This window comes from Enterovibrio norvegicus FF-33, assembly GCF_000286835.2.
GTDB classification, from domain to species: Bacteria; Pseudomonadota; Gammaproteobacteria; order Enterobacterales; family Vibrionaceae; genus Enterovibrio; species Enterovibrio norvegicus_A.
Window position 1 is genome coordinate 58,926 of record NZ_AJYD02000003.1, and the last position, 57,671, is coordinate 116,596.

At 46.9% G+C, this 57,671-nt stretch carries 42 protein-coding genes, 1 pseudogene and 1 riboswitch (2 of these 44 cut by a window edge); of the genes and pseudogenes, 25 read left to right on the forward strand and 18 right to left on the reverse strand.

Translation table 11 applies throughout. The features are described from left to right. The 6 genes and pseudogenes from A1OO_RS00735 to A1OO_RS00760 form a co-directional block, all read left to right on the forward strand. Nucleotides 1-153: pseudogene (locus A1OO_RS00735) on the forward strand (tyrosine-type recombinase/integrase) (it extends 445 nt beyond the left edge of the window). 188 nt (nucleotides 154-341) lie between these two features. Beyond that, entirely contained in the window at nucleotides 342-746 is a 405-nt protein-coding gene (locus tag A1OO_RS00740) for a DUF6088 family protein (RefSeq protein ID WP_017005152.1), read from the forward strand. 1 nt (nucleotide 747) lies between these two features. After that, the gene (locus A1OO_RS00745; RefSeq protein WP_017005153.1) at nucleotides 748-1,704 is read left to right on the forward strand and encodes a nucleotidyl transferase AbiEii/AbiGii toxin family protein; all 957 of its coding nucleotides are present in this window, start codon (nucleotides 748-750) and stop codon (nucleotides 1,702-1,704) included. Next, nucleotides 1,697-4,309, forward strand: coding sequence for a type I restriction-modification system subunit M (locus tag A1OO_RS00750; RefSeq protein WP_017005155.1), 2,613 nt, complete (start codon nucleotides 1,697-1,699; stop codon nucleotides 4,307-4,309). Before A1OO_RS00745 ends, A1OO_RS00750 begins: the two co-directional genes overlap by 8 nt. Then, entirely contained in the window at nucleotides 4,302-5,600 is a 1,299-nt protein-coding gene (locus tag A1OO_RS22920) for a restriction endonuclease subunit S (protein WP_017005157.1), read from the forward strand. Before A1OO_RS00750 ends, A1OO_RS22920 begins: the two co-directional genes overlap by 8 nt. 161 nt (nucleotides 5,601-5,761) lie before the next feature. Next, nucleotides 5,762-8,878, forward strand: a complete 3,117-nt coding sequence (locus A1OO_RS00760) for a type I restriction endonuclease subunit R, EcoR124 family (protein WP_017005160.1) — start codon at nucleotides 5,762-5,764, stop codon at nucleotides 8,876-8,878. Nucleotides 8,879-9,102: 224 nt separating this feature from the next. On the opposite strand, the gene A1OO_RS00765 is transcribed toward A1OO_RS00760, so the two are convergent. From A1OO_RS00765 to A1OO_RS00780, 4 genes are all read right to left on the reverse strand, one after another. Beyond that, nucleotides 9,103-10,536, reverse strand: coding sequence for a virulence-associated E family protein (locus tag A1OO_RS00765; protein WP_241819015.1), 1,434 nt, complete (start codon nucleotides 10,534-10,536; stop codon nucleotides 9,103-9,105). A 329-nt stretch (nucleotides 10,537-10,865) separates the two neighbouring features. Continuing rightward, nucleotides 10,866-11,051 carry a helix-turn-helix transcriptional regulator gene (locus tag A1OO_RS00770; RefSeq protein ID WP_017005169.1) on the reverse strand — a complete coding sequence of 62 codons (186 nt, stop codon included), beginning with the start codon at nucleotides 11,049-11,051 and terminating at the stop codon, nucleotides 10,866-10,868. Between the two features lie 111 nt (nucleotides 11,052-11,162). Then, entirely contained in the window at nucleotides 11,163-12,167 is a 1,005-nt protein-coding gene (locus A1OO_RS00775) for a hypothetical protein (RefSeq protein WP_017005172.1), read from the reverse strand. Between the two features lie 3 nt (nucleotides 12,168-12,170). After that, nucleotides 12,171-13,469, reverse strand: coding sequence for a tyrosine-type recombinase/integrase (locus A1OO_RS00780; RefSeq protein ID WP_017005174.1), 1,299 nt, complete (start codon nucleotides 13,467-13,469; stop codon nucleotides 12,171-12,173). Nucleotides 13,470-14,037: 568 nt separating this feature from the next. Between A1OO_RS00780 and A1OO_RS00785 the strand changes: the two genes are divergently transcribed. Beyond that, the gene (locus A1OO_RS00785) at nucleotides 14,038-15,747 is read left to right on the forward strand and encodes a glycoside hydrolase family 30 protein (RefSeq protein ID WP_017005176.1); all 1,710 of its coding nucleotides are present in this window, start codon (nucleotides 14,038-14,040) and stop codon (nucleotides 15,745-15,747) included. A gap of 77 nt (nucleotides 15,748-15,824) precedes the next feature. Here the strand turns inward: A1OO_RS00785 and A1OO_RS00790 are convergent, their stop codons facing one another. Further along, complete coding sequence (locus tag A1OO_RS00790) at nucleotides 15,825-16,979, reverse strand: Acg family FMN-binding oxidoreductase (RefSeq protein ID WP_139124441.1); 1,155 nt, start codon at nucleotides 16,977-16,979, stop codon at nucleotides 15,825-15,827. Between the two features lie 83 nt (nucleotides 16,980-17,062). On the opposite strand from A1OO_RS00790, the gene A1OO_RS00795 reads away from it, so the two are divergent. Together A1OO_RS00795 and A1OO_RS00800 are read left to right on the forward strand one after the other, a co-directional pair. Further along, nucleotides 17,063-17,527 carry a MarR family winged helix-turn-helix transcriptional regulator gene (locus A1OO_RS00795; protein WP_017005178.1) on the forward strand — a complete coding sequence of 155 codons (465 nt, stop codon included), beginning with the start codon at nucleotides 17,063-17,065 and terminating at the stop codon, nucleotides 17,525-17,527. Nucleotides 17,528-17,685: 158 nt separating this feature from the next. Further along, nucleotides 17,686-18,321 carry a 3'-5' exonuclease gene (locus tag A1OO_RS00800; protein WP_016958989.1) on the forward strand — a complete coding sequence of 212 codons (636 nt, stop codon included), beginning with the start codon at nucleotides 17,686-17,688 and terminating at the stop codon, nucleotides 18,319-18,321. A gap of 116 nt (nucleotides 18,322-18,437) precedes the next feature. Here the strand turns inward: A1OO_RS00800 and A1OO_RS23705 are convergent, their stop codons facing one another. After that, nucleotides 18,438-18,647 (reverse strand): hypothetical protein, encoded by a 210-nt coding sequence (locus tag A1OO_RS23705; protein ID WP_016958990.1) that lies wholly within the window; start codon nucleotides 18,645-18,647, stop codon nucleotides 18,438-18,440. Nucleotides 18,648-18,889: 242 nt separating this feature from the next. After that, entirely contained in the window at nucleotides 18,890-19,102 is a 213-nt protein-coding gene (cspE, locus tag A1OO_RS00810; protein WP_016958991.1) for a transcription antiterminator/RNA stability regulator CspE, read from the reverse strand. A gap of 519 nt (nucleotides 19,103-19,621) precedes the next feature. On the opposite strand from cspE, the gene A1OO_RS00815 reads away from it, so the two are divergent. Then, nucleotides 19,622-20,530, forward strand: coding sequence for a sensor domain-containing diguanylate cyclase (locus A1OO_RS00815; protein WP_017005180.1), 909 nt, complete (start codon nucleotides 19,622-19,624; stop codon nucleotides 20,528-20,530). A gap of 42 nt (nucleotides 20,531-20,572) precedes the next feature. Here the strand turns inward: A1OO_RS00815 and A1OO_RS00820 are convergent, their stop codons facing one another. After that, nucleotides 20,573-22,006, reverse strand: a complete 1,434-nt coding sequence (locus A1OO_RS00820; RefSeq protein WP_017005182.1) for a sensor domain-containing diguanylate cyclase — start codon at nucleotides 22,004-22,006, stop codon at nucleotides 20,573-20,575. Between the two features lie 649 nt (nucleotides 22,007-22,655). Here A1OO_RS00820 and pykF point away from each other — a divergent pair. Further along, the gene (pykF, locus tag A1OO_RS00825; RefSeq protein WP_017005184.1) at nucleotides 22,656-24,068 is read left to right on the forward strand and encodes a pyruvate kinase PykF; all 1,413 of its coding nucleotides are present in this window, start codon (nucleotides 22,656-22,658) and stop codon (nucleotides 24,066-24,068) included. Between the two features lie 183 nt (nucleotides 24,069-24,251). Here pykF and ilvN read toward each other — a convergent pair whose 3' ends face one another. The 8 genes from ilvN to A1OO_RS00865 form a co-directional block, all read right to left on the reverse strand. Further along, nucleotides 24,252-24,749, reverse strand: a complete 498-nt coding sequence (gene ilvN / locus A1OO_RS00830) for an acetolactate synthase small subunit (protein WP_016958995.1) — start codon at nucleotides 24,747-24,749, stop codon at nucleotides 24,252-24,254. Continuing rightward, the gene (locus A1OO_RS00835) at nucleotides 24,749-26,467 is read right to left on the reverse strand and encodes an acetolactate synthase 3 large subunit (protein WP_016958996.1); all 1,719 of its coding nucleotides are present in this window, start codon (nucleotides 26,465-26,467) and stop codon (nucleotides 24,749-24,751) included. Before A1OO_RS00835 ends, ilvN begins: the two co-directional genes overlap by 1 nt. Before the next feature lie 538 nt (nucleotides 26,468-27,005). Further along, complete coding sequence (locus A1OO_RS00840; RefSeq protein WP_017005188.1) at nucleotides 27,006-28,802, reverse strand: AMP-dependent synthetase/ligase; 1,797 nt, start codon at nucleotides 28,800-28,802, stop codon at nucleotides 27,006-27,008. 319 nt (nucleotides 28,803-29,121) lie between these two features. Further along, nucleotides 29,122-30,069 (reverse strand): transcriptional regulator LeuO, encoded by a 948-nt coding sequence (gene leuO / locus A1OO_RS00845; protein WP_016958998.1) that lies wholly within the window; start codon nucleotides 30,067-30,069, stop codon nucleotides 29,122-29,124. 378 nt (nucleotides 30,070-30,447) lie between these two features. Continuing rightward, nucleotides 30,448-31,587, reverse strand: a complete 1,140-nt coding sequence (locus tag A1OO_RS00850; protein ID WP_016958999.1) for an MJ1255/VC2487 family glycosyltransferase — start codon at nucleotides 31,585-31,587, stop codon at nucleotides 30,448-30,450. Between the two features lie 24 nt (nucleotides 31,588-31,611). Then, the gene (locus A1OO_RS00855) at nucleotides 31,612-32,142 is read right to left on the reverse strand and encodes a phosphatase PAP2 family protein (RefSeq protein ID WP_016959000.1); all 531 of its coding nucleotides are present in this window, start codon (nucleotides 32,140-32,142) and stop codon (nucleotides 31,612-31,614) included. 133 nt (nucleotides 32,143-32,275) lie between these two features. Then, the gene (locus tag A1OO_RS00860) at nucleotides 32,276-35,395 is read right to left on the reverse strand and encodes an efflux RND transporter permease subunit (protein ID WP_017005190.1); all 3,120 of its coding nucleotides are present in this window, start codon (nucleotides 35,393-35,395) and stop codon (nucleotides 32,276-32,278) included. Beyond that, nucleotides 35,392-36,780: an efflux RND transporter periplasmic adaptor subunit gene (locus tag A1OO_RS00865; protein ID WP_017005193.1), complete on the reverse strand. Its 1,389-nt coding sequence runs from the start codon at nucleotides 36,778-36,780 to the stop codon at nucleotides 35,392-35,394. Before A1OO_RS00865 ends, A1OO_RS00860 begins: the two co-directional genes overlap by 4 nt. A 639-nt stretch (nucleotides 36,781-37,419) precedes the next feature. On the opposite strand from A1OO_RS00865, the gene leuA reads away from it, so the two are divergent. The 10 genes from leuA to A1OO_RS00915 all read left to right on the forward strand — a co-directional run bounded on the left by leuA (nucleotide 37,420) and on the right by A1OO_RS00915 (nucleotide 49,427). Then, a complete protein-coding gene (leuA, locus tag A1OO_RS00870; RefSeq protein WP_016959003.1) occupies nucleotides 37,420-38,976 on the forward strand; it encodes a 2-isopropylmalate synthase in 1,557 nt (518 codons plus the stop codon). Between the two features lie 2 nt (nucleotides 38,977-38,978). Continuing rightward, complete coding sequence (gene leuB / locus A1OO_RS00875; RefSeq protein WP_016959004.1) at nucleotides 38,979-40,067, forward strand: 3-isopropylmalate dehydrogenase; 1,089 nt, start codon at nucleotides 38,979-38,981, stop codon at nucleotides 40,065-40,067. A gap of 89 nt (nucleotides 40,068-40,156) precedes the next feature. Then, nucleotides 40,157-41,572 (forward strand): 3-isopropylmalate dehydratase large subunit, encoded by a 1,416-nt coding sequence (gene leuC, locus A1OO_RS00880; RefSeq protein ID WP_016959005.1) that lies wholly within the window; start codon nucleotides 40,157-40,159, stop codon nucleotides 41,570-41,572. Nucleotides 41,573-41,581: 9 nt separating this feature from the next. Continuing rightward, on the forward strand, nucleotides 41,582-42,184 hold the full coding sequence (gene leuD / locus A1OO_RS00885) for a 3-isopropylmalate dehydratase small subunit (protein ID WP_017005195.1): 603 nt from the start codon (nucleotides 41,582-41,584) through the stop codon (nucleotides 42,182-42,184). A gap of 256 nt (nucleotides 42,185-42,440) precedes the next feature. Then, a complete protein-coding gene (locus tag A1OO_RS00890; protein WP_017005197.1) occupies nucleotides 42,441-43,247 on the forward strand; it encodes a DUF547 domain-containing protein in 807 nt (268 codons plus the stop codon). A 38-nt stretch (nucleotides 43,248-43,285) separates the two neighbouring features. Continuing rightward, nucleotides 43,286-43,390: riboswitch (TPP riboswitch) on the forward strand. 50 nt (nucleotides 43,391-43,440) lie between these two features. Continuing rightward, entirely contained in the window at nucleotides 43,441-44,436 is a 996-nt protein-coding gene (gene thiB, locus A1OO_RS00895; protein WP_016959008.1) for a thiamine ABC transporter substrate binding subunit, read from the forward strand. 4 nt (nucleotides 44,437-44,440) lie between these two features. Next, a complete protein-coding gene (thiP, locus tag A1OO_RS00900; protein WP_017005198.1) occupies nucleotides 44,441-46,042 on the forward strand; it encodes a thiamine/thiamine pyrophosphate ABC transporter permease in 1,602 nt (533 codons plus the stop codon). Beyond that, nucleotides 46,026-46,715 carry a thiamine ABC transporter ATP-binding protein gene (gene thiQ, locus A1OO_RS00905; protein ID WP_017005200.1) on the forward strand — a complete coding sequence of 230 codons (690 nt, stop codon included), beginning with the start codon at nucleotides 46,026-46,028 and terminating at the stop codon, nucleotides 46,713-46,715. The genes thiP and thiQ overlap by 17 nt, the downstream gene beginning before the upstream one ends. 92 nt (nucleotides 46,716-46,807) lie before the next feature. Next, on the forward strand, nucleotides 46,808-47,806 hold the full coding sequence (locus tag A1OO_RS00910; RefSeq protein WP_017005202.1) for a GGDEF domain-containing protein: 999 nt from the start codon (nucleotides 46,808-46,810) through the stop codon (nucleotides 47,804-47,806). A 181-nt stretch (nucleotides 47,807-47,987) separates the two neighbouring features. After that, nucleotides 47,988-49,427, forward strand: a complete 1,440-nt coding sequence (locus A1OO_RS00915) for a transporter substrate-binding domain-containing diguanylate cyclase (RefSeq protein ID WP_016959012.1) — start codon at nucleotides 47,988-47,990, stop codon at nucleotides 49,425-49,427. 133 nt (nucleotides 49,428-49,560) lie between these two features. On the opposite strand, the gene A1OO_RS00920 is transcribed toward A1OO_RS00915, so the two are convergent. Then, entirely contained in the window at nucleotides 49,561-50,934 is a 1,374-nt protein-coding gene (locus tag A1OO_RS00920) for a PhoH family protein (RefSeq protein ID WP_017005204.1), read from the reverse strand. A gap of 323 nt (nucleotides 50,935-51,257) precedes the next feature. Here A1OO_RS00920 and rapA point away from each other — a divergent pair, with 323 nt between their 5' ends. The 3 genes from rapA (at nucleotide 51,258) to A1OO_RS00935 (ending at nucleotide 56,023) form a co-directional block, all read left to right on the forward strand. Further along, a complete protein-coding gene (rapA, locus tag A1OO_RS00925) occupies nucleotides 51,258-54,176 on the forward strand; it encodes an RNA polymerase-associated protein RapA (RefSeq protein WP_016959014.1) in 2,919 nt (972 codons plus the stop codon). A gap of 129 nt (nucleotides 54,177-54,305) precedes the next feature. Next, entirely contained in the window at nucleotides 54,306-55,028 is a 723-nt protein-coding gene (gene rluA, locus A1OO_RS00930) for a bifunctional tRNA pseudouridine(32) synthase/23S rRNA pseudouridine(746) synthase RluA (protein WP_016959015.1), read from the forward strand. 41 nt (nucleotides 55,029-55,069) lie between these two features. Continuing rightward, on the forward strand, nucleotides 55,070-56,023 hold the full coding sequence (locus A1OO_RS00935) for a D-2-hydroxyacid dehydrogenase (protein ID WP_017005207.1): 954 nt from the start codon (nucleotides 55,070-55,072) through the stop codon (nucleotides 56,021-56,023). A 28-nt stretch (nucleotides 56,024-56,051) separates the two neighbouring features. Here A1OO_RS00935 and djlA read toward each other — a convergent pair whose 3' ends face one another. Beyond that, on the reverse strand, nucleotides 56,052-56,879 hold the full coding sequence (gene djlA / locus A1OO_RS00940; RefSeq protein ID WP_017005210.1) for a co-chaperone DjlA: 828 nt from the start codon (nucleotides 56,877-56,879) through the stop codon (nucleotides 56,052-56,054). A 208-nt stretch (nucleotides 56,880-57,087) separates the two neighbouring features. Here djlA and lptD point away from each other — a divergent pair, with 208 nt between their 5' ends. Further along, nucleotides 57,088-57,671: the 5' portion of an LPS assembly protein LptD gene (gene lptD, locus A1OO_RS00945; protein ID WP_017005212.1), read on the forward strand. It continues 1,768 nt past the right edge of the window; only the first 584 of its 2,352 coding nucleotides appear in the window; it begins with the start codon at nucleotides 57,088-57,090; its stop codon lies off the right edge, out of view.

Here is a 57,671-nt window from a genome sequence, read left to right on the forward strand (position 1 = left end):
GAACGAAAGCGACGTTAATCTATGCCCGCACCAAAAATATCCGTGCAGTTCAATTACTACTTGGTCACGTACGTAAAGCTCGACAACACCATTCGTTATCTAGGTGTCGAAATTGAAGATGCGCTCAATATTTCAGAGGGGATAGACTCTTGATGTAGGTCAACGCTTCCTTTTCTTTATGGTGCCAAGGATGAGGTGTTGGTTTATTTTCATGTATAACAATTACTTATTGTTATTTGATCTTATTTTAATGCCGTTTTCTTTCAACACACAGTGCCGTATTTATTCCTTGTCAAAATAAGTTGAGTTATACTGTTTTCAATTAAAGTTAGGAGGTTCAAATGACTGCGGCAGATCGTATTTATCAGAATATAAAGCGTTCAAGACGCTATGTCTTTGAACGCAAAGACTTTGATGGGTTTGCCAGCTATGACCAAGTAGGTAGAGCATTAAGGCAATTAGTAAAGCAAGGTGAACTAATGAAGCTTGGCTATGGTTTGTATACCAAAGCAAGGGTTAATAGCCTTACAGGAAGACCCATGCCTACCAACCCTGGTGGTAGCGATGCCCTTATGCGGGAAATATTAAAAATGAAGGGCGTTGACTTTGAGATGGATAGTCTGTCTCTACAGAGCTTTTCAGGTGAAAGCACGCAAGTACCATCCTCCGTTCAGTACTCATGGAATCCCAAACAGTTTAATCGCAAATTGGTTGTGGGTAACCGAGTGTTAAACTCGCCGAGTTAATATGGAAAAGCTAAAACAACAATTCCTTGAGGTTTCCGATGCACTTGAGCTTGGTAACCCAGCCATCATTGAAAAAGATTACTGGGTAGTTGCTTTGCTTGTCGAGCTGGCTAAAACAGCACAGAAGTCCCATCAAATGGTCTTTTCAGGCGGCACTGCGCTAGCAAAATCAAACGTAAAAATCTTGAGAATGTCGGAAGACGTGGATATCAAATTGATCCCCAATCAAGCATTTAACGAACTCAGCCGAGCAAAAAAGAAAGCGCACCGTAAAACATGTATCGACGATATCGAGCAGGTAATCACACAATCTGAGCGGTTTACGGTTGAAACGCGCGTTGTACGTGATGAATATCGCTATGTCGAGTACGAACTAAGATATCCGCAACAGTTTAGCCAAGCCCCATGTCTTCGCCCAATTATCAAATTGGAGCTGATGGAAACAATCCCACTACTTGAAGTGGATCCACGCAGCATTCAGTCACTGGTCGCGGAACTGTATAAACAACCTCAAGAAGTTCGTGCTTTCGATTGCGTATCGATACACGCCACATTGGCTGAGAAAGTCATTTCTATGTTGCGCCGCACTATGTTGGTGAATCGTAATGCTGAACGTAAAGATGATGCGACACTGGTACGCCATATCTACGACATTCACTGTATTGATTTAGTAGAAAAACTGGATATTGAATCCCTTGCAAAACTCTTTCAAACCGTATTAGAGGAAGATATTGCTCGCTTTGGCAATCAGCACGCAGAATTCGTGGCTAATCCGGCACAAGAGCTACAACTCGGATTGCAGGAACTTGAGGCAAACCCAATTTTCCGTCAACGCTTTAAAGACTTTGTGACGCCTATGGTGTTTAACACTGAACCTCATGATTTTGATACTTGCTTTGCCTCATTTAAACGCATCGCTGAATCATTGATTAAAACAATTAGAGTAAATAATGAATAAACAACAACTTGCCGCCAAAATTTGGGAATCGGCAAACCAAATGCGTTCTAAAATTGAATCGAATGATTACAAAGATTACATCTTGGGTTTTATCTTTTATAAGTTCTTGTCAGATAAGCAAGTTCAGTTTCTGATCAATAACGAATTTGATGAACAATCAATCAAAGAACTCAACGAGCAAGACGAAGACACCCTCAACTATATACGAAATGAGATTGGCTACTTCATCGCCTACGACAATCTGTTTTCTACTTGGATAGAAGACGGACATGATTTCGACATTGCCTACGTTCGTGATGCATTATCAGCGTTTGGTCGCTTGATTAACCCTGCCCATAAAGATCTGTTTGAGGGCATCTTTAACACGCTAGAGACTGGCCTTAGTAAGTTAGGGGATAATGCCGCATCACAAACTAAAGCGGCGAGAAGCTTGATCCACTTGATAAACGACATCCCAATGAAAGGCAAGCAAGACTATGATGTACTCGGCTTTATCTACGAATACTTAATCAGCCAATTTGCTGCTAACGCGGGCAAAAAAGCTGGCGAATTTTATACGCCTCACGAAGTCTCTGTGTTGATGTCTGAGATCATGGCTGACCATCTTAAAGAGCGTGAAAAAATTCAAATTTACGATCCAACAAGTGGCTCAGGATCGTTGCTGATCAACATCGGTCAATCAGTAGCAAAGCGCCTAGATGGTGAGAACAACATTCGTTATTTTGCCCAAGAACTCAAACAAAACACGTATAACTTAACGCGTATGAACTTGTTTATGCGTGGGATTTTGCCTAACGACATCATCACCCGCAATGCAGATACGCTAGAAGATGACTGGCCAATTGATACCAATAAAACCCATGAGCCACTACGAGTCGATGCCGTCGTCTCGAACCCGCCTTATTCACAAAAGTGGGATCCGGAGTTTAAAGATAAAGATCCGCGTTATTCGCCATTTGGCCTAGCGCCAAAAACCAAAGCGGATTACGCCTTTCTTCTGCATGACCTATACCACCTAAAACCCGATGGCATCATGACCATTGTATTGCCTCATGGGGTACTGTTCCGTGGTGGAGATGAAGGTAAAATTCGCCAAAATCTAATCGAAAAGAACCACATTGACGCCATTATCGGATTGCCTGCCAATGTCTTCTTTGGTACGGGCATTCCCACCATCGTTTTGGTGTTAAAGCAAACTCGAGACAACGACGACGTACTCATCATTGATGCCTCAAAAGGCTTCGTTAAAGAAGGCAAAAATAACAAGCTACGCGCCTGCGACATTAAACGTATTGTTGATACGGTAATTACTCGCCAACCACAAGACAAATTTGCAGCACTGGTCAGCCGCGATACCATTCGTACTAAGCATGCTTATAACCTCAATATTCCTCGATATATTGACTCATCTGATGCGGCTGAAAGCTGGGATATCTACGCATCCATGTTCGGGGGTATTCCCAACAGCGAACTGGCGGCATTACGCTCCTATTGGCAGGCGATGCCAAACCTTAAAGCGAGCTTGTTTACTGCAACCTCTAGCGAATACTCCGCACTGAGCGTGGAAGATGTGAAAGCCGCCATCACCGCCCATGAGGACATCCAAGGGTTTAACGGCCAATATAAGCAGGCGTTCGGCGACTTTGAAGCCTACCTAAAGCAAAGTTTGATCACCGAGTTGTTGCAGGTAAAACGTTCACGTCAGCAAGGCATTATCAGCGATGAGATCTTCCGCCGCTTGCAAGGTATCGCTTTGATTGACAAATACGACGCCTACCAAGTGCTGGATGACAAATGGCTGCAGCTCGGGACAGATTTAGAGATGATCCAAACCGAAGGCATGGATACCTGTAAAAAGGTGGAGCCTAAGATGGTTACCAAAAAACAGAAAGGCAAAGAGGTACAAGTACAAGAAGGCTGGCTTGGTCGTATTTTTCCTTTTGAGTTAGTTGAGAAAACCTACTTTAAGGAAGAGTTAAAACACATTCAAACCATCAGCGAACGGCTGCAGATCATTAATACAGAGATAGAAGAACTCTTTAATGGCTTGAGTGAAGACGATAAAGAGTCCGCGTGCGTCAATGAAGACAAGACCGCCTTCGTGAATGCCGAGCTAAACAAAGAAGTGAAACAAATTAAAGCCGATCAAAAGCGCGGTGAAACCTTTGCTAAAGACAGCTTCGAAAGCAAGCTGTTAGCAGTGGTGAAACTGCAAAACGAAGAAAAGACCCTGAAAAAGAGCCTTAAAGCCGCAGACGAAGACCTGCTAGAAGCGACTAAGCAAAAGATCACTGAGTTAACCCAGCCAGAAATAGAGCACCTGTTATTGCTTAAATGGGTACAACCCATCGTACATTCACTAGCACAGTTGCCACAACAGCTCATCCAACGCTTAACTAATAAACTGCAAGCGTTAGCAGACAAATACGCCCAAACCTATGGCGACATCGCCCAAGAAACTCAGCAAGTGGAGCAACAGCTAGCTGAAATGATGGGTGAGTTGCAAGGTGATGAGTTTGATATGCAGGGCATAAAAGTGTTACAGCGCTTTTTGCATTGCCACCAAGAGCAAGGTGAAGCCTTGGAAGGTAGCCAGCATGAGTAAAGGAAAACTCGCTTTACCTACTATACGTTTTGAAGGATTTGAAGATGAGTGGGAAGAAAAGTCACTTGGAGACGTTTTATCATTGGCAAATGGCTATGCGTTTAAAAGTGAATATTTCTGTAAAGATAAAACTGGTTATGAAGTATTGACACCGGGAAGTGTGCATATTGGTGGGGGTTTTCAATATGGGAAAGGTCAAAATTATAAACTAGAAGGGAAAACACCCCAAAAGTTTATATTTGCAGCTGGTGATATTTTCATCACGATGACGGACCTAACTCCAACTGCACAAATGTTAGGGCTTCCCGCTATTGTCCCTGATGATGGAACGACTTACTTACACAATCAGCGTTTGGGTAAGTTAATTCAATACAAAGGTGACTATGGATTTCTTTTTTATCTTTTAGGTACGGACACATATCGAAACCAAATAGTAGCAACATCCTCTGGCACGACTGTTAAGCATTCTTCACCAGATAAAGTAAAAAGTAGCAAGGTGTTTTTTCCAAACAAAGTTGAGCAAACATCACTAGGTTATTATTTTCAAAATGTCGACAAACAACTCAAGCTCCATCGAGACAAGCTTACAAAGCTGCGACAGCTGAAAAAAGCCATGCTGGGTAAGATGTTCCCTAAAGCTGGACAGACGGTGCCTGAACTACGTTTTGCTGGATTTAGTGGTGATTGGTTCAAACAATCGTTCAGTGATTGTTTTACGTACCTATCGAATAACAGCCTTTCAAGGGCTGAATTGAATTATGAGCATGGGCTAGCTAAGAACATCCATTATGGTGATATATTAATCAAATTTAATGAAGTGCTTGATATCTCAGCGGTTAAAGTCCCCTTTGTTTCAAATTCTGCTCTAGTGGCAAAGATGATGCCCAAAGCACTAAAAAATGGTGATGTTGTTCTTGCTGATGCAGCAGAAGATTCATCGGTTGGTAAGTGTACTGAGATACAGAACTTAACTGACGAAATATTGCTAGCCGGTTTACATACCATTGCGGTAAGACCATCAATCGAGTTCGCGCCCAAGTATTTAGGTTATCTATTAAATTCGAATTGCTATCATGATCAACTGCTTCCTCTTATGCAAGGTACAAAAGTACTGTCGATCTCAAAGTCGTCGATAAAGGATACTTTCGTTTTTTATCCGGAAGATAAACTTGAACAAACCAAAATTGGCGAGTACTTCCATAATCTTGACCACTTGATCAAACTGCAACAGCAGCAGATTGACAAGTTGAAAAACCTGAAGCAGGGGTATCTGACAAAGATGTTTGTGTGATGCTTTTCATCCATTAAGTTTAATCGCTTGAATCTCAGTGCGCTCACATCAAATCTGGTGTAAGCGCACAAACAGACCAGCATAAAATATATATTTAGCCCCTCGCGTCAACCGCTGCAAATAGACGGCGGATTGCGAGCCAACGTCAGCAAGGACAGGTTGTGACCTACACCAAAGAAGCCTTATTCGAACAGGATGTAATTACCGAACTTTGTAAAAAAGGCTGGGAAGATACTGTTCTAAAAAACCTCACTGAAGCGGATTTACTGCAAAACTGGGCAGATATTCTCTTTCAAAATAACAATAGCATTGATCGCCTCAATAACGCACCGCTAACCGGCAGCGAGATGCAGCAGATTGTTGAACAGATAACCTCGCTTAAAACGCCTTTAAAACTCAATGGCTTTATTAACGGTAAAACCGTATCTATAAAGCGAGATAACCCCGACGATGCGCTGCATTATGGCAAAGAGATCAGCCTGCACATCTACGACCGCCAAGAGATCGCGGCGGGTAAGAGCCGGTATCAAATTGTTCAGCAGCCAAGATTTAACCGCAAAAGTGCCGTGCAGCATGACCGCAGAGGCGATCTGCTATTGCTGATTAACGGCATGCCTGTCATCCATCTGGAGCTAAAACGTTCCGGTGTACCCGTGATCGAAGCGTGTAACCAGATAGAGAAGTACACCCACGAAGGCCACTTTAGCGCAGGCATTATTGTACTGGTGCAAGTATTTGTGGCGATGACCCCAGACCAAAGCCTCTATTTTGCCAACCCTGGCAAAGATGGCCGCTTTAATCACGATTACTACTTCCAATGGGCAGATTTTTCTAACGAGCCGGTGAACCATTGGCATAAAGTGATTACTGATCTGCTTTCTATCCCGATGGCACACCAGTTAATAGGTTTTTACACTGTGGCCGACAATGCTGATGGCGTATTAAAGGTGATGCGCAGCTATCAGTACTATGCCACTAACGCCATTTCCAGCAAGATAAGTGGCCTTGACTGGTCGGTGAAAAACAAAGGTGGTTATATCTGGCACACCACAGGCTCAGGTAAAACCATGACCAGCTTTAAATCCGCGCAGCTTATCGCTAACTCCGGGGATGCCGATAAAGTCGTATTTCTGATGGATCGTATTGAGCTGGGCACTCAGTCGTTGGAAGAGTATCGCAGTTTTGCCGATGCCACGGATGAAGTTCAGGGCACGGAAAATACCCATGTATTAATCACCAAGCTAAAAAGCACCAAGCCTGGCGATTGCCTCATTGTTACTTCCATCCAAAAAATGAGTAACATTCAGGATGAAGGTCAGTTAAAAACCGCCGATATTGAGAAAATTAACCAAAAGCGTATTGCCTTTATTGTTGACGAAGCGCACCGCTCTACCTTTGGCGATATGCTAACTGACATTAAAAAAACATTTCCTAATGCGGTATTTTTTGGCTTTACTGGCACTCCGATTCAGGAAGAAAACCAAAAGAAAGACAGCACGACCAGTACGATTTTTGGCGATGAGCTACACCGTTATAGCATTGGCGATGGCATTCGTGACGGCAACGTGCTGGGATTTGATCCCTATAAGGTGATGACCTACAAAGATAGCGATTTACGGAGCGCTGTTGCCCTCGAAAAGGCCAAAGTGAATACACATGCGGAAGTGTTTGGCGATCCAGTAAAAGAAAAAGCTTACGATAAGTACATGGACAGTGCACGAGTGCCCATGGCTACGTCCGAGATTAACGGCAAAACCGTGCGTGGCATTGAGGCATTGCTGCCAGCCAGTCAATATGACCGCATCGAGCATAAGCAAAAAGTGATGGATGACATACTGGGCAACTGGACACGATTCAGCCGCGCCAACAAGTTTCATGGTATTTTTGCCACCCATAACATTCCCGAAGCGCTGGAATATTATCGTCTATTTAAGCAACAAGCCCCTCATTTGAAGGTTACAGCTCTGTTTGACCCGAATATTGACAATAAAGGCGGCGCGATAGCAAAAGAGGCCGGCTTAACCGCGATTATTGAAGATTACAATAACACCTACAACACCACGTATACCTTGCCAACCCATGCGCAGTTTAAAAAGGATATCGCGGCACGACTCGCCCATAAAAAGCCTTACCAACACGCAGAGCAGCAACCAGATCAACAATTGCACCTGTTGATTGTCGTTGACCAAATGCTGACAGGGTACGATTCAAAATGGGTGAATACCCTCTATCTGGATAAGACGCTGGAATACGCCAATATCATTCAGGCGTTTTCACGCACTAACCGTCTGTTCGGTTTGGATAAACCTTTCGGGAATATTCGTTATTACCGTAAACCGCATACCATGGAGCAGAACATCAATAAAGCGCTCAAGCTTTACTCTGGTGATCGCCCTTTTGGTGTCTTCGTCGATAAGCTGGAAGATAATCTTAATCACCTGAACGAGGTGTTTGCAGACATTGAAGTGCTGTTTAACAATGAGCAAATCGCGTACTTTGAGCACTTGCCGAAAGACGAGGCTGTTCAAGCTAAGTTTGCGAGCTTATTCAATGAGTTCAATAAGTATTTAGAAGCGGCCAAAGTGCAAGGATTCGACTGGCAGGAAAGCAGCTATCAGTTTGAGGATACGTGCAGTGCGGTAGATGTGACCTTTACCGAATCGCAGCATCAAACCCTATTGCAGCGCTATAAAGAGCTATCATCTGGTGGTGGAGGTGGTGGTAATGAGCCCGCCGTACCTTACGCCATTTTGGGCTATTTGACGGAGCAAAACACGGGGCGAATTGATCATAACTATATGAATGCGCAGTTTTCTAAGTTTCTAAAACAGCTTAGTCAACCCAATGTTACGTCTGAGCAGATGCAGCAAACACGAGATGAGCTACACAAATCTTTTGCGAGTTTAAGTCAAGATGAGCAAAAGCAAGCCCATAAACTGCTTATTGATGTACAAGCAGGTAACTTGATTATCGAATCCGGTAAAACTTTGCAGGACTACATTACTAGGGCGCAAGTAGAAGAAGAAAATGAAGCTTTGCAAATTATTGTCGATGCGTTGGGGCTAGATGGGCAACTGCTAAAAACACTGAAAACAGGCCAAGTTACCGCTGCAAACCTGAATAACTTCGGACGCTTTGACACGCTGAAAGCCAGTGTCGATAAAGCCAAGGCAAAGGCTTATTTGGAAGCAAAGTTAGATAAAACGTTACCGCCACCTAGGGTGAACATCGAGCTGGATAAGCTTCTAAGAGAGTTTATTTTGGATGATAGCCTATAGCATTCCTTTGGCTACCATCTCTCCGCATGATTATGTGTGATTTTTTGTTAAAAATTCAATAATCATGTTTTCGATTTATCATTTAAAGCTCAAATTCGTTAGTGATTTGAGCTTTTTCTAAATGATTTCTGTCCATAAACGCGTTATGCGGTATTGGTTCTTCACCATTATCAAAGTAGTCAGAGCATGATTACGAAACACTCATGACAGCTCACAGTACCTCTTCAACGCTCATAGATGATAGGGAGAAGATAGACCACGACTCTTGAGCGTCCCTCTTTTGACTGAATCAATCCATCTTGAGCCATCCCTTTTAACGCCTTTCCTATCGCTCTTGCCCTTGTAGCCGGTATATCGCAATAGCTACATACTTCGGACGCTTTGAGCCATTGGAGATGTCGGTTAGTCATCTTCACATCTAAAAAACGCTCTTCAAGCAACACGCGATAATCATCTTTGAACTGATGTTGGTCATTGACCTGGCTAAACATGCGAAGTTCGTTTTTGTTCAGAGTCCAGGATGCTCCGTTGTCGTAGCTGTGTTTCACCTCAAGCCAAAATTGCCTCAATAGCTCCGGCTCCTCAAGCGATAAACGGCCATCTTCGTAGCTCCATCCCAATGCCATATTAACCGCCTCCATATCAGCGGCTTTGCTCAGTTCAACCACTGCATAGCGGCTAGATCCGGTCTCATCTCGCAAGAAATCAGTACCGTTAACACTGGCTATGAATACGGTTTGTCGTTTCTTTTTAACGTCCGCGCGGCCATAGGGTGGCCTAACGGAGTCAACATTCTTGGTGATAAAAGCTTTCAAACTACCCTGACTGTACTTGGATGTTCGCTCAAGCTCGCCAAGTTCTACAACCCAGCTTTTAATACAACTCAGAATTGAGTCTTTATTGTCTGGGTTGAGCTCCGCACCTTCCAGGAAAGCATGAGGCACCACCTCAGCAAATCGGGAGATATAAGCCGTTTTCATGAAACTCTGTTCACTCTGTAACACAGGGACTAACTTACAGGTAAAGTTAGGCTCGTAAAGTGCCGCCACAGCAGCAACAAACCACTTACCCAGCGCAACGTCTGCAATCTTTTTGTCCTTGGCATTAACAGCGTCAATGACCGTTGATACCCGCTCAATACCATCCCACTCGCCTGCCGATAACCATTCCCTCACGGGGTGATAGGCCTTCTTTTCGCACAGTGCGGTGAGGTGATCTTCTATTGAGGACTTAGGCAGTCCCGCTTTTAGCGCCTCACTGATTAAAAATGAGCGCTTACCCTCGAACGTTTCCGGTCGTGGTTTACCACCTTCGAGCATTTCAAGTTCAAGCGTCATACTGTTTTGGGCGGGGGTTAACCCGATATGCTCGACCAGGGCAGAAAGGTTATCGAACGTTCCCAAAGGCCTTGCGTTGTCATTCAAGTCTGGAAACCGCGTGTCTTTCGCTTTGAGCCGTTTAATATGTCCACGTTCATCATCAAGAGATCTGTAGCTATCAATATTGGTGACGGTGTCAGCCGTGAAGTCATCCACGACATATGCAGACGCCGCCACTAGTCTAAAGCTGTCCACTCCAAGTCGTTCTATCAGCGCCTCTTTGCGCTCGGCGTTTCCGGTGTTCGCCCACGTATGGATATCTTGTTCAGAGCTTGTCACGTCTGAGTAAAATACCTTCAGGATATTACAACTTGCCTTAGTCATAGCTTTTGCAGCAGCAATGGGTAAAAGGGGATTACTCCCCTCATTCCCAACATGCAGGAGGTAATACCCGAGCATGAGATCGGCTGAGGACAAGCTAAGTGTTCTTTTAGGATGGTTTGACATAATCCCCCCCGACACTCCGAACCGGCTAAAGCGAGCTGAAGATAAATGACTTTTTCTTCTTCTCTATTTTGAAGCGCTGCTAGGTCGTGTAATTGCTCGTTGAGAAGACTGGTTAACCGGTCTCTATTCTCGTCGCTAATATCTTGCTGCTGAAAGTTTGACTATTTTTGCCATTCACCATTCAACCATGCTTGATAGTCTGCTTCGCGCCAGCCAATAGCGCGTCCATTTACTTCTATTGGAGTAGGAAAAACCTTGTCTTTGCGATACCAACGCCAAATGGTTTTGGATGACCGCCCAACAAGTGAGGACATTTCTTGGAGAGATACAATGCGAGAGATTGTCATTTTTTGCTCCTTGTTAGGTTCAAATGCGAACAGGAGCTAAGTTACATTACTAGACTTCAATAATTTGGGCGCGCCCAAAACATTGTTGGGCGGTAAACGTAAGCCCAATACTTAATATATTGGTTTATTGTGTTTTTTTGAGTTTTCAACTTCTCTTTCAACAGCTTCGACACATTGGCTAATATCCTTTCGCACCTCCCCTGAAAGAGGACCAATACCAATACGAGCACATTCTTGCTCTATCGTTTTCATTAGTTCCGAAGAGTTGATCTTCTTGCCCCGTATAAACTTATTTGGCTTAGATTGGCCCACTAGCTTGGCCATAATACCCAGAGCTATCCCTCTAGTGTCTTGTGACGTTTTGAATTTCGTGAATAGTTCTTCCGCCACGTACTCTCGGTCGTTCATTACCTCAGCAATAGCAACATCGTTGTAGCGGTTGGGCAGCCCTTCCATGCTATGTGTTGCTTTATGAATTTTAAGAATATCCCTACGCAGCAAATAGAACTCCCCATTCCATAGGTCTTTATCAACCCTAATCTCTATCCCTTTTAACTCATCGCCCCAAGAAGCTTCAACTTCATAAGATACAAGCTCAATAGTCTGATCATCAGAGCTGTAGCGTTCGAAAGAACTCACTCCCCAAAAGCCCGCAATGTGGGCATCTGCTTCAAGGCCATTTGTCGCAACGCTGCAGTTATCAGCGTTCCAGATTGCGGTTCCATTTTCATGGTAAACACACATGGGTACCACTGGACAACCTCTCTCACCAACTAAGAAGTATTCGTAAACCTTTATGACCAAATTATTTTTTTCGCTTTGGAGTAGAGCAAGATCTCTAAGTTTCGTATGTTTTTCTGCTGCTTTTTCAACAGCATCTCTCAAATACGCGCTTGGAAGACTATCCTCTTTGTCTAGGATATTACGCATGGAGATTTTAACCTTCCCTAGTACTCGTTTTTGAAAATTTGCACATAATTTTATTGCTCCTATGTCATGCCAATGATGGATATCTTCCACCTCACACCCCAGTAGCCTGGCGGCCCGCTCCACTGTGCAATACTCAAGGGGTAACAGAGGCGGCAACTTCGTATCAGTCTCTTTCTGCGATGACATGACTTAATCCCTCCCTGAAAATGCCACTACATTCGTGACATTGGTGTTGTCATTTAGTCGTTGTTCCCATGATTCCAATGCCCTTCTCTTCTCAGGCAGGTATTCGTAGCGGTCATAGTGCTTACTGGAAACATCATTGAGCGCATGGTTCTGAATGCGGTCCCTAATTGATTTAGAAATACCAATCTCTCCCATTAGGGTTTTACACGTGCGGCGAATGTCGCGGGGAGTGAATGACGAAACAAAAGGCGTCGCCTCTCGGTATCGGGTAACAGCCTGTGATAGCGAATCCAAACGAATGTGTTCGTTGCGGTTCAGCCGGTGCGGAAAGATATAGCCCGAGTCTTGGTTTGCTTCACGCAGTTGGCGCAACACTGCCAATGCGGTTTCTGTTAGAGGAATAATGTGTTCACGCTTGTTTTTAGACAGGTCACGACTCACCAAAAGCGATTTTTGCTGCCAATCCACCGCTTCCCACTTCGAAGCGGCCAGTTCATAGGGGCGCTGGCCTCCCGTATACAAACAAAGCAAAATCAAACACCGGATAGTGTCACCCATTTTGAATCGTTCATATTCCCCATTCAGATCGGCAATCACCTGGACCACCTCACCTATTTTCAGGTAGTGCTCACCAACTCGTTCTGCGTCTTTCTGTTTTGGAATTGCCGTCATGGGGTTAAACACTAAGCCAAACTTAGCTTCATCAATGAAGTTAGCAGGGTCGTTGTCGTGTTTTAAGCCGTAGTTAAACGCGGCCATCAGATAGCTACGCACTCGGTTCGATTGTGTTTTCGCTCCCCGCTTGATCATAGAGGCCAGCACCAGGATCAGATCATGGGTTGTTACGCTTTTGGCTTTCGTCTGCGGGGGAATAGTGGGATAGACTTCTTTTTCCAATGAGGAAAGGACGGCTTTGTGAGTACGCTTACCATCTCTTGCCATTTGCGCCACATAGGCATCAAACAACTGCTGGATGGAGCCTTTCCGCGCTTCTTCCTTCTGCGAGTTTTCTTGCTCTCGCTTAGCGCTTGCCATGCTTTCTTTTGGGTCGATGCCTTGAAGCACAAGGTCACCTAATTCCTTTTGCTTAGCTCTGGCGTCATTAAGTGACAGCGACGGAAATTGCCCTAACGGGATAAACTTCGCTTTGCGATCGACAAAGTAACGAAACACGAAACGCTTTGTACCTTTGGGCGTCACTTGTACGCCTAACTTACCGGAACCACGCTCGCTATTACTGTCCCATTCATAGTAGGGACTGCCTCGGGGTTTTAAGCCCTTTATAGCATTAACCGTCAGCATCAAACTCTCCAGCATTTACTCCTACCCTTGTTTGACTATGGCGAAATATAGTCAAACACATAGTCAAACAAGGATGCACCTAAATGAGATTAGCTGAGAAGACGTGAAACGATGTATCAACTTTAATCCTTTGAATAAAAAGATTAAAAAGATGATTTAAGAAAAGATGAGATTCTAAGTAAATCAGTCAAATCACGACTCATAATCGCATGGTCCTTGATTCAAAAATGCACCCTATATTGTGATAGCGGCATCTGAACAACAACGACAACAGACCTGTCTTTTCTATAAATGGCCTCTCTGATCACTTCTTCCATGGCTCACTACTGCCAGCGTCACATCTCCAACGTCCACTTGTATTGAATCCAAGAAAACAGAAAGAGTTCATCGGCGGTATTAGTTACAAATTAGAGTGAACAAGGTATATGTATGGGTTGAATTGAGTGTTGAGAGACAACCTTGCGAATCAAAAAGAAAGCGCTTTCATTGACTCACTAGTAGGTAAGGTTTCTCCTTTATATCCACTGAAATTCTGAGTAGGCACTTTTACGGAACACGGAGTAACGACATGGAAGTGAGAACGCTCTCTGCAGTTTTTATCGCATTGTCCTCAGCGATGATGTTTTCCTGCACATCTGAATATGACAAGGACAAACCATTGATTCAGAACAACAGTAAACATTTCGGATTATCCTCTACGACTGAAATCCTGCTCACCAGCGAAGCTGGCGACAAGATGTCGTTGATGTCGAACCAAGCCTTTACCACAGAGACGGCGAACGGCACGCAGATCGTGATCCAACCTGATGTTATTAAGCAGACCATTTCAGGTATTGGCACGTCATTCACTGAGTCTTCAGCTTTTGTTCTGGCTCACCTTTCTGTCGATAAACGACAGGAAGTGATGGAAAAACTTTACGCTGACACCGGCGCTAACTTTTCTTTGACTCGAACCCCTATCGGTTCGACGGATTTTTCTGTGGAAGGAAAGCTTGGATATGCGGAAGTTGAAGGTGATAGCGAGCTAAAGCACTTCACTATCGCGCCGGACGGCGATGGTTTTTCTAAGGCGAAGTATCCCGGTATTCAAGATGAGTCGTTTGATGTACTGCCTATGATCCACGAGGCAATGGCCATCAAAGCAAAACAAGATGACAGTACATTAAGCATCATTGCTTCCGCATGGACTGCGCCGCCATGGATGAAAGACATCGAGACATGGTTTATTCCGGGATCGAAAGAGAACGACTGGCAAGGTACAGGCGGCTCGCTAAAGCCGGAATATGTGTCAACCTACGCCGATTATCTGTTGAAGTACCTTGAGCATTATAAAGAAGCAGGGGTTGATATCTGGGGCTTAACACCTGTGAATGAACCCCACGGTAACAGCGGCAACTGGGAAAGCATGCACTTCACCGCGGAAACCCAGAATACTTTCATTAAAGAGTTCCTTGGTCCGAAGTTAAAAGAAAGCGCTTTTGCTGATACTCGCGTTTTGATTTACGATCAAAACCGCGATCACTTAGAGCATTGGGCTGACGTTATCTTGGGTGATCCTGAAACCGCGCCTTTTGTTTACGGTTCTGCGGTTCACTGGTATTCAAGCACAGTGGATGTTTATGAAGGTGCGTTAGAGCGTGTTCATAACAAATATCCGGGCTTTTCAATTATCCACACGGAAGGCACCATCGATGATCTTGGCAAACCCGCGCCAAAGGGTATTTTAGATCCAGAGAAGTTTCAGGAATCTGGCTGGTTTGATAATGATGAATTCTGGTGGAATGAAAACGCGACCGATTGGGCGTATACGGCAACGTGGGCACCGAACCCAGAGAACCACCCTATCTATACGCCAGTTCATCGCTATGCGAGAAATATCATTGTCAGTCTTAACCACTGGATGGACGGTTGGATAGATTGGAATGCGGTGCTTGACCACAATGGTGGTCCAAATCACGCGGGTAACTTCTGCGGTGCGCCAATCATGATCGATGTGGAAAATGATTATGTTTACTACACGCCGATTTATGACGTGCTGGCGCAATTTAGCCGAACGATTCGCCCTGGCGATAAAGCCGTACAGGCCGATAAGTTTTTGGACGGCCTAGCGCATGATGACTTGCATGCGAGTGCGACGATTAACAGCGATAACCTGTTAAGTGTGCAATTGCTGAATACCACCAAGCAGCCCATCGAGTTTGATTTGGTCATTGGTGCGCAGAACGCGCAAATCAATATCCCAGCCAATTCCCTGCAAACCGTTCGCGTGCAACTGTAAGTAGACGCCGAACGGTCCCATCAAGCATTGGTAATAAAATGCTTGATGGGATTGAAAGGCAATACATCATGCCCTAATTAGGCATTGATGATCAGATCGTTAACTTCTCGCCTCGGTGATTCCGTGTTTTGTTTCGCTTTTCCAAGCCGAAATACCATCTGCACCGTTTCCGCTTCGGGCACACCAAAATACTGCTTAAATTCCATCTGCAATGGCAGCATGTCTTTGTACTCTTGCAAAATTTGGCTCATCGGGTGTTGGGCAATCCCCATCGTTGCTGTCAGCAGGTTAATGCGATTGTATAAGCGACCAACTTCGACCTGCGTTTTACGCGTATTGTTTTTGCTAACGAGCAGTGCGAAGTGGTGTGTGCTGTTGGTAACGGCTTCCGTTAACTTGATACCTTCTTTACCAAAGCTGGCCGGATCGCTCTCCGCCGCGCTTCTGGTGACAAAGAATGTTTCTGCCATCCAACGTTTTACGCCTGTCACGCCACTTTGTGGAAGCCCAAAACCATCTCGATATTGGGCGTATTCTTTGTCATTGAAACGGAACATGCCAATCGTCTCCATGCTTCTGTCTGCGTTCTGCTCTTCAATGAACATGGCTTGATTTAAGAAACCGCGCATTGCCTCTTTAGCGTTGTCGTCTTGCACCAATTCGATACGGTAATCTCCATCTGTCGCGATGTTGACTATCTTGTTCAGCTCTACATCCTTCAACATTTCATTGGTGTATTCGGTCTTGGTCGATTGCCGAGTGATCAAGTATGGGAACAGCGGATCTGGCGTCACGCTTTCATCGAGTTGAAGTGTGATTGCCGCAACGGGTTTGTTTTCGAGTTCTTCGTTGCTGTATTCACCAAGAGGAAAATATTGAACATTCGCTCGAATACCAAAATGGCTGGCGGCAATGGCGAGGCTTTCGATAAATGTGCCCTGGCCAATGTGAATTTGACGATGAATAGGATCAGTTTCAGGGAGAAGCCTGTCGCTATCGACGAAAAGTAATATCGTGTCCTTACCTTCAAAGGCAACTTTCCATGGCTGAATGTTGTGTGGATTAGGACATAACATCGCATAGCTGATCAGGGTTTTCCGAATATCTGAATAGGTATGAGTGGGTCTAAATGATGTAGACGTTGCACCCGACACTTGGCTTACAACAACAGGTCCCGCTGCTAGAACAACTGCACCTGCCCCCATCACTTTAATGAATTTCCGTCTATTCACCGCTATCCCCTTTTTTTATGCTCTGTTAAACTACATTCCATGGAATAAATATACATTCCACGGAATATTTATCAAGAGGTTTGATGCATATGTTGACAGAAAAGCAGGGATTGTCCTTTAAGATAATGATTTCATTAGGGATCATAAATCAACTTTCCGATGCGTGGCTGAGTAAGGCACTTGAGCCTTGCGGGTTAAACCAATCACAGTTCAATTTACTGAATCACTTTTCGCACCAGCCAGAGCGAGAGCAGACCATTAGTCAGCTTGCTCAGGTGATGCAAATGAACCAGCCAGGGCTAACCAAAGTCGTCAATAAGCTCGCAGAGCAAGGGCTCGTTGATATTAGAAAAGATGATGCGGACGGCAGGAAGAAGTGGATCAAAATCAATGCGGATGGTCTTGCTCGTGTGCAATCTGCTTTCGCCAGTTTTCTTCCCGTGATTAATCAATGTTTTGACCAGTGGGAAAACGATGAAATGCGCCAAATGCTTCAACACACAGATAAACTAAAAGCGTGGCTGGACAATAACAGAGACGCATCATAATGCTCACTACGACAACGCGATCCTCAACGTAAAACGAGAGTGCTTTCAAACCAGCGCTGCGCCTGTCGGCCTACAAATTCTCGTTGAGCAAGCATCTTGAGATTGATTGGGTATATACTCCCACCGTTTTCCTTTCATGTATTAACAAGGTCATTTTCATGTCATCAACACTTGCACATACACCCGCGCACAGCGTTATCGTGCTCGATTTCGAGACCACTGGCTTATCACCCAATATGGGCGACAGAGCGATCGAGATTGGTGCGGTAAAACTGGTTGATGGTGAAGTTGTTGATACGTTTCAGGCGCTCATGAACCCAGGCTTTCGGGTCAGTAGCTTTATTGAAGGGTATACCGGCATCACCAATAACATGCTGCGTACGGCACAGCCTTGCGCTGAAGTCATGGCACAGTTTGGGGAGTTTATTGCGGGAAGTAATCTTGTTGCACACAACGCGTCATTCGATAAACGCTTTTTGGATGCAGAGCTAGAGCCGCTTAATGTCGGCTATTCCGGCCAGTTCGCTTGTTCGATGCTGATTGCACGGCGTCTTATTCAGGATGCGCCCAGTCATAAACTTGGCGAGCTGGTTCGGTTTAAACGTATTGATCATGATGGCGTCTTTCACCGCGCATTGGCGGATGCTCAAATGACCGCAAAGCTATGGATGCTTATGCTCGACGAGTTGGATCAGCAGCACATTCGCAACCCTGAGTTTAGGTTGATGCAGACGATCAGTAAGACGAGTAAACAGGCGCTTGACGGTGTGTTTCGAAAAGTACGGGGAAGTTAGAGCGATACTTGGTGATTATCGATGGGTGTCAGTCTGACGACAAGATCGAATTTCTGTATAAGTCTCGCTCTCTATGCGTTTTTAGCGGGGCGGTTATCGCTGAAATGCTTAAAGCATTAATGTACGGTAAAATCACCGACAACATTGCCACTCGGCTCAATGATTTTTCCTGAGCATGTTTTGTCACAGTATTCGAAATCAATATTACGATTAGTCGATGTTATCTTTGGCAATATGTGCCTTTTTAAAACGTCACTGTTTAGCTGATGTATTTCTGCGTTCCAAGATGCGTTTTCTTGTTCTAAATGGAAATCAATTTTTAGCATTATTCACTCGTTGTTATTAATTGTTTTTTTTCACGTGACAATTGGTACCAGTGTCGTTGGCGTGTTGTTCTACGGGACATAATATTCCTTATTATTTTCTACAGGTTCGCTTCAGCACATACTGAGAGTATGTGACGCGTTTAGAAAATGATTTTATTGGGTTATTCGGGGAAAACTGAAAGGTCTAATGACGCAACATGATCAATATTCGTTGTCACAGTGCGCCATTATGCATCGCTAAATTATAGCGCTGCTACTTCACTAGCTTGCAGGCCTTTAGGACCATCTTCTACGTTAAAGCTAACTTTTTGACCTTCGGCTAGGGTTTTAAAGCCATCAGAAACAATTGCATTGAAATGAACGAATACGTCCTTTCCGCCATTATCCTGAGTAAGGAAACCAAAACCTTTCGCTTCGTTGAACCATTTTACTGTACCAGTCGTTTTAGCAGACATAGTGACCTCTATTTTTTATATATGTATGAATTATTTAATGAAGGCTGATAATGAAAGCTATTGAATGTTCGATGAAGACAAATTTGACGCAGAATATTAAACGAAGGGTATCGAGAAGTAGCTGAGAAGAAACTTATACTAAATGTAGCATTAACAACTCTTTTCTAAGAGCCAGCCATCACTATACCGTGCAATTTTAAAATAGCGAGATTTATTTTCTATCGCGTTCAAATCCCCCTTCAACAAGCCGCCTGAGTAATGATGATAGGATTTCCACATCGTTATAAAGGGCTTTTACGTCTGTCACGAACGGTCGCTAGCATTCACCCGACAACTTCATTGTCTCATTATCAATTCGATTCACTATATAGTCAGCCGTTACATCTGTAGATATGCAACACACTCATCTCGACATCGAGAAAAACATGACAATAATCCCAACTTCTTGAAACACATCGCAGTTTACACATGGATAAATGATAAGTTTCACACTCTTTTGACTAATACCTTGCCCATGCGATGCCAGATTTCAAAGACATTTTAGATATTCATCCTAACCCTTGTGTGATCCACATCGATTTCGTACCTAAGTACGCGAACAATGCGTTTGCGAAATTTAGTGGCATGTCGAACGCCCAAGAGGTGTTGAATCTAGAAAGTATTCGAGTGTTATTTGAAGATGACCACTGGCCTGAGGCACAGCGTCGCTACAAGCATGCCATTGAAACAGGCACACCGACCCCACCCGAAGTCATCAATCACACTGATTTGAAAGGTAATCCGATGATTGCGGAAATCACAGATAAAGTGATTGATTGGTTCGGTGAAAAAGCAATGTGTACCTTCGTGAGTGTGGTAACCGATCAGGTATTCCGAGAGCGTACATTAAGAGACATGGCCAATCGGGATGATCTCACGAACCTTTATAATCGTCGTTACTTGCTCGATTTGTTCAATGAACGCAATGCCACGCCTCAGCGCCGCCAATACCTGGCGATGGTCGATATTGATCACTTTAAACGTATCAACGATAGCTTTGGTCACCCCGTTGGCGATCTTGTCCTGAAGCAACTCGCACGTATTATCGAGGAGTTCACCGAACCAGAAGAGTGTGCTTTTCGTTTAGGTGGCGAGGAGTTTGCGCTACTTATTTGGGCTGATGATAGGCAAGACGTTTGCGCACGCCTCGAAATGTTGCGCGGTCGAATTGAAGATTTAACCGTCCGTGTCAGTCATTTAAATAAGCAGCCTCTGGCTATAAATGTCACCGTTTCCATCGGTGCCACTGAAATCAGCGATGCGGAAGGGTTTATTTCTGCCAGTTTACGCGCAGATAAGTCTCTCTATATTGCGAAGGAGTCTGGGCGTAACCAGGTCATCAACAATGACGCTGACGATTCAGCGCCAACACCTTGCTTACCTGACTGATTTACACATTGGTGAGCTAACACACAGCAACCACTCGGCACGTTAACTCAATACACCGAATGCATGGTGCTGCTTTCCCTCGCTCGACAGCGATTTCGTTTTCACACTATTCCGCCCTGCTGCCTTTGCCAAATACATCAATTTATCCGCTTGGTGGATCAGTGAATCCAGCGATAAATGTCCTCGTTTTGTATCTACCAATACAGCACCTATCGATGCATTCACCTCCAATCCCAACTCGCGTTGCGAAGCGCTAGGGACAAGACGACAACGAATGTATTCGGTGACTGCGTCGAGATGATGCCGGTTTTTGACCTCCAATAATAAGCAGAATTCTTCGCCGCCTAAACGCGATAACGCGATGCCTTCTTTCAGTGAGTGTTCAAATGCTTTGCCTAGGCCGATCAGCACTTCATCACCTTTCCTATGACCGAAGTTGTCGTTAATTCGCTTGAAATGATCGACATCTATCATTAACACCGCCAGTTGTCGGCTTTTCATCAATGCCTTTACTTTTCGGCCTTCAAACATTTTTTCAAGCCCACGACGATTCAACAGCCCGGTCAGCGAGTCCGTGAATGCATACGCTTCCAACTTTTTGTTGAGTGCCTTCAGGTCGCGTGTTTTTCGCTGAACCGTTTGGCGAAGCAGGACAATATAACTAAATGTCACCAAAGCGATCAAAACTAACCCTAAAGGCCAAACCCATCCAGGTACCGTAAACACATGACTCGTGTTCAGCCATTTCTGCTCAATGCGCGTAATTTCTGTCTGTGGGATATTCTTCATTCCCGCGATAATTTCGTCTCGCAACGCTTCATTGTCTTCTGGCACCGCGGCGTAAATCATCTTGGTATAGAGAATATCAATAGGTATGAACTGATAAGGATCAGTCCGTTGTGATAAGTAGTAGGTCGCGACTTGAGTATCGAGCAACATACGATTTACTTGGCCGTTGAGTCCTGCCTCTATTAGTTTGGCGTTGTTATCAAAGCCCACCAACTTGACCAACGGATATCGCGACTTTAGGTACTCTTCTTCGTATCCACCTCGCACCACACCGATTTCCATCTCAGGCAGAATATTTGGCGTTTTCAGTTGCTCACTGTCGTTAGCGATATAAAGGGAAGCCGATATTTCGAAAAGTGGTAGCGTGTAATCCAGAAAATGATCGCGAGATGATGAATACAGTAACCCCGCATGCACTTTCCTTCCCCCTTGAGCGACATGTTCTAAGGAGTCATTCCAATCAGAGAGTATAAATTCGACGGGCACCTGATTCACGTCTCCGTAAAGACGCCAATAGTCCACGAGCAACCCTTTAGGCTCACCATCTTCTACAAATGCAAACGGTTTCCAACTGTGTGAATTGGTCACGGTTAGGATATTTTCGCCAACCGTAGGCATCGCAACACTGGCCGACGTCCATAAAACTATGGCCGCGGTTAAAGCCAGCGTAACCAATTGATGATACAAATGCATTCCTTTGAAATGTGCCAGCTTGGCGAATAATTTGATAACATTGTCGCAAAGTTTAAGCGAGTCCCCCTACCCTGATTATCCTTTGAATGGCGATAACGAGAAGTGTCTCGGTTTTTGTGTGAAACTTTATGAGAAAACCGAATATCAACAAGAATAATGTAGTTAAGTTTCATGTAAATACTGGGAGAATAACGCGCTAAATGCCTATTCTTCACCGCATTCATCTCTTCAATCCTCAAGGTTTACGGCTCTTTGCTGAATCGTTGCCAGTTAGTGATCTACCTCATTTTATGTGGTAAATTTACGGCCCTTGAGCGCGGCACTGTACCTGTATCATTTGAGTGGATGATGGAATGAAGGTAGGAAATACTCTTTATCCATTGCCTGCGATCAAATTTCCGCCACATAAACAATGTATACTGTGTCCGCTTTCATGAGTGAGTTGTGTTGTCCAAGCGATAAACACCGTTTGGACAACACAATTACTGTGTCATGAATCTGTATTAACGCTGTAAGAGCATAAGGCAATCTTATTGCTCACTACGTATTAGCTTGTTGTTTTATTACAGACATCGAGCGTGAATAATCGTGATTACAGCAACAATTGTCCCTTGGTTAAAAGCTCGACCGGAGAGAACCCTACATGAAAAAGACCAAAATCGTTTGTACGATTGGACCAAAAACTGAATCAGTAGAAATGCTGACCAAGCTAGCTGATGCTGGCATGAACGTAATGCGTCTGAACTTCTCACACGGTAACTTCGACGAACACGGTACGCGTATCGCGAACCTTCGCGACGTGATGAAGAACACTGGTAAGCAGCTAGCAATCCTGCTGGATACCAAAGGTCCTGAAATCCGCACCATCAAACTAGAAGGCGGCAACGACGTTGCGCTAGTTGCAGGCCAAACGTTCACTTTCACTACTGACGCATCAGTAGTGGGTAATTCAGAGCGCGTTGCTGTGACTTACACGGGTCTTTCTCAAGACCTGAACGCTGGCAACATCATCCTTGTTGATGATGGTCTGATCGAAATGGAAGTACTGGAAACCACAGAAACTGACGTTATCTGTAAAGTACTGAACAATGGCGATCTGGGCGAAAACAAAGGCGTTAACCTGCCAGGTGTTTCAGTTAACCTTCCTGCATTGTCTGAAAAAGACAAGAGCGACCTAGTATTCGGTTGTGAGCAAGGCGTTGACTTCGTTGCGGCTTCTTTCATCCGTAAAGCATCTGACGTTAAAGAAATTCGCGAAATCCTTGCTGCTAACGGCGGCGAGAGCATCCAAATCATCTCGAAGATCGAAAACCAAGAAGGTGTAGATAACTTCGACGAGATCCTTGAGCTGTCTGACGGCATCATGGTTGCTCGTGGTGACTTGGGCGTAGAAATCCCTGCTGAAGAAGTTATCTTCGCGCAGAAGATGATGATTGAGAAATGTAACCGTGCACGTAAAGTTGTTATCACTGCAACTCAAATGCTGGATTCAATGATCAAGAACCCACGTCCAACTCGCGCTGAAGCGGGCGACGTTGCGAACGCCATCATGGATGGTACTGATGCAGTCATGCTTTCTGGTGAAACCGCTAAAGGTAAATACCCAGTTGAAGCAGTAACCATCATGGCACAAATCGCTAAGCGTACTGATTCAGTACTGAAAGCTGAGCTAGGTTCACGTCTAGACAGCGCTCGTCTACGCATCACTGAAGCAGTATGTAAAGGCGCAGTAGACACCGCTGAGAAGCTGGGTGCTCCATTGATCGTTGTTGCAACTGAAGCGGGTAAATCTGCACGTTCAGTTCGTAAGTACTTCCCAACTGCAAACATCATCGCAGTAACGACTAACGCGAAAACTGCTGCGCAACTTTGCTTGAGCAAAGGTATTACGCCAGTGGTTGTTGACCAGTACGAGAGCACTGACGAGTTTTACCGTCAAGGTAAAGAAATCGCTCTAGAATCAGGTCTTGGCACGAAAGGCGACATCGTTGTTATGGTTTCTGGCGCACTGGTTGCTTCAGGTACGACTAACACTTCTTCTGTACACGTTCTGTAAGAGACGTTTACTGAAGCTGAAAAAGGAGCCGATTGGCTCCTTTTTTTACGCCTAAAGAAAAGTAACAAGATGAGAGATGCTTTTTGCTCTTACTCTTGAACTTTCCTCACAAAAAAACCGACGGCGTTTCCACCCTCGGTTTTTCTTATTAAACAGCGCTTATCGAGCTTTGGCTATCAGCGATTACTGACGTAATGCTCGCTCACCGCGTGCAATACCAACAACACCACTTCGTGCGACTTCGATGATGTCAGTGACGTCTTTCATTGCTGAAATAAAAGCGTCAATCTTGTCGCTCGTACCCGCTAGCTGAACCGTATACAGCGAATTGGTCACATCAACAATCTGACCACGGAAAATATCAGCGGTGCGTTTCACTTCTGCACGTGCAAAACCCGTTGCTTTTACTTTTACCATCGCCAGTTCACGTTCAATGTGATCAGATTCGGTCACGTTGCTGACTTTGAGTACATCAATGAGCTTATGCAGGTGCTTCTCAATTTGCTCTCGTTCAGAGTCTCTCACCACCGTCGTGGTAATGTTAAGACGAGACAGCGTTGGATCATCTGTCGGTGAAACCGTCAAAGATTCAATGTTATAACCGCGCTGAGAAAACAAACCAACAACACGGGACAATGCGCCTGGCTCGTTCTCCATCAAAACCGATAAAATACTGCGCATTATGTTCTCTCCGTCTTACTCAACCACATTTCATTCATCGCACCGCCTCGTACCAGCATTGGGTATACGTGCTCGGTTTCATCAACGCTGATGTCGAAAAAGACCAATTTGTCTTTCATCGCCAATCCACGCGCCAGCTCACTTTCCAGCTCAGCCGGATCGTTAATGCGAATACCTACATGACCATAGGCTTCTGCAATGGCCGCGAAATCAGGCACCGAATCCATGTACGATTGTGAGTGACGACCTTGATAAATCATGTCTTGCCACTGCTTCACCATACCGAGGAAGCGGTTGTTGAGGTTGATAATCTTGACGGGAATATCGTATTGCAATGCGGTCGACAGCTCCTGGATATTCATCTGGATACTGCCATCACCAGTGACACAAATCACTTCTGCATCAGGAAGCGCGAATTTCACGCCCATGGCTGCAGGCAGGCCAAAGCCCATGGTGCCAAGACCACCGGAATTGATCCAGCGACGTGGCTTGTCAAACGGGTAGTACAGCGCCGCAAACATTTGGTGCTGACCCACATCGGATGCCACGTAAGCATCACCATTCGTCAGCTTATAGACGGCTTCAACGGCCTGTTGCGGCTTAATGCGATCACTTTTGGTTTCATACGCCAGACACTTACGATCACGCCACACATTGATGTTGCTCCACCATGCGTCAAGCGCTGCAGCATCGTTCGTGCCGCCTTGCTCGGTCAGGAGTCTCAGCATGGTGCTAAGTACCGCATCTGCCGAACCAACAATCGGGATATCCACCGAGATCGTTTTCGAAATACTCGATGGGTCGATGTCGATATGCATGATCTTGGCATTCGGACAGTATTTTTCGACGTTGTTGGTCGTCCTGTCGTCAAAACGCACACCGATGCCGAAAATAAGATCGGAATTGTGCATTGCCATGTTGGCTTCGTATGTGCCGTGCATGCCAAGCATACCCAGCGATTTGTCACCCGTACTCGGATAAGCTCCCAAGCCCATCAGTGTACTGATAACCGGAATATTTAACGTGTCTGCCAGCGTTTTAATTTGCTCGCCACACTCAGAGATAATGGCACCGCCACCCACATAAAGAACCGGCTTTTTCGCCTCAAGCAGGGCTTTTAAGCCACGCTTGATTTGTCCTTTGTGACCCGTGGTCGTTGGGTTGTAAGAACGCATGGACATGCTTTCCGGATATTCATACGGAAATTTATTGGCAGGGTTCAGCATATCTTTTGGCAGGTCAACAACCACTGGACCCGGACGGCCAGTCGATGCGAGATAAAAGGCTTTTTTGATGATTTTCGGAATGTCTTCCGCATTTTTCACTAGATAGCTGTGTTTTACGATAGGGCGTGAAATCCCCACCATGTCACATTCCTGGAAAGCGTCATTACCAATCAGGTTACTCATCACCTGACCGGAAAGCACGACCATAGGAACGGAATCGTAATACGCGGTAGCAATACCTGTAATCGCGTTGGTTGCACCTGGCCCTGAGGTGACCAGTACCACACCCACTTCACCGGTTGCACGGGCATAACCATCAGCCATGTGCACTGCTGCTTGCTCGTGACGAACGAGCACGTGCTCTATATCGCTTTTTTCGTGTAGAGCATCATAGATATCCAGCACTGATCCGCCTGGATAACCAAAAATATGTTTTACGCCCTGGTCGATCATTGAACGAACGACCATATCGGCTCCGGATAACATTTCCACTATACGCCTCCATGTATGCATAGTATTAGGACTTATTTGTAGCCTATTGATGAGACTCGGCATTTACGACTTACTTGCCAATTTCCCATGCCAGCTATGCCTTTGATTCCGGTAGTAACAAGAATCAAAACAGCACTGCAACTTTAACGCTTTGTTAGCAAATCTGTCTATTGGTTAACCGAAATTCCCAGTAAAACTCTATCTGATGAACTTTTCATCAGCAAAGACTCTGTTACAGCCTACTATGACAGCATCTACCGCTGAATTAAGACCCATTGACAACATTTAGTGTTCGAGAGTCAGCCTTTTGTTGACGAGCAAAACGCCATTTTTGGCAAGTTAGAACCAAAACCGGCTCAAGTCGTCCGTAAAGTGCCATTAATTGGCGATCGTATCATGAATAAGACAGCATGAAACACACGGACATTCCCTGCCATAAAGCCAGATAAAACAAAGCCCAGCGGAAATTCACGCTGGGCTTATTTGCTGTTTAGACTCAAGCAACATCAAGATGCTTGTTTGCCGTATGCAATCCGAATTACATGTGCTTCTTATACATGGCTTCGATTTGCTTTTTATAACGCTCAAGAATGACTTTACGGCGCAATTTAAGCGTGGGTGTTAATTCACCGTTTGTCATCGAGAATTCTGACGGCAACAAAGTGAATTTTTTCACCTGTTCAAACTTCGCCAACTCTTTTTGTAGCTCGGTGATCCGCTTTTCAAACATTTCGACCACGTCGCTGTGTTTAATCAGATCCATGCGATCGTGATACTTAATGTTGAGTTCTTTCGCCCAGCCTTCCAGTGTTTCAAAACACGGTACAACCAAGGCAGAAACAAAGTGACGCGCATCTGCAACCACGGCAATTTGCTCAATAAAGTGGTCTTTACCCAGCTTACCTTCAATCACTTGCGGCGCAATGTATTTGCCACCAGAGGTTTTCATCAGCTCTTTGATGCGGTCGGTAATAAACAGATTACCCGCCGCATCGATATGTCCCGCATCCCCAGTTTTTAAATAACCGTCTTCCGTAAAGGTTTCGGCCGTTTCTTTTGGCTTGTTGAAGTAGCCACGCATGACCATTGGACCACGAACCAGAATCTCATTGTTTTTGCCAATCTTCACTTGCGCGCCAGGCATCGCCAATCCGATAGAATCCGCGTCAAACGTCGCGCTGTCCCAGCATGAAACCGTCGCCGTGGTTTCGGTCATGCCGTAACCCAGTTTGACGTTGATGCCAATAGCGTGGAAGAAACGACCAATGGTTGGTTCAAGTTTTGCGCCGCCACACGGCATCATCTTAATTTGACCACCCAGCAGTTGGCGCAGTTTGCTCAGTACCAGTTTGTCTGCCATGCGGTAGCTTGCTTGTAGCAAGGCTGACGGCTTTTTGCCCTGCTGAATGCTCGTTGCCATTTTATTACCAATGGCAACAGCGGCATGGAACATGCCTTTTTTCACTGGGTTCGCCGTTGCCACTTTTTCGTGGACTGCGCTATAAATTTTCTCGTAGAACCGCGGTACCGCACACATGACTGTCGGCTGTACTTCTTGCAGTGCTTCACGAACAGCATTGGTATTCGACAAGTAGCAGTTGGTTGCGCCGTTATGCAACACGAATAGCGTCCAACAACGCTCAAACACGTGGGACAATGGCAAAAAGGCCAATGACACTTCGTTTTCAGAGATAGATAGTACTTTGTCGTGACTTTCAAGCTGGGCAGCAAAGTTCGCGTAATCTAACATCACGCCTTTTGGCTCGCCTGTCGTGCCCGAGGTATAAATCAGCGTCGTCAAATCATCCATCGCAGCATCTGCAATGCGCGTTTGAAGTTCTTGCTCAACGTTATCGTTGCCAAGAGCCATGAATGCTTCCCAGCTCATCCCCATTGGGTGGCCAGCAAAATCCACGTTCTCATTAAAGCTAATAATGTGCTCAAGCGCCGGACATTGCTCTGCAATCGACATCGCGATATCTGCATGAGTTTGGTCACCCACAAACAGCACTCGCGCACCCGCATCCTTTAGGATATAGGCCGTCTGATCTGGCGTGTTGGTTGGGTAGATAGGCACAGGCACACAACGAATTTGCAGGGCTGCCATGTCCGTGATGGTCCATTCTGGACAATTGTTCGCGAAAATAGCGATCTTGTCCTGCACAGCCAGTCCTGATACCAACATTGCACGCGATATATCGTCGATGCGCTGACCAAATTGACGCCAGCTGATATCGCCCCAACCTTTCGCTGTTTGGAAACGCAATGCGGTTTTATCTCCCTGCGCTTTTACCTGCTCACGGATACGATTAACGATATGAAATTTCAGCGCCATTCAATTCTCTCTCAGCACATCTTATGCCCCGCAAGCACACCTTGCGAAACATCAAAAATATGAGCTAACACTTGTAAGCTCAAACTAGACTTGCAGTGTAATGACTCCTACATCAATTACAAGAAAAAGCGCCGGAAACACGGTTAATAATCGACCATAAATGAATACGAACAGTGTTCATTTCAGAGTACACCTGTTCTCTCAAATTATAAGGAAGTTGTAACAATACGTATCAATAATGCACGAAGGAAAAGCACATAAACAAAAAGCCGACGCAATGTCGGCTTTGGCGGGTCGTTCACAGATAATTATGTGGCTATTAACTCAACGAGTTACCACAAATCGACAGCAGTTGATCACGCATCCAGAGGTGACCTTTGTCTTTTTCAGCAGAGGCATGCCAACTTAAATAACCACTAATGCGATTGTTTTCTAACGGCAGTGGGAGTGTCTTAAGGTTGGTTTGATGTTGACCCGATTCCACCATCCAGCGCGGCGCAACCGCCACTAATTCAGATTGGCTCACGACATACAAAATATTGCTTAAACTTACGCCTTGGTATGCTTCACGGTATCGACCATCGCGATAGAAGCCTTCGGCATAACTCAGCATTTCTCCGTTGTGTTTTAGCACTGCATGCGCTTCATTTAGCAAGGCTTTTGCTGTAATGCTATCTGCCAGTCGTGGGTGATTTTTATTGACCACCACAACCAGTTCGTCGTTAAACATTTCAGTACTAGAAAAACCGGTTTCGCCAAAACGCAGGTAATCAATCACAAAGTCGATTTCCTGATAACGAAGCTTGCGAGAAATATCGCGATCAAACTCGGTTTCTACCTGAACATTAATGGCCGGAGCGACGCGGTTGATCGAGTTCAGGATTTGCGGAACAAAACGCATGTCCGATGGGCTACAAATTGCCAGTCGGAACGTACGGTTGCTCGTTTCAGGAACAAACACTGACGTTGGCAGTTCGTTCTTGATCAATTGTATGGCTTGACGAATAGGACCAAATAACTGGCGCGCACGCTGGGTAGGTTTAATGCCACGGCCATTACGTACAAACAGCTCGTCATTAAACATGACTTTCAAGCGAGCCACTGCGTTGCTCACTGCAGGTTGCGACATCCCTAAATTTTGTGCGGCACGAGTAATGTTCTGCTCTTGCATCACCGCATCAAACACTGTGATGAGATTAAGATCGACACTTCTCAGCGTCGTATCAGCGCGATTTTCAGAATTATTCGTCGACTCTATATGCGTCATACCTAAACCTTGAACAAGGGAGTAAATGTGTCAACGTTACCCATGTATACAAACTGCTATCACACCTAAAAAGGGCGATTACAAAGCGATTAGGTAGCTATGCCATTGAGCACAGCGGATCGAGTTTGGATAATGGAACGTCAAACACGCGTTCATGTCCTGACAGGTGATAAGTTTACTTAATGAAACTGAACACACCATGACTGGGACACAAACTTAGTAACATGACTGGCGAAAGATACCCCAGTAAATTGTTATAAAAACATGTTCATAGGCAGGAGGGTAAACCTAAAAATCAATTGCTTTTTTCGATTATAAAACAACCATATAGATCTAAAAATCGCACACAAAATCCTCGACGCCAACCCATTCATGCAATCAATACTGCTTGGCTTTTTTATTTGATCCCACAGGTAACTTCATGTTGAACATCGCCTGTTTACGACGTTGACTTGGCCAAAAATCCGACAATAAATCGTTCACATGTTCGGGGAATTCCACCTGTGACCAAAGCTGCTCATGAAGCTCAGGCAAGGTACTCGTATCCCCCACGGCTAACCATTGCGCAATGGCTTCGGCCACTTCAGGATATTTCACTCGCTGACTTTCTGAGTGCGCTAACCATTGGCGGATCGCATTTATGTCCAAACTTTCCATGGTGCTTGCCAAACCAAGTATCTCTAACGTGGTGACATTGCTTTGCTGCTCAAACTGACCACTGAGAGGTTTAAGCAGCAATTTTTTGCCCAAAGATAAAGCTTCAGAGGGCAACTCAAAACCGCCGTTCGCAATCACGCCATCACAAGCGAATAAAGCCTGTTGAAATTCGGCTTTGCTTAATGGCCGAAGATCAACATTGCCATCTTGTGCCGCGTTCTGACAATCAGGATGGAAACAGATAAATGATGAAGAAAAGTGTCGCAAGGTGGTGAGAACACTGTCCAACCGTTCAAACGGTAAATACACCAATACCGCGCCGCTTTTGGGATGTGAATCGTTCGGTTTCAAATCAATAATAGGCGGTAAAACGGGTTGGTTGAAGTGATACCAGTGAAGGCCGATGTTGAGTTCAGTGGGCGCAAAAAAACGCATGATGGCTTTATCTATGAGGGTTTGCCCTTGCTTGGGCACGTCATAAAGAAACGCGGACTGATGGCTGATTGAAAGAGAAGGAACACCACGATGCTTGGCGGCATGCGCAGTGACAGGCTCGAAATCTGAAATCACCAAATCGTATTGCGTCACATCCAGCGAGCGCACTTCCTGCATAAACTGCCACAAATTATTGTTGAGCGCCGTTTTTACGTGATCAATTTTTCCGGCATGACTAAAGAAGGTGAATCCTCTTCGCACCATATAATCACCAAACACTGCCATGTCGAAATACGCGGATTCGGCACGGCCAGAAAACAGAAACTGCACCTCGATGCTTGGCGTTTCGGCTAAGGCTTGTGCCATCGCCCGTGCACGGGAAATATGTCCATTGCCCGTTCCTTGTACGCCATAAAGAATTTTCATCACTGCTCTCTATTGTTATACGGGCTATCCCGCAAAATACACATACTCGGAAAAGCGCAATACCAATGACGCACACCCTAGCCCCAATAACGCGCCCACCAACACATCAGAAACGTAATGCACGCCAAGTAACACGCGTGAAGCACCGATACTGGCTGCCCATGTCCAATACACCGCGTTGTAATCAGGGTAAAAATGACTGAGAAGCGCTGCCATGAGAAACGCCGCTGACGTATGGCCTGATGGCATACTGTAAAGATCGGAAGGGATAATAAAAGCAGGGAGGTGCTGTGGCCTAGCTCGACGAAATAGTCGCTTAAGCACCCTATAAACGGGTAACTCAATCGCAAATGCCTGCAAACCACAAACAAGAAACGAGACGCCTTTGTCGCCTGCTGTCAGTGCAAGCAAAGCACCGATAGCCAGATAAAGATGTCCGTCTCCACTTTTGGATACCCACCGAAACACGCGTGCAATGTCGGCACTGAATCGGTGGCTTAAACAAAGGGTAGATACGGCCTGATCGACCCTTTGGAGGGTAACGAGACTGCGCATTCATCAACTCCATTTATTGACGTTACATAGTCAGCGTAGAGTTGAGCAGTGACAGTCCGGTTACGATTTGCAGACGACTGTGTGAATTTTATGCCATCACATTTATGTAGAAATGTGCGTATGCCGAAGCGAGTTATACCGAGCCAGGTGCATGTAATGGCTCATGCCGTTTCACTTTGCCAAAATCCGCCAAAATGGCGTAGGCCGCAGGGATCATAAACAACACCAGTAAGGTTGAGGTGAAAATACCGAACACAATCGAGATCACCAATGGCTTCACCACTTGTGCCTGCAAACTGGTTTCCAGCATTAAGGGCAACAGACCAGCCGCCGTCGTTAACGAGGTTAAGAACACCGCACGAAAACGCTCCTGACTGGCGCGAACCACGGCGCTGTAAACATCATCCCCTTCATCTAAATGATGACGAATGTATTGCACCAGCAAGATGGAGTCATTCACCACCACGCCAGCAAGAGACACAAAACCCATCATGCTTGGCATACTCAGAGGATGACCAAGCAGCCAATGCCCCCAAAGCACACCAATCAGTGCCAGCGGAATCGCTATCAACACCACAAAAGGTTCAAGGTAACTGCGGAATTGGAAACTCAAGATAACGAAGATGCCAAACAGACCAAGGGCAAAACCAATGCCCATTGAACGCCCTGTTTCTGCCGAGTCCTGACTTTGCCCTTCAAACAGCACGCGCAGCCCTGGATATTGAGTTTCCAAACCGGGCACAATTTCTTCTTTTAGGCGCGCTAATACATCACCAATGCTGACCTGACTTTGCACCACATCGCCAAACACACTCAAAGTGCGAAGCCCGTCAATACGCTGGATCCGCACATAATTGCGCTGATAATTCAGCTCTGCCACAGTCGATAAGGGGATCAAGCTGCCATCAGGCAAAACAATAGGAAAGTTAGCCAACCCTTGTAGACTGCTGGCATCGTCTTTGTCGAGTCGCACATCCACTTCAATCGACTCTGGCCCGACTTGAATTTCATCAGCGGTTTGTCCGAAGTACGCCGCGCGTAACTGCCGCGCAATCATTTGACCATTAATACCAAAGGTTTCCGCGCCAGGACGCAGCGTCACCTTCACTTCTTCTTTGCCTGGACGCATATCATCAAGCACACCGGACACGCCCTCAAACTGTCCGATAAATTGCTGGATTTGTACCGATGCTTGTTTCAATTCATCCAGATCGTCGTGTTGCAATCGAATATCAAAATCACGTCCTCCGGGACCCATGGCAGGTTGCTTGAACACCAAAGAAATCGGTGTGGTTAGCATGCCCGTCTCTTTTTCCCATTCCGCGGCGAAATCATCGATCAATGTTTCTCGCATTTCTGCGCTGAGCAAATCAATACGCACAGTGGCAATGTGCTGACCGCTTTCGTCGGCATCGGCGTTAAAATTGAACTGCTCGGTAATGTGTTCAATCAGCGGTTGTCCTTGCTCATTCTCTTCACTTAAGCGCTCACTCACCCGATTCGCAGATTCAATCAGCGTTGCCACAACCGATTCGGTTTGCGCCAAGGAAGACCCTGGCGGCAGGATCACTCGCGCTTCGGCAATATCACCATCCAGTTCGGGAAACCCCACAAAGCGCACGGCGCCGGAAGCCAGCAGGGCGAATGAAATCAATAGCATGGCAAGCACGCCACCGACAAATGCATAGCGCCATTCCACGGCTTTGGTGACAAGTACCGCTAATCTATTAGCACGAAAATGCTCGAATTTTTCTAAGAATTTTCGTTTGAACGCAAGATCAGGCTTAGGCTTGCCTGCCTTCGAGAGTGAATGTTGCAAGTGGTGCGGCAAGATAAGAAAGGCTTCAACAAGGCTGAGTGTTAAGACCAAGATCAGCACCATGGGCACGACGCGCAGCACAGCCCCCATTTCCCCTTGCAAGAAGATCAAGCTACCAAAGATACACACGGTGGTGAGATAGGAAGACACGACGCCCGGCAGCACCTTTTTCACCCCATTGACCACCGCATCTTCCAGCTTCTGCCCCCGATCAATATGGGATGCGATGGATTCGGAGATCACGATGGCGTCATCCATCATGATCCCTATCGCCATTAGCAACGCCACCAGCGACATGATGTTGATCGATAACCCAAGCTGCGCCATGAGAAAGAAGCTACCAAGGAAGGCCACTGGAAGACCTGCCGCCACCCAAAATGAATAGCGAAATGAGAAGAACAGCCACATGACACCAAAGACCAAGATCACCCCTTGCCATGCGTTACGGGTCATCATGGTCAGACGATCCCAAAGCAGGGACGAGAAATCATTGGTGAGGTTTAAGGTGACACCCGCAGGCGCAATGGCTTGCTGATCGTCGACAAACTGCACCACTCTTTCTTTGATACGAAGGGCGTCATCGGCTTTGTTTTTGCTGATCTTAAGCAGTGCAGACGGCTTGCCATCAAACCAGACTTTTTGTTCATCCAGTTCAAAACGTTCTGTTAGTGTGGCGATGTCTTGCAGGCGGATCACGCCACCCTCGCTGTCAGCCGCCACCACGATCTGACCGAGTGTTTCTGTAGCAATTCGTCGCTGATCAAAGCGGATCAACAAGCTTTTGTCGGCTAATTCAACATTGCCACTAGGGAGATTGATATTTTGAGCGCTGATCTGCGCGGCGATATCTTCCACACTCAAGCCCAGTTGGCGTATGGCACTTTCGCGTACTTCGATGCGTATTTGCTTGTCGGAAAATCCTGCCACGTTAACCAGTTGAACATCATATTGGTGCTTGAGTTTTTGCTTGAGATCTTCGGCATAGGCTTTTAGCCCGACCCAATCCGTTTCTGCCGCGATCGCAACATCAACAACTGGCTCATTCCAGTCCAACTCACGCACCACAGGCGGTTCGATATCACTGGGGAAGTTGTTCACGGCGTTGATCTGGGTTTGAATATCCACCAGCATGCGCGAGATATCAGCCTCGGCATTGAGTTTCACCACTAAACTCGCGGAGCCTTCCACCGCTTCACAGCGCGTTTCTTCGATATTGGAAAGCCCATCAACAGCTTCTTCCATCAACAGACAGATATTCTGCTCTACCTGCTCAGGGCTTGCTCCGGGATAAACCACATTGGCAAGAATGTAAGGCGGCGCAAATTCGGGGAAGGTTTCTCGTTTAAGTTTGGATAATGACGTCAGGCCCAACAAGATCAGCGTCAGCATCAGCAAATTGGCGGCTGTCGGATGTCGGGCGAAAAAACGAATCATACGTCGTCCTCTGTCGCTTTTTCACCGACACGGCTTTGCTCCATACTGTTTTCATCAACACGACTCTGTTCAATACCGCTTCGGTCAACGCTTTCGCCATCGACAGTGACGGCTTCCAGCGTCATTCCGGGCACCGCAGGCAGCAGATCGTTGATAACGATTTGCTGTCCTTGTTTCAGCGCGCCGTCGATCGCAACATGATTGCCGCTGCGGAACACAATAGTCACAGGCAAGACGACAAGCTCGCCTTCTTCCATCACATAGATCTTATCGCCTCTGAGCGCTTGCTCGGGGATCACCCAATGGGAAACGGGTTGTCCTGAGATACTGGCTTTAACAAACATGCCGTTGACCAGTGTCGGCATGGCAGCAATAGCCGCATGCTTTTTATCACTCAGCGCGATTTCCAAAATCACACCTACAGTGGCCTGATTGAGGTTCACGGTATCGCTAATGCGCGCCACATTGGCGCCCCACTCACGGGTAAACGAACCACTCGACAACGCCACACTGGCATCCAGTTGGTGGATCTTTTGTTCAAAACCGTTGCCGGTTGCATCAACCAAGGTGTCGAACACGGTTTGCATATCGTGAATAGAGACTTGTGCGTCCACTTCTACTGCTTCAAGGCCATGGGCAACCACCATCACTTGTTGAGGTGTCACCACTTGATCTTGCTCGATATTAACCTCCGCAATGCGGCTGTCGACCGGAAGTACAATTTGGGTTTTCTCCAAATTGCGCTCAGCCTGCTCAAGTGCCAATCGGCTAACATCCAATTCTGCCTGAGTGATCCGCTTTTCATCGGGCAGCACTTTTATCTGGCTTTGCAGATCTTGCACTCGCGCTTGTTGCGACAAGAAAGCTTGCTGCTCCGAATCCAGATCAGATTGGGACGTCAGCCCTTTCTTTCGCAGGTTTTTCTGGCGAGTGAGTTCATCTCGGCTCAAGGTAAGACGCCGAATTTCAATCGCGAGCGTGGCTTGCAAGTTGGTATCGTCGAGATCGAGCTTGGCGAGACGGGCTTCTTTTGCGCTCACATCAGCTTGTGCTTGCGCCACGGCGAGTTGGTAATCCGTCGGGTCAATACGAAGTAATTCCGTGCCAGCAGGCAGTACCTGCCCTTTTTGCAACGCCGGATTTCGGTAAATCACCTTACCATTCACTTCGGCGATAGCTTGCCACGTTAGTTTCGGTGTCACCCGACCAAACCCCGTCACTTTTGGGGCAATGTCTTGCTGTTTTAAGGTAACCACATCGACAGCCCGCGCTTTAGATTGTGCGGGTTTCACGGGAATATCAGGACGCAAAGTAATGGCCATAAACAGCACCAACGCACCGATCGCCAAGGCGGGAAAGAAAAGCAGTTTTCGGCGCAGTGTCATGGTAAAAGACCTCCGTATCCAACAAAGTATCAGTACAAATCTCGTTATACCGATTCATGCACGAAGTAATACTACGTTGGAACATCCAGTATTTCTTTCAATTTACAAAACATTGCATTGCCAAATTATCAATTTGTGACAAGCCGAACTGTGGCAATCGTAGCAGCGCCAACCGCGTTCCAAGCCAATGAGACGACGACAAACTCACGTCGTCGTATTCAACTAACGCTTTCGTCGTGAGATCACCCAAAACCCCAGTTAGTGAATAAAACCAATTTGACACATGAAAAGCAGTTTATTTCACCACAGTTAACAGTATGAATAACGCATTCTTGTTATTTTCTATTTTGATATTGACGCAATAGTAAATGGTTTGGTATTCATTTGTGCAGACCTTATTAGGAAGCTGTAAAAATGATGATGCGTATTTTCCTCCTAGACCTTCTACTCCTCGTGAGCTTTTCGCGCGGGTAGGTCATGGACTGAAGATAACATCCACCAAGACTTACGAAACCCGCGCCGAGTGCGCGGGTTTTTTTGTATTACCTGCCAGCGGTACGGATAACTAATATCACTATCAGTCAGTAGCTAAGAAACTGTCCACGATATGGGTATTCAACGGCAAGAGAGGGAACGACCATGAAAGACCGAGTCATCATATTTGACACTACCTTACGCGACGGCGAACAAGCGCTGTCAGCCAGCCTGACTGTAAAAGAGAAGTTGCAGATCGCACTGGCGCTCGAGCGTCTAGGTGTTGATGTGATTGAAGCTGGCTTTCCCGTTTCGAGTCCAGGCGATTTTGAATCGGTGCAGACCATTGCCAGAACGATCAAAAACAGCCGTATTTGTGGCTTGTCCCGCGCCGTGAATAAAGACATTGATGTCGCGGCAGAGTCGTTAAAAGCCGCTGAAGCGTTCCGTATCCATACGTTTCTTTCTACTTCTACCATTCACGTACAAGACAAATTGCGTCGCAGCTATGACCAAGTGGTCGAGATGGGTGTTAACGCCGTTAAACGTGCGCGTCGCTATACCGACGATGTCGAGTTCTCGTGTGAAGATGCAGGTCGCACCCCGATTGATAACTTGTGCCGCATGGTAGAAGAAGCCATCAAAGCAGGCGCAACCACGGTCAACATTCCTGACACTGTCGGCTACACCGTACCAGGTGAGTTTGGCGGTATTATCGAAACCCTGTTTAACCGCGTTCCTAACATCGACAAAGCCGTGATTTCAGTTCACTGCCATGACGACTTGGGCATGTCGGTTGCTAACTCAATTGCTGCAGTGCAAGCCGGTGCGCGTCAAATCGAAGGCACAATTAATGGTATTGGTGAGCGTGCAGGTAACTGCGCACTAGAAGAAATTGCCATGATCATCAAAACCCGCAGCGAATTGCTGGGCGTGGATACAGGCATCAACCATAGCGAGATTAGCCGTACCAGTAAGATGGTCAGCCAGCTTTGCAACATGCCGATTCAATCCAACAAAGCGATTGTGGGCACGAATGCCTTTAGCCACAGCTCAGGCATTCACCAAGATGGGATGATTAAAAACAAGAACACCTATGAAATCATGACCCCTCAGTCGATAGGTTTGGGCCAAAAAGCCTTGAACCTAACCAGTCGCTCTGGCCGTGCTGCCGTGAAGAACCACATGGACACCATGGGCTACAGCGATACTGAGTACGATTTGGATAATTTATATCAAGCATTTTTGAAGCTAGCCGACCGAAAAGGCCAAGTTTTCGATTATGACTTGGAAGCACTGATGTTCTTCAATAACCTGCAAGAAGAAGATGACTTCTACAAGTTGAAGTACCTGAGCGTGCAAAGTGGTAGTGTGAAAGCCACCGCGACCATCAGCTTGCAATGTGGCGACGAAGAAATTAGCGACGCTGCCATCGGCAACGGCCCAGTAGATTCTTTATATCAAGTTATCTACCGTATTACGGGTTACGAAATCGTGCTGGATAAGTTCGACCTGACCGCCAAAGGCGAAGGGGAAGATGGTTTAGGGCAAGCTGACATTATCGCCAATTATAAAGGCCGCAAGTATCACGGTACGGGCGTTTCAACAGATATTATTGAAGCATCGGGACAGGCGCTATTGCACGTCATCAACAGCATTTACCGCGCTAACCGCATTGCTCAAATTAAAGAACAAGCAACTTTGAAAACGGAGACAGTATAACCATGGCAGGTACGTATAAGATTGCCGTTCTACCGGGTGACGGTATTGGCCCAGAAGTGATGCAACAAGCCCATAAAGTGCTGGATGCTATCAGTGAAAAATTCGATATCACCTTTGATAAAAACGAGTTTGACGTCGGTGGCATTGCCATCGACAACCATGGTTCACCACTGCCAGATGCGACCTTAAAAGGCTGTGAAGCCGCAGACGCAGTATTGTTTGGTTCAGTCGGCGGCCCAAAATGGGAAAACCTGCCACCGAACGAGCAACCAGAGCGCGGCGCATTGCTGCCTTTGCGCAAGCATTTCCAACTGTTTTGTAATCTTCGCCCTGCGCAAATTCATGCAGGACTTGAAGCATTTTCTCCGCTGCGTGCTGATATCTCTGAGCGCGGTTTCGACATCGTGGTGGTACGTGAACTGACCGGTGGCATCTACTTTGGTCAGCCAAAAGGCCGCGAAGGCTCTGGCGCTGAAGAACGTGCATTTGATACCGAAGTTTACTATCGCTACGAAATCGAGCGTATTGCTCGCATCGCGTTTGAATCGGCGCGTCTTCGCCGCAAAAAAGTCATGTCTGTCGATAAAGCTAACGTCCTGCAAAGCTCGATTTTGTGGCGTGAAGTGGTCGAAGAAATCGCCAAAGACTACCCAGATGTTGAGCTGTCACACATCTACATCGACAACGCAACCATGCAGTTGATTAAAGACCCGTCGCAGTTTGATGTGATGCTTTGTTCGAACATCTTCGGTGACATCATTTCTGATGAATGCGCGATGATCACCGGCTCCATGGGCATGTTGCCATCGGCCAGTCTCAACGACAGTAAGTTCGGCCTATTCGAACCAGCAGGCGGCAGCGCACCAGACATCGCCGGTAAAAACATTGCCAATCCTGTGGCACAGATTCTGTCTGCGGCATTGATGCTACGTTACAGCCTAGGTGAAGAAGACGCCGCGATTGCGATTGAAAACGCAGTGAGCAAGGCGCTAGAAGCGGGTGAATTGACCGCGGATCTGGCTGGTAACACAACTCCGCTGACGACGTCTGAAATGGGTGATAAAATCACCGCGTACGTCCGCGAAGCATAAAATAAGAAAGGATTCTTCCCGTCAGTCTTTGATCTCGTCGCCAACGCCGCGACGAGTCTCAAGACAACAGGGAAAATAAGGAAGAAGCAATGTCTGCAAAAACACTCTATGAAAAAGTCTACGACGCCCATGTGGTGGTCGCAGCAGAAGGTGAAACCCCTTTGCTGTATATCGACCGCCACTTGGTGCATGAAGTCACCTCTCCGCAGGCATTTGATGGCTTGCGTGAAAAAGGCCGTCCGGTGCGTCAGGTGTCGAAAACCTTCGCTACCATGGACCACAACGTGTCTACCCAAACCAAAGACATCAATGCCTCTGGCGAGATGGCTAAGATCCAGATGGAAACCTTAGCGAAAAACTGCGAAGAGTTTGGCGTTACCCTTTACGATCTGAACCACCCGTATCAGGGCATCGTTCACGTGATCGGCCCTGAGTTAGGTATTACCCTGCCAGGTACGACCATTGTTTGTGGCGACTCGCACACCGCGACCCATGGCGCATTTGGTTCATTGGCGTTTGGTATTGGCACCTCAGAAGTTGAGCATGTGCTGGCAACCCAAACCCTGAAGCAAGGCAGTGCCAAGACCATGAAGATCGAGGTCAAAGGCAAGGTCGCTGACGGCATAACGGCAAAAGACATCGTTCTCGCCATTATCGGCAAAGTCGGTCATGCCGGTGGTACGGGTTACGTGGTCGAATTCTGCGGTCAGGCCATTGAAGATTTGACCATGGAAGGCCGCATGACGGTCTGTAACATGGCGATTGAACTTGGCGCGAAAGCGGGTCTGGTTGCACCGGATCAAACGACCTTTGATTACCTGCAAGGTCGCAAGTTCTCCCCAACTGGCGAGAATTGGGATTCAGCGGTTGAATACTGGAAAACGCTGAAAACCGATGACGACGCCAAATTTGATGCCGTGGTGACACTCGATGCTGCCGACATCAACAACCAAGTAACGTGGGGCACGAACCCAGGCCAGGTCGTTGGTATCAACGGCGTCGTGCCAGCACCAGAAAGCTTCAACGATCCGATTGAGCGTCACTCTGCAGAGCGCGCGCTGAAATACATGGGCATTGAAGCCGGTCAGAAAATCACTGACATCACCATCGACAAAGTGTTTATCGGTTCTTGCACCAACTCACGTATTGAAGACATGCGCGCCGCTGCTGCTGTTGCCAAAGGCCGTCAGGTCGCACAAGGTGTTCAAGCGTTAGTGGTTCCGGGTTCTGAACAAGTGAAAGCGCAAGCAGAATCAGAAGGCTTGGATAAGATCTTTATCGAAGCAGGGTTTGAATGGCGTCTGCCAGGCTGCTCCATGTGTTTGGCGATGAACAACGACCGTTTAGGGCCAAAAGAGCGCTGCGCATCGACCAGCAACCGTAACTTCGAAGGCCGTCAGGGCCGCGAAGGTCGTACCCATCTGGTTAGCCCAGCCATGGCTGCCGCGGCTGCCGTTGCGGGTCACTTTGTTGATGTTAACAGCTTCGACATTACGAACGCATAAGGAATCACCATGTCAGGAATTAAACAACATACTGGTCTGGTGGCACCGCTGGACGCTGCTAACGTCGATACCGACGCTATCATTCCAAAACAGTTTTTGCAGAAAGTAAATCGTACCGGTTTTGGCAAACACCTGTTCCATGACTGGCGCTTTCTCGACGAAGCAGGCCTGCAAGACAACCCAGAATTCGTGCTTAATCAACCACGCTATAACGGCGCAAGCGTGCTGTTAGCGCGTGAAAACTTTGGCTGTGGCTCCTCCCGTGAGCACGCACCATGGGCTTTGGCCGACTTTGGCTTCCAAGTGATGATTTCTTCAAGCTTCGCGGATATTTTTTACGGTAACTCCATCAATAACCAAATGGTGCCCGTTACGCTGACAGAAGCAGAAGTCGATGAGCTGTTCGCGTTTGTAGCAGACAATGAAGGCGCAGAAATTGCGCTAGATTTGGAAGCGCAAACCGTCACAGCAGGCGATAAAGTCTATACGTTTGAAATCGACGATTTCCGCCGTCATTGTTTGCTGGAAGGACTAGATAGCATCGGTCTGACACTGCAGCACAGCGACAAAATCGCCGAATACGAAGCCAAGATCCCCGCTTTCTTAGTCTAAGATCTTATCGGTATAAATATGCTGTACTAAGAAACCGACCATGATAATGGTCGGTTTTTTTATGCACTTCGTACCCATCAAAAAGAAAGAAAACTGCATTGACTCAGGTCTTTATACCTATCTGATTAAGTCAGCGGTCATCAATTTGCGCAGGAAAACCCCCTGACGCAGAGATTGCCGATGTTAACCAGCAAGAATGACGACACATTTATTCTCATTGGTATTACACACAACTATTTTGAGTTAGGGATAAAACATGCGTAAAACACTGTCTCTTGGCGTATCGCTATTCGCAATGTTGCTATTGCTTTCAAGTCAGGCATTTGCCGCCCCCAAAAGCGAGTTATGGCCAACTTGGGATAACAGTAACGAAAGCAATTCAGCCACGTTTGACCACAGTCAGTGGCAACACCTCCTTGATCGCTATCTTACCGAGGAGGGCCAGCACACTTTATTCAATTACGGCGCAGTGTCGTCGCAAGACAAAGCGGTACTGGAACAATACCTGACCGATTTAACCTCACTTGACCCGCGCAACTATCGTCAAAGCGAGCAATTTGCATACTGGGTGAATCTGTATAATGCGCTGACAGTGAAAGTGATTCTCGATGAATATCCCATCAAATCCATCACCAAATTGGGTGGTTTCCTAAGCTTTGGCCCTTGGGATGACAAAGCCACCACTGTCGCAGGACAATCGCTGACGTTAAACGATATTGAGCACCGCATTCTTCGCCCTATTTGGAACGACTCCCGCATTCATTATGCCGTGAATTGCGCCAGCCTAGGTTGCCCAAACCTTGCCAAAACCGCCTTTACTGCAGAGAACACGGAGTCCTTACTTGATGCAGCGGCAACGCAATTCACCAACAGCGCAAAAGGCGCTAGCGTTGATGGCAACACCTTAACCTTGTCATCCATTTATGAATGGTATGGCGTTGATTTTGGTGACAATGAACAAGCCATTTTGAAGCAGATAGACGTGTATCGCGACGGGAAGCCACTAAAAGGCTGGTCGGGGAAAATCCAATACGATTACGACTGGTCGCTCAATAAGCCATAACAATGATTGGTAATCATCGCCTTGATGATTACAATATCAACCATCTCGTGGGGAGCTGACATGAAGTCGGCTGAGATTGCGAAAGCTAAACCCATAAACCTGAACCAGATAATGCTGGCGTAGGAATGAGATGTCGCGGAGTGCAACTCAACTCAATGACCCTCAGCCTCGCCAAACATGATGTGAGGCAACCATGAAACTTCCGATTTCTACCCTGATGTTAACCATGACCATGGCCGGTCCTGTGTTAGCAAGCTCTTCAGACACGCTAACGGTTTACACCTACGATTCTTTTGCTGCTGATTGGGGCCCAGGTCCTGCCGTGAAAAAGGCGTTTGAAGCGCAGTGCGATTGCACGTTGAATCTTGTGGCATTGGAAGATGGCGTCACCATTCTTAACCGACTGCGTCTTGAGGGCAAAAACAGCAAAGCTGACGTGCTGTTGGGTCTAGATACCAACTTGATGGCGGAAGCCGAAAAGACAGGTTTGCTTGCATCACACAAAGTGGACGTGAAAAGTGTCACGCTTCCCGATGGCTGGGACAACACCACATTCGTCCCTTATGACTACGGCTACTTTGCTTTCGTATATGACAAAACCAAACTCGCTAATCCACCAAAAAGCTTAAAAGAGCTGGTCGAAACGCGCGACGACATTTCCGTTATCTATCAAGACCCGCGCACGTCAACGCCTGGACAAGGTTTGATGCTATGGATGAAATCCATCTATGGCGATGATGTCGCTGCTGCATGGCAGCAACTGGCGACCAAAACCGTCACTGTCACCAAAGGCTGGTCTGAGGCCTACAACATGTTCTTAAGCGGCGAGTCAGACATGGTACTGTCTTACACCACGTCACCCGCTTATCATTTGATTGCCGAAGAAAACCCAAACTTCACGAGTGCTAATTTCGAAGAGGGTCACTACATGCAAGTGGAAGTGGCGGCAAAAGTGAAAAGCTCAAACAACTCGGCACTCGCAGACGCGTTCATGCAGTTTATTCTAAGTGACGGTTTCCAGAACGCGATTCCAACGGGTAACTGGATGTATCCGGTCACGGGCGTTGAACTGCCAACAGGTTTTGATACCTTGTCGGTTCCAAACAAAAGCTTGCAGTTCACGCCAGAGAAAGTGGCGGATAATCGCCGCACTTGGATCCGTGAATGGCAATCAGCCTTGGTGAAGTAACATTGTGCTAAACCCTTCAAGAACGTGGCCGGGCATCCTCTCGGCTTCGTTAATTGCGGTGCTGATCAGCGCCGCTTTATTTTCTTTGCTTTCTCAAGCGCCGTCTTTAGACGTCGCATCGCTATGGCATGACCCTTACCTTCAACACGTCACATTTTTCAGTTTCAAACAGGCGCTGCTTTCTACCTTCCTCTCAGTTGGCTTAGCGATCCCTGTTGCCCACGCGCTGTCACGGCGTCAATTCAAAGGCAAAGCACTGCTGCTTAAACTCTTTTCCATGACGCTCGTCCTACCCGTGCTGGTAGGCGTGTTTGGCCTATTAGCCATTTATGGGAAGAGCGGTCTTCTGGCCGACGCCCTGTCCGTAGTTGGCATGAAATGGGATGTGAGCATCTACGGCTTGTCCGGCATATTGCTCGCACACGTTTTCTTTAACTTGCCCTTTTCTGCTCAATTACTGGTTCAAGCTCTAGATCAAATCCCGTCAGATCAACGCCGTTTGGCGCAGCAACTCGGGATACGAGGATGGCATCAGTTTCGCTTGCTTGAATGGCCGTATTTACGCCAGCAATTGCCCCATGCCATTGGTCTGGTGTTTATGCTGTGCTTTACCAGCTTTGCCACAGTGATGGCACTCGGTGGTGGGCCTAGTGCCACTACCATTGAGCTGGCGATTTATCAGGCTATCCGTTTTGACTTTGATCTTCAAACGGGTGCCTTGCTTGCGCTATGGCAACTGCTGCTGTGCGGCTTTTTCCACATTGTGGTACAGCGCATGACCAAGCCCCTTTCACTGCAAGGCAAAGACAGCAACATTCTGCTCGCCAAACGCAGTGACACTCGCCTGGAACAGTGTTGGGACTACGTATGGATTGGTTTCGCAGCCCTACTGGTACTGCCACCGTTGGTGATGGTGGTGGTGAGCGGCATCAACCCAAGTGCGCTTTCGGTGCTAACACAAGCAGCGCTTTGGCAGGCCACCGCCAATTCACTTTCGTTGGCGTTTGGCAGTGCACTATGTGCCTTTATGTTGGGTGCAACCATTGTGCTAACCAGTCGATTTTGGCGCTTAACAGGGCATCCTAGACGCGCCGATGGCATCGAAATGACCGCATCTTTGATACTGGTGGTGCCAAGTGTCGTGTTAGGCACGGGGTTGTTTTTGATGCTGCGTGAACATATGGACGTATTCAGTTCACCGTATTGGCTAATACTCGCGGTGAACACTTTAATGGCGTTGCCCTATGTCGTGAAAATTCTCAGCCAGCCCGCTTATCAGTTGTCACAGCAATACCACGGATTGTGCAACTGTCTTGGCATCAAAGGCATCAACAGACTGCGACTGATTGAGTGGCGCGCACTCAGCACACCCATCGCGCGAGCCTTTGCTGTTAGCTTTGTTCTTTCTACGGGAGATTTAGGCGCGATTGCTTTAGTTGGTAGTCAGGGTTTTCAAACGCTCCCTCTCTATTTGTTCCATTTAATGGGTAGCTACCAAATGGATGCAGCTGCGGCGGCATCGCTTGTTTTGTTTGCATTAAGTCTTGGCAGTTATGCCCTTATCGAAACATTGATCACGAGGAAACGTCATGCTGAAAGTCAGTGAATTGTCGTATCACTATCAGGCACAAACGCTGTCTTTTTCGTTTACTTCTAAGCCGGGCTCTATCACGGCGATCCTCGGCCCTAGTGGCGCAGGAAAAAGTACGCTGTTATCACTGCTTTGTGGGCTATTGCCGCCAAGCGGCGGTAATGTGCTATTCGATGATAATGAGTTTACCCAAGCCCCTGCACATGAGCGCCCGCTTTCTATTTTGTTTCAGGAGCACAATCTTTTTGGCCACTTAACTGTGTTCGACAATATTGCGCTCGGTATTAGCCCGCGCTTAGCGCTCAGTGCTGACGACAAAAAATCCATTGGGCAAGCAGCAGAACAGGTTGGATTAGAAAGCTACCTTGAACGATTACCAGGGCAGCTTTCTGGTGGCCAGAAGCAACGAGTCGCACTCGCGCGATGCCTTGTGCGCAATCGCCCACTGCTATTACTCGATGAGCCCTTCTCTGCGCTTGACCCGTCATTGCGTAAGGACATGCTTCAGCAGGTAAAGCAACTCGCTCGCCAATTCAACACCACCATTTTGATGGTCACTCACCATCCTGAAGATGCCATGGCCATCGCTGATAACGTCTTGTTTATTGATGGTGGGAACGTGGTATATCACGCAGATATCTCAGAACTCAGCGCACCAAATGAAATCATAAAACAATATCTTTCATAAATTTAGCATTGAAGTACTGGCAGACATTGCGCATCAATCAACCGCATCTATACTTACTTTTAAGACAACGAACTCATAAGAGAGATGCGATTGTGACTGTTACCAGTATTGATGTGCTGGACTCGGTGGTCGATATTACGGCCCAAACGGAGTCCGACACCATTTCTGAAAGCCTCATCACGACAATTTTGCAATTAACCCCGGCAAATCAGGTTCTGGTGTTGGATTATAATCCTGAGACAAACCCAGAGTTCATGGTCGTTGCATGTTCAGACATCTTTCTCTATGAAGAGGAAAAAGATGCGATTGAACGAGTGCTTCATAATTGCGTGACCATTGGTGACAATGTGGTGGAATTTAGTTCCGCAGACAATCAGTCCCTGCTTGCTGTGCCTATCAAAGGCGAAAATGACGACATTAATGCGGTGGTTTTCTGTAAATGCGATCAACTCAAAGGCGATGAAGTTCAGCTGGTCGAGGGATTAGCAAAAATCTATGAAAACTATCAAAAAATTATTTCTGCCAGTGAACGAGACGGCCTAACAGGGCTTTACAATCGCAAGCTACTCACCACCAAAATTGATTTACTGCTTGACCGTTTTCTCATACAGGGTAACAGCATCACGGATGACCCTTCCCACCACCACTGGGTTTGCATTTTTGACATCGACCACTTCAAGAAGGTCAATGATGCACTGGGTCATGTGTTTGGCGATGAGGTTATCTTGTTAATCACCTCAATGATGAAAAAAGCGTTTGATGATGAGGATCTTCTGTTCCGCTATGGTGGCGATGAATTTGTTGTCATCATGCACCCTCAATCTCGTGAAGACATGGAGGTGACCATCCGTAGCTTTATCAAAACCGTCAACGAACGTGATTATGGTCAAGCAAAAGACGTCTCTATCTCAATGGGGGCGGCATCCATCAGCGATCAAGAACTCAATGCTATTACTGTGCTGGGTTTTGCTGACCAAGCTCTTTATAAAGCCAAACAAAATGGGCGCAACCAAGTCGCATTTTATGAAGATTTGATTGCCAGTGGCGAATTACAGTCTTTGGTACCTGAAGACGACGTAGAGCTGTTCTAGCAGCTATACCCGCTATAATGTAAGCCGCCACAAAGGCGGCTTTTGTTTTTGTGACGATATATACAAATTAACAATGACACATCCATTGACAAAAACATCACATATCAATTCCCTAAATGCAGAGGGTTGCGTATAATCAACGCCAGAAAATCTAGACAGGTTGGTTATTTCGAGTTCATTTATGCCCTGCATTCGTCAGTTCACAGTTACCGCACTCACATTCTTTCTCTCTTTGCTATCGCCTGTTTCATTTGCCGATACCAAGCAACTGATCGTCACTGGCTCATCAACTTGGCAACCTTTCTCATTCATTAATCGCGACGGACAACCTGATGGGATCATGGTCGACTATTGGCGTTTATATGCAAAAGCCAACGATGTTGACGTGCATTTTCAACTCTTGCCGTGGAGTGAGTCTCTGCAGTATGCAGCGAACAACGAAGGCGTCGTTCATGGTGGGTTAGGCTATACAGGCGATCGGGCGGACAATTTAGCCTTCTCTCGAGAGCTGCCGCTCAATCACTACAATGTGAACCTGTTCGTGCAAAAAGATTTGCCTTTCGAAGATTTTAACGCCCTTGGCTCAGCGAAAGTAGGGTCAGTCAAAGACAGCGCCAAACATGCCTTTCTTTTGTCACACCTTTCTGAAGAAAATATTACCTTGTACCCCACTTTTGGTTCATTAAATGAAGCGGCCTATCGAGGCGAGATTGATGTATTCATTGATGACCTGAGTACGGCGCTTTACGATATGCGCCATTCTGGGAATACTGGCCTGTTCACCTCTCGAAGCAAGCTCTACTCTTTTCCGCTCCATTTTGCAGTCGCTAAAGTTACACAAGATAACATTGCCCAAATTGAGCGCGGATTAAGTAAAATAGACGTGGCTGACATTGATGCCATTTATAACAAATGGATCCCAGCCAGTAGGCTCAATGCCACCTTACCTTGGCTGAACAAAACAGCACACTACATCATTCTTATCTCTTCCTTGGTGCTATTGATTGGTGGGCTAACGCTTTACCATCGCTTGTTGAAGTCTCGCACCAATGAGCTAAAAAATGCCGTTGAGGCACTGAAAGATTCGAATAATCGTCTTGAGAGTGCCGTTCAAAACGACGTACTGACAGGTGCAAAATCTCGACATCAATTTTTCACACAACTCGCAGACAAACGCTTTTCACCTTCACCGTTTGTGGTTGCGGTGCTGGATATTGATGGGCTGAAACACATCAATGAGAATCATGGTCAATATATTGGTGATATGGCACTGAAACACCTTGCGACTCAGCTACGTCTTCAGCTTTCAAATCAAACCATGTTTGCACGCCTTGGCGGCGGAGAATTTGCGATATTATTTGATTTGAGTGACAACAGTCAGGCGATGCGAAAAATTAATCAGATACAAAAAGCCCTACAACTAAGTTCACTCTATTTTGACCAACAAGTGGTGCCGGTGAAATTCAGCGCTGGGATTGGCTGTTACCCTTATGATGGTGAGCATGGCGAAGCACTGGTGCGTATCGCATCTAAGCGTATGCGGGCAAACAAACCCAACTATGGCAATTTTAGTGCTAATGACCATGAACCAGAAAGCATGGCAGAGCGTCATTGGGCTTAATCGCAATAACGCAAAAAATCACGACTACACTGTCGCGAAATTGGTAACCAAAACAACAAAGGCTGCCCTCGGGCAGCCTTTTCGTTATCTCGTTGCTCTATCAACTGTCTAATCGTGATTATCCATCAAGTTGCTATAAGTTCTCTTCAGCAAACTCGGCCAGACGGCTTCGCACCACGCCATTCAAGTAGACGCTCGCACTGCCTTCAAAGTTCTTAAATCGCTCTACGATATAGGTCAACCCTGATGTCACAGGGGTTAGATAAGGACTGTCAATCTGCGCTAGGTTACCTGAGCAGACAATTTTTGTGCCTTCTCCACAGCGGGTGATAATGGTTTTAAGCTGTGATGCGGTGAGGTTTTGGCACTCATCCAGAATCACAAAGGCGTTCTGTATTGAGCGACCGCGCATAAAGTTAACCGATTTAAACTGGATGTTGGCTTTATCCATGATGTAACGCATGGAGCCATCGGTGCACTCATCGTTTTTGTGCAGCGCTTCCAGAGTATCGGTGACCGCACCAAGCCAAGGGAGCATTTTCTCTTCCTCGGTTCCGGGTAGAAAACCAATAGACTCAGCAATTTCTGGCGTATTTCGGGTGACAATAATCTTGTCATACATCCCTTTTTCCACCACCTGCTCAAGCGCAGCGGCCATGGCGAGAATGGTTTTACCACAACCTGCAGGCCCAGTGAGTATCACCAGATCGATGCTCGGGTCGAGCAAGGCATCTACAGCCATGCCTTGATAAATATTTTTCGGGCGAACCCCCCATGCTTCGCGATGCATTAAACGTTCACGACTGATGTCTTTGAGTTGGAGTTCGTTGTCATTCAACCCAACAACTCGCCCAGCAAAGTCATCACTTTCATCAAGGACATATTGGTTCATGTAGGTGTTGTCGACCATTTCACGCGGCACAGTATGCAGCGTGGTTCTGCCTCTATTTTGCGTATCACACTGCCCTACTCGGTCCCAGAAACTGCCTTCGAAAACCTGAAAGCCCTTAGTAAGCAGGCTAACATCGTCGATTAACTGGTCGGTACGGTAATCTTCAACATACAGCACCCCAGCACCTTTGGCGCGAAGTCGCATGTTGATGTCTTTGGTGACCAAGACCACCTTGCGGGGCGTACGTTTGGCTTGCAGAAATAAGACGGCGTTAAGGATCCGGTTGTCACCGGCTTTATCCGCAAAGGCTTGTACTGTTTCCTTGATTTCAAAGTCGACCAAGATTGAAACCGTACCTGTTGCACCTTCATTACCGACCACTATCCCTTCTGAGATTTGATCCGGCGTTGCGTCTTTAAATATACCTTCAAGGGCCCGAATCGCTACCCGTGCATCACGGGACACATCCCGCTTACTGTCTTTGATTCGGTCAAGTTCTTCGAGGACGGTCATAGGAATGACCACATCATGTTCTTGAAATGAATAGATGGCGAATGGTTCATGAAGCAGGATATTAGTATCCAGCACAAAGAATTTGCGTTCGGCATCGCCCATAGACACCTCCTTGGTAACATAGGCAAGTGAGACAACCCACATATTCCCCAATGACGATGACTTCGTTTAGAAAGACACTCGCATCGGGGTATATTCTTAATCGTAAGACAAATTCAAATCCTTACACGTCGATTACTCCACATTTTCACGAATTTGTTGCCTATTTGTTACACACGCCAAATTTCCTACATTGACCGTGACCATGCTCACAACTTCAAGTACCATAAGCAGCCATTTTCTCGGTGCTCATCATGGCCTACACTGTAGTTCTCGAAAAAGCACGCTCCAATTTGTGTCAGCTTTAACCAGAGGTTTCTTCACTTATGCCCTACGCCCTCGGACAACGTTGGATCAGCGATACTGAAAGTGACCTAGGTCTTGGTACTGTGGTTGCTATCGACGCACGTACCGTTACCCTAATGTTCCCCGCCAGCGAAGAAAATCGTTTATACGCCCGCAGCGATGCGCCTATCACCCGTGTAATGTTCAATGTGGGTGACAGCATTGAAAGCCACGAAGGCTGGTTTTTACAAGTCGAACGCGTTGACGAAGAAAAGGGTGTACTGACCTACACAGGACAGCGCTCGGATACCGGTGAAGACGACGTCCAGCTTCGTGAGATTTTACTGAGTCACCACATTCGCTTTAACAAACCACAAGACAAACTGTTCGCTGGTCAAATAGACCGGATGGATCGCTTTGCGCTTCGCTATCGCGCACTGAAAAACCAATATGAACAACATAAAAGTCCAATGCGTGGCCTGTGTGGCATGCGTGCTGGCCTGATCCCGCACCAGTTGTTCATCGCTCACGAAGTGGGTCAGCGCCACGCGCCACGCGTTTTGTTAGCCGATGAAGTCGGCCTGGGTAAAACCATTGAAGCGGGTATGATTATCCACCAGCAAGTGCTGTCTGGTCGCGCATCTCGCGTATTAATCGTGGTACCTGAAACGCTTCAACACCAATGGCTGGTAGAAATGCTTCGCCGTTTCAATCTTCATTTTTCTGTTTTCGATGAAGAACGCTGTGTGGAAGCCTTCGCTGATTCCGATAACCCGTTCGATACCGCGCAACTGGTGCTTTGCTCGCTGGATTTCCTTCGTAAAAGCCGCAAGCGTGCTGAACAGGCAGCGGAAGGCGAATGGGATTTAATGGTCGTGGATGAAGCGCACCACCTTGAGTGGAGTGAAGATAAACCAAGCCGTGAATATCAGGTGGTTGAAGCGATTGCAGAAAACACGCCGGGCGTACTGCTTCTGACCGCAACCCCAGAGCAACTAGGCCATGAAAGCCATTTCGCTCGCTTGCGCCTGCTGGATCCTGATCGCTTCTATGATTACCAAGCGTTTGTTAAAGAAGAACAACAATACGCGCCAGTCGCGGATGCTGTCAGCCAGTTGCTGTCTAACGAAACGCTAAGCAACGAAGCGAAAAACAGCATCACGGAGCTATTGTCCGAACAAGATGTTGAACCGATACTGCGTATTGTCGAAGCCAATGATGTGGATGACATTCAACGTCGTGATGCACGTAACGAGCTGATTGATAATCTGATGGATCGCCACGGGACTGGTCGTGTTTTGTTCCGGAATACCCGAGCTGCTATCCAAGGCTTCCCTCAGCGCCACCTAAACCTTTATCCATTAGCGTTACCATCACAGTATCAAACGTCCATGCGCGTGGCTGGCATCATGAGTAGTGCCAGTCAAAGCCTTGAGCAAAAAGCGATTCAGTGGTTATACCCTGAAGATATCTACCAGCAGTTTGAAGGCGAAAACGCCACCTGGTGGGGCTTTGACCCGCGCATTGATTGGCTGCTGGATTTATTAAAATCTAACCGCCAAGAAAAAGTGCTGGTGATCTGTTCGCGCGCGCAAACTGCGCTGTCATTAGAACAAGCACTGCGTGAGCGCGAAGGTATTCGTGGCACCGTATTCCACGAAGGCATGTCGATTCTTGAGCGTGACAAGGCGGCAGCTTATTTCGCCCAAGATGAAGCTGGCGCGCAGGTGCTTATCTGTTCTGAAATTGGCTCAGAAGGTCGTAACTTCCAGTTTGCAAACCAACTGGTGATGTTCGATTTGCCCATGAACCCAGACTTGCTTGAGCAGCGTATTGGTCGCTTGGATCGTATCGGTCAACAACGCGATATTGAAATCCATGTTCCTTTCATGATCGGCACCTCACAAGCATTGCTGGCGCGCTGGTACAACGAAGGCCTTAATGCCTTTGAAGAGACCTGCCCAACCGGTCGTGCCGTGTTTGAGCACGTTCAAGATGACCTGCTTCAGCTTCTGGCAAAAGGCAGCATTGATGAGTCTCTCGATGCACTGGTCGAAACCAGTGCCGAGATGCATTATCGCTTGAAAGGTGAAATGGAAAAAGGCCGCGACCGTCTGCTGGAAATGCACTCTAACGGTGGTGAGCAAGCCAAAGCGTTGGCAGAAAAAATTGCCTCACTTGATGGCGACACCAATCTAGTGACATTCGCATTGGGTCTATTTGATACGGTTGGCCTGAACCAAGACGACAAAGGCGAAAACGCCATTGTGGTAACGCCATCAGAGCACATGCTGGTATCAAGCTATCCGGGACTACCCGAAGAAGGCTGCACGATAACGTTTGATCGCGAAACGGCACTCTCACGTGAAGACATGCGCTTTATCAGTTGGGAACACCCAATGATCCAAGGCGGCATCGACTTGCTGTTGTCAGAAGAGGTGGGTTCTACGGCGGTTTCGCTACTGAAAAACAAAGCCTTGCCTGTTGGCACTTTGTTTCTTGAACTGCTGTATGTTGCCGACGCGCAAGCGCCGAAAAATTCAGGCATTCATCAGTTCCTTCCGGCTGCACCAATTCGCGTGCTTCTGGACGCCAAAGGCAATGACTTAGCTGCCCAAGTGGAATTTGAAGGCTTCAACCGTCAATTAAGCCCAGTCAACCGCCACCTCGGCAGCAAGCTGGTCTCTTCGGTTCAAACGCAGATCCATGGCTTGATTGAAATGGGAACCCCGATTGCACAAACTCATCTAGTATCGGTAAAAGAAAGTGCCGAAGCTGAGATGACCACTAAGTTGCGCTCGGAATTGGATCGTTTGCAGGCGTTAAAAGCGGTGAACCCGAACATTCGTGACGACGAGTTGGAAAGCTTGGAAACACAAATGGCGGCTCTGCGCACCTACATCAGCCAAGCACAAGTTCGTCTTGATGCGTTACGTGTGATTGTGGTTAGCCACCAGTAACCCGTTACCGGTCAACATTTGCTAAACACCCAATCAAGGCACTGCTTCGGCGGTGCCTTTGTTTTTCACTCTCTTCTTTTTCAAGCCTGTCGTGCTACACTTCCGGCCGTTTAATTTTCGAGCGAACTCATGAGCGACTTTATCTACAACCCACCAAAGGAGCCTTGGCTGGACGTTATTTATCAGGACGATGACATTATCGCCCTGAATAAACCCAGCGGACTCTTGACCAATCCGGGCCGCGATCCGGCGCACTACGACAGCGCTTGGTCACGCATCAAACAAGAGTATCCGAAGGCAGAATTGGTGCATCGCCTTGATATGTCGACCTCTGGCTTAATTGTGTTCGCGATGCACAAAGATGCCGAACGCCACTTGAAAGCGCAATTTCGCGAGCGCGTGACTCACAAGCTTTATTACGCGCGGGTTTGGGGAAGTGTTGAGCTTGATGAAGGTCGCGTGGATTTACCGCTAATTTGTGACTGGCCGAATCGTCCGAAACAAATGGTGTGCTTCGAAACTGGCAAGCCCTCCGTCACGGACTATGAAGTGATCAAGCGCGAGAAGAAAACGACCTTAATGCGCCTGTTGCCCATCACGGGGCGATCTCATCAACTTCGCGTACACATGTTGGCGCTCGAGCACCCGATTGTTGGTGATGAATTCTATGCGTATCCGCAAGCGTATAAGTATTCACCTCGTCTTCAACTGCATGCTGGCGAGTTATGTTTTCTTCACCCTGGCACAGGTGAACCCATGCATTTGTCGGCACCCTGTGATTTCTACGCCAATGCCCCTACTGATACATTGGTCAAACGTGGCATTAAAGCCGATGCAAGTTTATTGAAATAGCGCAGTCAACGTTTTACAGTGGCGGAAAAAGGAAGTCCGCCATGGAAAAGATAGTCTTTCTCGACAGCGCCACCATCCCTGCTCACATTCGCATACCTGCGCCTTCATTTCCCCATCACTGGGAAAGCTTCGAAACCACCTTACCGGAACAAGTGCTTGAGCGTCTCGCAGATGCCACTATTGTCATCGCTAACAAAGTGATGTTAAACGCAGAGACGCTTTCTACGCTGCCATCCCTCAAGCTCATTGCGGTATCAGCGACAGGCTACAACAATGTCGATGTCGACTGGTGCCACGCTAATGGCTTGCCTGTGTGCAATATCCGCGGCTACGCCACTCGCTCCGTGCCCGAGCATGTGATGGCGCTGGCATTTGCACTGCGCCGCAATCTCAATGCTTATCATAGCGACATCGAAAACGGTGTGTGGAAAGAGAAAAACCAATTTTGCTTCTTCACGCACCCCATCGGCGACATTGCTGACGCCACCCTTGGCATTATTGGATCGGGTAACCTTGGAGAGGGCGTCGCGACACTCGCAAAAGCGGTGGGCATGACGGTAATACGTTCAGAGAGAAAAGGCGCTGCGCACACCCGAGAAGGCTACGTGCCATTTGAAACCATGCTCGCGCAAGCCGATGTTGTGACGCTTCACTGCCCACTTAACGAAAACACGACAAATTTGATGAGCACCAGCGAGTTCGCTCAGATGAAGTCGTCAGCAATCTTAATTAACGCGGGTCGTGGCGGCTTAGTTGATGAGCAGGCGCTCGTTGAGGCACTGAAGAAAGGTGTGATTGCGGGTGCGGGTGTCGATGTGTTCACGCAAGAGCCAGCAACCATGTCGAACCCGTTACTGGCTCATGCGGGTATGCCGAATCTTATTCTCACGCCACACGTTGCATGGGGATCAGATTCCAGCATTCAGGCCCTGGCAAACCAATTAACAGAGAACATGGACGCCTTTATCAAAGGCGCCCCTAAGAACCTGGTTTAGATAAGCCACCGGCAAGTTTAGAAAAGGGCTACTTGAAGCCCTTTTCTTTCTTAATTAAATCGTAAGCACCTTGAATTTCTTGTGCTTTTTGCTTGGCGATTTCCATCATTTCCGGAGGTAAGCCTTTCGCGGCTAACTTATCTGGATGGTGCTCGTTCATCAACTTGCGGTGCGCACGCTTAATGGTTTGCCCATCGGCATCCTCGTCAACACCCAAGATTTGATACGCCCCTTTTAGACGCTGACCCGTATCCGGCTGCCATTGCTGATGATGCCCGCCACCACCTTGACCTTGCTGTTGATAGAAATGGAACGCGGCTTCTTGCATAGCAAGGCGCTGTTCAAGCTGCTGGCGTGAAAAACCCAGCATATCAGCAATGGTATACAGTACCTGACGTTCGCTTGGCTGCACGGTGCCATCGGCATACGCGGCTTGGATCTGCACTTCCAAGAAGAATTGCAGCAAGTCAAAACGACCACCGGTGGTTCGCCTCACATCTTGCAGTACCTCTTCAAGCGGGAAGTTGCTTTCTTTGCCTTCACGAAATGCATCTTGAGCATGGCGGCGTGCTTCGCCTTGCAGCCCCATTCGATCCATCAAGACCGACGCTAAACGGATTTCATTTTGCGTGACTTGCCCTTTAGCCTTTGCCACGTGTCCCATCACCGAAAAGGTGGCATGAAAATAGGCCTGCTGACGCACTTGTTGATCCGCACCTCGAAATCCACCACCAAAGGCGGTATTTCGTCTCGCTTTATCGAACTTATACCCTAAAAATAGACCTAACAGTAATCCGAATGGACCACCAAGCAGGTAGCCAAAGAATGCCCCTAGAACTTTTCCCCAAACTGCCATGTTTATTTCTCTTTTTGATTAATCTATTTCGTTTGCAATAACGCATCTTTAACACATACCCAAGCTACCTTCAAAAACATGATTACAGAGGTAGTTTGGGTATATGAGTAATTTGCATTATCATAACCCACATTTTACAGCACAAATTTGCTAGAGTGCCGCGCGACAGTATACCAGCGCTGTATGCCAACAACAGGATTGAGTTTTAATGTCACTGACTGCCAAAAGTTTTTTATCCTCCATGATTTGGCTCGCGCTACATGGTCAGGCTGTGGCGGAGCAGGCAAATATCGACCAAGGCAGCACAAAACCCTTGGTGATCCCCAAAGAAACCTGCCTCGCACCAGAGTATCGCTGTCTCGCCAAAAATGAGAAAGCTGACGACATTAACAATCTTCCGGTCACTATCGTTGCAGACCACGCCGAAGCAAAAGCGAACGAGAAAGCTATCTATCGTGGCGATGTGATCGTCACACAAGGTAACCGAACCGTGAAGTCGGATACCGCGACCCTGCGTCAGCCAGAAAATATCGTGACCGCACAAGGAAACGTGTATTTCCATGATGGTGAAATTTCAGTCAAAGGCAAAACACTGCAGAGTAATCTCGACAACGAAGACACCACGTTAACCGACGCAGAATACAAAATGATGTGTACACCGGGCCGTGGTCAAGCAAAACGGGTGTTTAAGAATGGCACCACGTTTTATGAGCTCGATGACGGCACATACACGACGTGTCCGGATGAAGATAACAGCTGGCGTTTCAGCGCGGGAAAAATTGAAAAAGAAGA

What these genes read in the sequence shown, in the direction of transcription:
- A1OO_RS00890 (WP_017005197.1), top strand. Translation starts at nt 42,441, where the DNA reads ATGCGTAAAACACTGTCTCTTGGCGTATCGCTATTCGCAATGTTGCTA.
- A1OO_RS00815 (WP_017005180.1), top strand. Translation starts at nt 19,622, where the DNA reads ATGCCAGATTTCAAAGACATTTTAGATATTCATCCTAACCCTTGTGTG.
- A1OO_RS00800 (WP_016958989.1), top strand. Translation starts at nt 17,686, where the DNA reads ATGTCATCAACACTTGCACATACACCCGCGCACAGCGTTATCGTGCTC.
- leuA (WP_016959003.1), top strand. Translation starts at nt 37,420, where the DNA reads ATGAAAGACCGAGTCATCATATTTGACACTACCTTACGCGACGGCGAA.
- A1OO_RS00920 (WP_017005204.1), bottom strand. Translation starts at nt 50,934, where the DNA reads ATGGGCGATGCCGAACGCAAATTCTTTGTGCTGGATACTAATATCCTG.
- A1OO_RS00935 (WP_017005207.1), top strand. Translation starts at nt 55,070, where the DNA reads ATGGAAAAGATAGTCTTTCTCGACAGCGCCACCATCCCTGCTCACATT.
- A1OO_RS00850 (WP_016958999.1), bottom strand. Translation starts at nt 31,587, where the DNA reads ATGAAAATTCTTTATGGCGTACAAGGAACGGGCAATGGACATATTTCC.
- pykF (WP_017005184.1), top strand. Translation starts at nt 22,656, where the DNA reads ATGAAAAAGACCAAAATCGTTTGTACGATTGGACCAAAAACTGAATCA.
- A1OO_RS00795 (WP_017005178.1), top strand. Translation starts at nt 17,063, where the DNA reads ATGCATATGTTGACAGAAAAGCAGGGATTGTCCTTTAAGATAATGATT.
- A1OO_RS00770 (WP_017005169.1), bottom strand. Translation starts at nt 11,051, where the DNA reads ATGACAATCTCTCGCATTGTATCTCTCCAAGAAATGTCCTCACTTGTT.
- A1OO_RS00750 (WP_017005155.1), top strand. Translation starts at nt 1,697, where the DNA reads ATGAATAAACAACAACTTGCCGCCAAAATTTGGGAATCGGCAAACCAA.
- rapA (WP_016959014.1), top strand. Translation starts at nt 51,258, where the DNA reads ATGCCCTACGCCCTCGGACAACGTTGGATCAGCGATACTGAAAGTGAC.
- thiB (WP_016959008.1), top strand. Translation starts at nt 43,441, where the DNA reads ATGAAACTTCCGATTTCTACCCTGATGTTAACCATGACCATGGCCGGT.
- thiQ (WP_017005200.1), top strand. Translation starts at nt 46,026, where the DNA reads ATGCTGAAAGTCAGTGAATTGTCGTATCACTATCAGGCACAAACGCTG.
- leuD (WP_017005195.1), top strand. Translation starts at nt 41,582, where the DNA reads ATGTCAGGAATTAAACAACATACTGGTCTGGTGGCACCGCTGGACGCT.
- cspE (WP_016958991.1), bottom strand. Translation starts at nt 19,102, where the DNA reads ATGTCTGCTAAAACGACTGGTACAGTAAAATGGTTCAACGAAGCGAAA.
- A1OO_RS00775 (WP_017005172.1), bottom strand. Translation starts at nt 12,167, where the DNA reads ATGTCATCGCAGAAAGAGACTGATACGAAGTTGCCGCCTCTGTTACCC.
- djlA (WP_017005210.1), bottom strand. Translation starts at nt 56,879, where the DNA reads ATGGCAGTTTGGGGAAAAGTTCTAGGGGCATTCTTTGGCTACCTGCTT.
- A1OO_RS00745 (WP_017005153.1), top strand. Translation starts at nt 748, where the DNA reads ATGGAAAAGCTAAAACAACAATTCCTTGAGGTTTCCGATGCACTTGAG.
- A1OO_RS00865 (WP_017005193.1), bottom strand. Translation starts at nt 36,780, where the DNA reads ATGACACTGCGCCGAAAACTGCTTTTCTTTCCCGCCTTGGCGATCGGT.
- A1OO_RS00840 (WP_017005188.1), bottom strand. Translation starts at nt 28,802, where the DNA reads ATGGCGCTGAAATTTCATATCGTTAATCGTATCCGTGAGCAGGTAAAA.
- A1OO_RS00915 (WP_016959012.1), top strand. Translation starts at nt 47,988, where the DNA reads ATGCCCTGCATTCGTCAGTTCACAGTTACCGCACTCACATTCTTTCTC.
- A1OO_RS23705 (WP_016958990.1), bottom strand. Translation starts at nt 18,647, where the DNA reads ATGCTAAAAATTGATTTCCATTTAGAACAAGAAAACGCATCTTGGAAC.
- A1OO_RS22920 (WP_017005157.1), top strand. Translation starts at nt 4,302, where the DNA reads ATGAGTAAAGGAAAACTCGCTTTACCTACTATACGTTTTGAAGGATTT.
- ilvN (WP_016958995.1), bottom strand. Translation starts at nt 24,749, where the DNA reads ATGCGCAGTATTTTATCGGTTTTGATGGAGAACGAGCCAGGCGCATTG.
- A1OO_RS00785 (WP_017005176.1), top strand. Translation starts at nt 14,038, where the DNA reads ATGGAAGTGAGAACGCTCTCTGCAGTTTTTATCGCATTGTCCTCAGCG.
- leuB (WP_016959004.1), top strand. Translation starts at nt 38,979, where the DNA reads ATGGCAGGTACGTATAAGATTGCCGTTCTACCGGGTGACGGTATTGGC.
- A1OO_RS00860 (WP_017005190.1), bottom strand. Translation starts at nt 35,395, where the DNA reads ATGATTCGTTTTTTCGCCCGACATCCGACAGCCGCCAATTTGCTGATG.
- rluA (WP_016959015.1), top strand. Translation starts at nt 54,306, where the DNA reads ATGAGCGACTTTATCTACAACCCACCAAAGGAGCCTTGGCTGGACGTT.
- A1OO_RS00780 (WP_017005174.1), bottom strand. Translation starts at nt 13,469, where the DNA reads ATGCTGACGGTTAATGCTATAAAGGGCTTAAAACCCCGAGGCAGTCCC.
- leuO (WP_016958998.1), bottom strand. Translation starts at nt 30,069, where the DNA reads ATGACGCATATAGAGTCGACGAATAATTCTGAAAATCGCGCTGATACG.
- A1OO_RS00740 (WP_017005152.1), top strand. Translation starts at nt 342, where the DNA reads ATGACTGCGGCAGATCGTATTTATCAGAATATAAAGCGTTCAAGACGC.
- leuC (WP_016959005.1), top strand. Translation starts at nt 40,157, where the DNA reads ATGTCTGCAAAAACACTCTATGAAAAAGTCTACGACGCCCATGTGGTG.
- A1OO_RS00855 (WP_016959000.1), bottom strand. Translation starts at nt 32,142, where the DNA reads ATGCGCAGTCTCGTTACCCTCCAAAGGGTCGATCAGGCCGTATCTACC.